Source organism: Mycolicibacterium vulneris (genome assembly GCF_002104765.1).
In the GTDB taxonomy this organism is placed as follows: Bacteria; Actinomycetota; Actinomycetes; order Mycobacteriales; family Mycobacteriaceae; genus Mycobacterium; species Mycobacterium vulneris.
This window is the reverse complement of sequence record NZ_NCXM01000039.1, coordinates 1-49612: the sequence shown is the minus strand read 5'-3', so window position 1 is coordinate 49612 and position 49612 is coordinate 1. Positions and strand designations below refer to the sequence as shown.

Annotated in this window: 40 protein-coding genes and 3 pseudogenes; 22 read left to right on the top strand and 21 right to left on the bottom strand. The window is 63.2% G+C overall.

Features of this window, described 5'->3' with window-relative positions:
* Positions 1–5 precede the first annotated feature (5 nt).
* Together B8W69_RS26485 and B8W69_RS26480 are read left to right on the top strand one after the other, a co-directional pair.
* Entirely contained in the window at positions 6–1685 is a 1680-nt protein-coding gene (locus B8W69_RS26485; protein WP_245843380.1) for a hypothetical protein, read from the top strand.
* A gap of 1042 nt (positions 1686–2727) precedes the next feature.
* The gene (locus tag B8W69_RS26480) at positions 2728–3579 is read left to right on the top strand and encodes a hypothetical protein (protein ID WP_133058031.1); all 852 of its coding nucleotides are present in this window, start codon (positions 2728–2730) and stop codon (positions 3577–3579) included.
* 270 nt (positions 3580–3849) lie between these two features.
* Here the strand turns inward: B8W69_RS26480 and B8W69_RS26475 are convergent, their stop codons facing one another.
* From B8W69_RS26475 to B8W69_RS26455, 5 genes are all read right to left on the bottom strand, one after another.
* The gene (locus B8W69_RS26475) at positions 3850–4101 is read right to left on the bottom strand and encodes a hypothetical protein (protein WP_085292658.1); all 252 of its coding nucleotides are present in this window, start codon (positions 4099–4101) and stop codon (positions 3850–3852) included.
* A 1429-nt stretch (positions 4102–5530) separates the two neighbouring features.
* The gene (locus B8W69_RS26470) at positions 5531–6496 is read right to left on the bottom strand and encodes an NAD(P)H-dependent flavin oxidoreductase (RefSeq protein WP_085292657.1); all 966 of its coding nucleotides are present in this window, start codon (positions 6494–6496) and stop codon (positions 5531–5533) included.
* A 160-nt stretch (positions 6497–6656) separates the two neighbouring features.
* Positions 6657–7352 carry a pyridoxine/pyridoxamine 5'-phosphate oxidase gene (locus B8W69_RS26465; protein WP_085292656.1) on the bottom strand — a complete coding sequence of 232 codons (696 nt, stop codon included), beginning with the start codon at positions 7350–7352 and terminating at the stop codon, positions 6657–6659.
* A complete protein-coding gene (locus B8W69_RS26460) occupies positions 7352–7621 on the bottom strand; it encodes a DUF1330 domain-containing protein (protein ID WP_245843379.1) in 270 nt (89 codons plus the stop codon). The genes B8W69_RS26465 and B8W69_RS26460 overlap by 1 nt, the downstream gene beginning before the upstream one ends.
* A gap of 58 nt (positions 7622–7679) precedes the next feature.
* On the bottom strand, positions 7680–8354 hold the full coding sequence (locus B8W69_RS26455; RefSeq protein WP_085292654.1) for a class I SAM-dependent DNA methyltransferase: 675 nt from the start codon (positions 8352–8354) through the stop codon (positions 7680–7682).
* A gap of 38 nt (positions 8355–8392) precedes the next feature.
* Between B8W69_RS26455 and B8W69_RS31095 the strand changes: the two genes are divergently transcribed.
* Entirely contained in the window at positions 8393–8626 is a 234-nt protein-coding gene (locus B8W69_RS31095) for a hypothetical protein (protein WP_220084571.1), read from the top strand.
* Between the two features lie 578 nt (positions 8627–9204).
* On the opposite strand, the pseudogene B8W69_RS26445 reads toward B8W69_RS31095, so the two are convergent.
* Positions 9205–9591 (bottom strand): annotated as a pseudogene (locus tag B8W69_RS26445) (hypothetical protein); the annotation flags it as partial.
* A 114-nt stretch (positions 9592–9705) separates the two neighbouring features.
* On the opposite strand from B8W69_RS26445, the gene B8W69_RS26440 reads away from it, so the two are divergent.
* The 3 genes from B8W69_RS26440 to B8W69_RS26430 are packed head-to-tail and all read left to right on the top strand — an operon-like array spanning position 9706 to position 13500.
* On the top strand, positions 9706–10824 hold the full coding sequence (locus B8W69_RS26440; RefSeq protein ID WP_085292652.1) for a tyrosine-type recombinase/integrase: 1119 nt from the start codon (positions 9706–9708) through the stop codon (positions 10822–10824).
* Positions 10821–13067, top strand: a complete 2247-nt coding sequence (locus B8W69_RS26435; protein WP_245843378.1) for a tyrosine-type recombinase/integrase — start codon at positions 10821–10823, stop codon at positions 13065–13067. The genes B8W69_RS26440 and B8W69_RS26435 overlap by 4 nt, the downstream gene beginning before the upstream one ends.
* On the top strand, positions 13057–13500 hold the full coding sequence (locus B8W69_RS26430) for a DUF6262 family protein (protein WP_085292651.1): 444 nt from the start codon (positions 13057–13059) through the stop codon (positions 13498–13500). Before B8W69_RS26435 ends, B8W69_RS26430 begins: the two co-directional genes overlap by 11 nt.
* 78 nt (positions 13501–13578) lie before the next feature.
* Here B8W69_RS26430 and B8W69_RS26425 read toward each other — a convergent pair.
* The 6 genes and pseudogenes from B8W69_RS26425 to B8W69_RS26405 all read right to left on the bottom strand — a co-directional run.
* A pseudogene (locus tag B8W69_RS26425) lies at positions 13579–14226 on the bottom strand (ATP-binding protein); the annotation flags it as partial.
* Positions 14214–16178, bottom strand: a complete 1965-nt coding sequence (locus tag B8W69_RS26420; protein ID WP_110882070.1) for a Mu transposase C-terminal domain-containing protein — start codon at positions 16176–16178, stop codon at positions 14214–14216. The pseudogene B8W69_RS26425 and the gene B8W69_RS26420, both read right to left, overlap by 13 nt.
* A 127-nt stretch (positions 16179–16305) precedes the next feature.
* Positions 16306–16680, bottom strand: a complete 375-nt coding sequence (locus B8W69_RS32360; protein ID WP_439330645.1) for a TnsA-like heteromeric transposase endonuclease subunit — start codon at positions 16678–16680, stop codon at positions 16306–16308.
* Positions 16674–17063, bottom strand: a complete 390-nt coding sequence (locus B8W69_RS32355) for a TnsA-like heteromeric transposase endonuclease subunit (RefSeq protein WP_439330644.1) — start codon at positions 17061–17063, stop codon at positions 16674–16676. Before B8W69_RS32355 ends, B8W69_RS32360 begins: the two co-directional genes overlap by 7 nt.
* 113 nt (positions 17064–17176) lie before the next feature.
* Positions 17177–17458, bottom strand: a complete 282-nt coding sequence (locus B8W69_RS26410; RefSeq protein ID WP_085292649.1) for a type II toxin-antitoxin system RelE family toxin — start codon at positions 17456–17458, stop codon at positions 17177–17179.
* A complete protein-coding gene (locus B8W69_RS26405) occupies positions 17455–17724 on the bottom strand; it encodes a type II toxin-antitoxin system Phd/YefM family antitoxin (protein WP_047322047.1) in 270 nt (89 codons plus the stop codon). Before B8W69_RS26405 ends, B8W69_RS26410 begins: the two co-directional genes overlap by 4 nt.
* 135 nt (positions 17725–17859) lie before the next feature.
* Between B8W69_RS26405 and B8W69_RS30380 the strand changes: the two genes are divergently transcribed.
* Both B8W69_RS30380 and B8W69_RS26390 read left to right on the top strand, forming a co-directional pair.
* Complete coding sequence (locus B8W69_RS30380) at positions 17860–18495, top strand: hypothetical protein (RefSeq protein ID WP_133058030.1); 636 nt, start codon at positions 17860–17862, stop codon at positions 18493–18495.
* 333 nt (positions 18496–18828) lie between these two features.
* The gene (locus tag B8W69_RS26390; protein WP_245843377.1) at positions 18829–19470 is read left to right on the top strand and encodes a hypothetical protein; all 642 of its coding nucleotides are present in this window, start codon (positions 18829–18831) and stop codon (positions 19468–19470) included.
* A gap of 118 nt (positions 19471–19588) precedes the next feature.
* Here the strand turns inward: B8W69_RS26390 and B8W69_RS26385 are convergent, their stop codons facing one another.
* On the bottom strand, positions 19589–20188 hold the full coding sequence (locus B8W69_RS26385) for a TetR/AcrR family transcriptional regulator (RefSeq protein WP_085292646.1): 600 nt from the start codon (positions 20186–20188) through the stop codon (positions 19589–19591).
* Positions 20189–20263: 75 nt separating this feature from the next.
* On the opposite strand from B8W69_RS26385, the gene B8W69_RS26380 reads away from it, so the two are divergent.
* The 3 genes from B8W69_RS26380 to B8W69_RS26370 all read left to right on the top strand — a co-directional run bounded on the left by B8W69_RS26380 (position 20264) and on the right by B8W69_RS26370 (position 24390).
* The gene (locus B8W69_RS26380) at positions 20264–21676 is read left to right on the top strand and encodes an ABC1 kinase family protein (protein ID WP_245843376.1); all 1413 of its coding nucleotides are present in this window, start codon (positions 20264–20266) and stop codon (positions 21674–21676) included.
* A gap of 91 nt (positions 21677–21767) precedes the next feature.
* Complete coding sequence (locus B8W69_RS26375) at positions 21768–23180, top strand: ABC1 kinase family protein (protein WP_245843375.1); 1413 nt, start codon at positions 21768–21770, stop codon at positions 23178–23180.
* The gene (locus B8W69_RS26370) at positions 23167–24390 is read left to right on the top strand and encodes a cytochrome P450 (RefSeq protein ID WP_110882069.1); all 1224 of its coding nucleotides are present in this window, start codon (positions 23167–23169) and stop codon (positions 24388–24390) included. Before B8W69_RS26375 ends, B8W69_RS26370 begins: the two co-directional genes overlap by 14 nt.
* A gap of 47 nt (positions 24391–24437) precedes the next feature.
* Here the strand turns inward: B8W69_RS26370 and B8W69_RS26365 are convergent, their stop codons facing one another.
* Genes B8W69_RS26365 through B8W69_RS26350 form a run of 4 tightly spaced genes read right to left on the bottom strand, consistent with a single transcriptional unit; the run spans position 24438 to position 29346 of the window.
* Positions 24438–25082 (bottom strand): maleylpyruvate isomerase family mycothiol-dependent enzyme, encoded by a 645-nt coding sequence (locus B8W69_RS26365; RefSeq protein ID WP_165762702.1) that lies wholly within the window; start codon positions 25080–25082, stop codon positions 24438–24440.
* Positions 25079–26785: an FAD-dependent monooxygenase gene (locus tag B8W69_RS26360; RefSeq protein WP_165762701.1), complete on the bottom strand. Its 1707-nt coding sequence runs from the start codon at positions 26783–26785 to the stop codon at positions 25079–25081. Before B8W69_RS26360 ends, B8W69_RS26365 begins: the two co-directional genes overlap by 4 nt.
* 37 nt (positions 26786–26822) lie before the next feature.
* On the bottom strand, positions 26823–27920 hold the full coding sequence (bioB, locus tag B8W69_RS26355; protein ID WP_245843374.1) for a biotin synthase BioB: 1098 nt from the start codon (positions 27918–27920) through the stop codon (positions 26823–26825).
* Positions 27913–29346: an FAD-dependent oxidoreductase gene (locus tag B8W69_RS26350; protein WP_245843373.1), complete on the bottom strand. Its 1434-nt coding sequence runs from the start codon at positions 29344–29346 to the stop codon at positions 27913–27915. The genes bioB and B8W69_RS26350 overlap by 8 nt, the downstream gene beginning before the upstream one ends.
* A gap of 437 nt (positions 29347–29783) precedes the next feature.
* Between B8W69_RS26350 and B8W69_RS26345 the strand changes: the two genes are divergently transcribed.
* Complete coding sequence (locus tag B8W69_RS26345; protein WP_085292641.1) at positions 29784–30293, top strand: SRPBCC family protein; 510 nt, start codon at positions 29784–29786, stop codon at positions 30291–30293.
* 404 nt (positions 30294–30697) lie between these two features.
* Here B8W69_RS26345 and B8W69_RS26340 read toward each other — a convergent pair whose 3' ends face one another.
* Complete coding sequence (locus tag B8W69_RS26340; protein ID WP_085292640.1) at positions 30698–31585, bottom strand: class I SAM-dependent methyltransferase; 888 nt, start codon at positions 31583–31585, stop codon at positions 30698–30700.
* 103 nt (positions 31586–31688) lie between these two features.
* Here B8W69_RS26340 and B8W69_RS26335 point away from each other — a divergent pair, with 103 nt between their 5' ends.
* From B8W69_RS26335 to B8W69_RS26325, 3 genes are all read left to right on the top strand, one after another.
* On the top strand, positions 31689–32534 hold the full coding sequence (locus tag B8W69_RS26335) for a class I SAM-dependent methyltransferase (protein WP_165762700.1): 846 nt from the start codon (positions 31689–31691) through the stop codon (positions 32532–32534).
* Positions 32535–32879: 345 nt separating this feature from the next.
* The gene (locus B8W69_RS26330; RefSeq protein WP_110882068.1) at positions 32880–33704 is read left to right on the top strand and encodes a maleylpyruvate isomerase N-terminal domain-containing protein; all 825 of its coding nucleotides are present in this window, start codon (positions 32880–32882) and stop codon (positions 33702–33704) included.
* Between the two features lie 65 nt (positions 33705–33769).
* Positions 33770–34531 carry an SDR family oxidoreductase gene (locus B8W69_RS26325; RefSeq protein WP_085292637.1) on the top strand — a complete coding sequence of 254 codons (762 nt, stop codon included), beginning with the start codon at positions 33770–33772 and terminating at the stop codon, positions 34529–34531.
* Between the two features lie 185 nt (positions 34532–34716).
* On the opposite strand, the gene B8W69_RS26320 is transcribed toward B8W69_RS26325, so the two are convergent.
* The 3 genes from B8W69_RS26320 to B8W69_RS26310 are packed head-to-tail and all read right to left on the bottom strand — an operon-like array spanning position 34717 to position 43654.
* On the bottom strand, positions 34717–37716 hold the full coding sequence (locus tag B8W69_RS26320; protein WP_085292636.1) for a DUF499 family protein: 3000 nt from the start codon (positions 37714–37716) through the stop codon (positions 34717–34719).
* A gap of 41 nt (positions 37717–37757) precedes the next feature.
* Positions 37758–40493, bottom strand: a complete 2736-nt coding sequence (locus B8W69_RS26315) for a DUF1156 domain-containing protein (protein WP_085292635.1) — start codon at positions 40491–40493, stop codon at positions 37758–37760.
* Positions 40490–43654 (bottom strand): helicase-related protein, encoded by a 3165-nt coding sequence (locus B8W69_RS26310; RefSeq protein ID WP_245843372.1) that lies wholly within the window; start codon positions 43652–43654, stop codon positions 40490–40492. Before B8W69_RS26310 ends, B8W69_RS26315 begins: the two co-directional genes overlap by 4 nt.
* 568 nt (positions 43655–44222) lie before the next feature.
* Between B8W69_RS26310 and B8W69_RS26305 the strand changes: the two genes are divergently transcribed.
* The 7 genes and pseudogenes from B8W69_RS26305 to B8W69_RS30975 all read left to right on the top strand — a co-directional run.
* Positions 44223–44861 carry a DUF6308 family protein gene (locus B8W69_RS26305; RefSeq protein ID WP_085292633.1) on the top strand — a complete coding sequence of 213 codons (639 nt, stop codon included), beginning with the start codon at positions 44223–44225 and terminating at the stop codon, positions 44859–44861.
* 3 nt (positions 44862–44864) lie between these two features.
* A complete protein-coding gene (locus tag B8W69_RS26300; protein ID WP_085292632.1) occupies positions 44865–45764 on the top strand; it encodes a hypothetical protein in 900 nt (299 codons plus the stop codon).
* Positions 45765–46357: 593 nt separating this feature from the next.
* Complete coding sequence (locus B8W69_RS26295) at positions 46358–46894, top strand: DinB family protein (protein WP_085292631.1); 537 nt, start codon at positions 46358–46360, stop codon at positions 46892–46894.
* A gap of 43 nt (positions 46895–46937) precedes the next feature.
* Positions 46938–47402, top strand: a complete 465-nt coding sequence (locus tag B8W69_RS26290; RefSeq protein WP_085292630.1) for a winged helix-turn-helix domain-containing protein — start codon at positions 46938–46940, stop codon at positions 47400–47402.
* Entirely contained in the window at positions 47335–48249 is a 915-nt protein-coding gene (locus B8W69_RS26285) for a zeta toxin family protein (protein WP_245843371.1), read from the top strand. Before B8W69_RS26290 ends, B8W69_RS26285 begins: the two co-directional genes overlap by 68 nt.
* Positions 48250–48482: 233 nt before the next feature.
* Positions 48483–48851 carry a hypothetical protein gene (locus B8W69_RS30980; protein ID WP_181447491.1) on the top strand — a complete coding sequence of 123 codons (369 nt, stop codon included), beginning with the start codon at positions 48483–48485 and terminating at the stop codon, positions 48849–48851.
* A pseudogene (locus B8W69_RS30975) lies at positions 48844–49612 on the top strand (hypothetical protein); the annotation flags it as partial. The gene B8W69_RS30980 and the pseudogene B8W69_RS30975, both read left to right, overlap by 8 nt.

Below are 49612 nucleotides of genomic sequence, written 5' to 3'. Positions count from 1 at the left end.
CTACGATGCACCACGGACCGACCAACCCCTGGTCGAAATCCAATAGCCCGAGCCCCCGGGAAAACCAGGGCGATTCAGGACAGCCTGCCTGGCGGTTTATGCGCTACATTCGGCCTCCCGACGAGAGGACCAAACTCGAACCCATCTATCCGCTGCGGCCCGCGACGCGGACGATCAGGTTGGGGATCGACGTCGAGACGGTCCCCGAACCTCCGGACGGGTTACTGACCGGCTTCCTTAAGCGCGAGGAACTCATCGAGGTGCACCTCATGGTGCCTAAGGAGCAGGGAGCCCCAGCGATATGGACCGACGCGATTCCGAATGCGGTTATCCGTGAGATCGGCTTTACGTCGATTGGGGAGGTGGGTCGGTGGCTCGACACAGCTCATTTTTTTGTCCACACGACGGTCAACGAGAACGAACGGTCGCGGAGTACGGCGGACTTCTTCCCTATGTATCAGCAGCTCGACGAACAAGCAGCACCAAATGGCCTTCCGTCCCTGACTCTCGACGAGCGCCACCGCGCCGCCGCATACGCTGCCGCCGGCAAAGCAGTGGGCCTCGACGCCATTGTCACTAATATGCCGACCGCCGGAAGGTCCGACGTGTCTGACAACGACCTCGTTGTCAGCGTCACACCCGACGAGGTGGTACCGCTCGTCGGTCACTATCTCAGGATCACAAGCAACCCGGTCGTGACGATCGAGCGCGGACCATTGATGGGCGGCGGCGCATGGGAGACTACGGAATCTGCCGGTACCGTGGTCAATCTGTACGACTGGGGCACGGTCTCCGGACTGCCCTACTTCGATGCGGCATCCTCGTTCGCCGCTGCCGCCCAAGCCGGTCCCGACGCCGCCGAGGCATTCAAGTCGATCCGCATTCGATTGTCTCGCGCTGCGAAAGCGCTCGACCATCTGCTCGCTGCGTTGTCCAATCCAGTCGACGGGAAGCGAGTCGAGGATGTTACCGAGGCGGCCGCCGAGGCGTTTGACCGTGAACTTCTTTATCTGTCCGCGGTTTTCGACATCTTCGGCCGTACCTACCAAGCGATGATCAACCCCGCCCTTGATCAAAAGAAGGCCCGTGGATCGCTGGACTCGCGCGCTTTCGTCGAGAACGAGGTCGCCACCCAGTACGATCCGTCGCTGCTTATCGATGTGACGCGCCTGCGGGTGTACGCCTGGCTCTGCAAGCAGTTGCGCAACCACATCCACGACGGAATCCTCGCGGTCGACGCCCATCCTGGCCGCAGCTACGGCAGCTCCAAAAACGTCGCTCTGAACCTGGGTCGGATACCCGAGCTGGCTCCCGGCGCCGACAACGACATGTCGCAAGCCCACTATGACGCGCTCGGCGTGTGGCACACCGAGCCGATGTCGTTCTTCGAAGGCCAGTCGATGGTCGCCGACCTTGCTACTACCGGCTTCACATTGATGCGCTCAGGACTGGAGTACGTCGAGGCGTTCACGAAGCTGATCATCCGAAACAAACCACAGCGAATGCTTGACGCTGAAGGTGCTGCGGCAGGAGAGGGTTCAACGCTTGGCGGCGAGCCGGCTGAGAATTCCTTTCCGAGCCGCTTCCTCGGGTGTGTGCAAGCTCAACCGGGGGAGATTGAACCCCCGCCACCGCATAGAGCGGTGTTCTACAGCGCGATGTTCGGATGGCACCCCAAGGCTTGACTCGCACACTACTGTCCGACCGTGTGCGGCGGAGGCCTTCATTAGCGCCAGGTGAGGGATGGGATCGCCGCCAGGTGATGCACAACCGTACGGCTATAGGATCCGCCACGAAGATGAGAAAAACCCGTCCGCCATTTCCATGAGAATCCTACAAACCCGCAGGTAAGCGGCTCGACATCCGCCAGGCGGAATGAGAACCTACACTGTTCAGTAGCGCCGCAGGCGCTTCAACTTCACTTCGACGCTACGATCGCGGAAATGGGACTTCGGCAGACCCGGCGTGGATGGGAGGAACCCCGCCCATCACGATGCCCCGAATGCGCCGCGGAGCTCGGCCCCAACCAGGTGCTTGTCGGAGTAGCGCACTGCCGCTGCGGACGGATGCATCGTTCCCACTCTTGTCGGCGCTGCGAGCACACGATTTACACTCCGCCCCTGGGTGATTCATGCCTGTTGCAGTCGCTTGACGACCGTCGATGAGAGACCAGGCCCATACGCCAAGTGTCTTGGTCTTGTCCAGGCGACCTCGGGAGCTGCGCGCGTTGGTAGGGTGGGAAGACCTGCGCCGGCACCGCCGGTCATACGCGACACGCCGAACCAGCTAAGCAGTCTTTTGCTGATAACCGTCAATTGATCGGAGCCACCGCGATATGGGCACCCCCGTTTGCTGAACGTAGGCAAACCAGTGCGAGAACCAGCCTGGGAATGCGCGGAATGTCCTGGGTGCCTACCTTTGCCAGCTTCACCGGCTGAGCTGCGAAGACCCTGAAACGCACCGGCAGTCGTGCGGCCGGGCTCAAGGGTCACGAACTGAAATTGCCGCTGAGCTGTAGCGTTGAGGTAGCTAACCGGCCAGAGGCGGGGGGACTTGACCCCCTAAGTCCCGTTTTCACCGCAGACCCAGAGCTCACGGGCCGCGAAATCGAAGGTCAGTTGCCCGCGCCCGGTACCTGGGTAGAAGCGCGGGTCGCAAACGGGCGCGCCTAGTACACCGCGTTTTCACCGAAATTCCACCGAATTTTCGGCTGTAGCGAATTCCACGATGGCGGCCCCACCCGACCGGGGCAGCCGTGACGATTTGCCCATAACGCCTGCCGACGCGGCACGGCGCTGGCTGTTTATGCATCTGGACAGCGGTTATACGGGCGGCCGGCGGTTTTCTGCGGACGCTGAGAAGAGGTGGACCGCCTATCGTCAGGAACAGGCATCGACTCCAGAGCAAAGGACACCCATGGTGAGCGCACCGTTTGACCATCCGCTCGATATCCGGACCGACGAGCTGATCAGCGAGTTCATCAGCGCGATGGATTCGGCCGGCATCGCCGAGCAACCACACATCTTCGGTACCTTCCCGACTGATGGTGGCGACTGGCTTCAACCGATGCACCACGTCACCGCCGAGGGCTGGTATGTCCCCACCACATTTGGGCCGGCGCCGGGATACGTCATAACCCGAACCGCAACGATGTACCCCCTGTCGCAGCCAAGGGAACTCGCGCAGACCGCCGTCGCGCGGGAACCTGAACTTGCACTGCCAAGTGTGAGCAAAAATCCGGGCCTCGCGGAGTGGACCCTGTTTCTACACAACTGCATCCAAGAAGCTGCCCGGGACATCATCGACCGCGCCCTGTGCGCAGAGAACATCGACGATAGAGCTGGAATCATGACCGTCGAGTTCATCTCTCAGATGCGCGCTCGTGAAATCGCGCCCACCCGACAGACTTTCGTACACCTCGACCAGGAGCTGCTGGACGGGGCATGTGCGAGACCGACCTGGAAGCAGAAACAATCAGCGGAGTGGAGACTGATGGCTGGCTACTGGAACCGCCGCGTGATGCAGAGCTTTTCGACTACACCAACGAGCCGGTGCACCGCGCTAGCCGCTCCTACGTGATTACTCCTCGAGCTGAAAGATTCCTGCTACGCCAACCCAGCTCGCTGGCCAAGTCTGGTGCGGGGGTTCCTATAGTTTGCGTTCCGAGCGCTAGCAGGCATCCCTCGGTCGGCCCGCTGAACTTCGATGTTCGGGAAGATCGAGCAGAGATTTTCGATGAAATCGAGGACTACATCGCAGTCATCTGCCATGCGCTGAACCGGCTTGACGGCATAATCGACGAGTCGGAGATCGGGTGAAGCATCACGGGGCGGTGTTTCAAGTGGAAGGTCAGGTCAGCACATCGGGGCCGAGATAGCGAATGACCGGGGTTGCGCCGTCAAGGTCCCACAGGATCAGGTAATCACGGTTGGGGTCGGGGATGGTGATCGCCCATAGCCGGCCGGGCCGGATGAGGCGCCGGCGGACCGCCGCGGCAGCAGAATCGGCTTCGATGCGGTCGAGCCATTCGTCAATCCGCGCCGCTAAGGCGGGGTGGGCGTCGGAGAGCCGCACCAATTCGTCGTGAGGCTCCGGGTCCATCTCTAGCACATTCAGATCCTACCCCGATACCCCGTTGCCCCTAAGCCCCAATTGAACATCTGGGGCAAGGCGGGTTATCATTGACTATGTGGAACCCGTGGTGATTGAAGTGGATAGTCGGCGCCGAATCAGTCTGGGCAAACTAGGCCACCACGACAAGTATCTGGCGACCGAGCAGGCCGATGGAACGATCGTGTTGGAACCAGCGGTCATCTTGAGTGCAGCCGAACACGCTTATCTACGAAATCCATCGCTGCAGCGGCAAATTGAAGACAATCGAGCCCATCCCGAGCGGCGGCGCGGGAGGCCCTCTCGCGCTTAGGTTCTCTCCCAACTGCTTACCGCTTGCAGTCATCACCACTGCCCGCTATGAGAGAAGGCGGAGGCAAGTCAAGCAGATAATGAGACCTCAAAGTTGCCGGGCGGCACGGGTGGTCGAAGGACAGTGGTAACTGCGTTTTGGGATGCCCCTATCGTCCCCCCGGCCTTTCCGTACAAACCACCTGCCTGGCGGCTCAGAGTTGGTAGCTACCGCCCTGAATGGAGATGTGCGATCCAGTCAAAACCGCACCGTCCCAACGGACCTATTAGCCGTGCTCCTACCAGCTTTAGCCAGGCTTGGCACGGCGAGTTTCGAGAAGGCTCCGGTCAGGTCCGCGCCGGCTAGGTGACACCCGTCGAAGTCCACCGGCTGGGCTTGGCTGAAGTCAGCACCCCGCAGATCCGCGCGCGTGTAATCGGTTAGTCTGCGCAACAACAATGCCAACACCTGCGCGGCACCGCTGCGGACATGGTCTGAAACTCGGTAAGCCCCATCGCCTCGGACTACCGCACAGCACAGGTCTGTTGCGGCCCGAAGCACAGACGTTGTGGCCCCTTCGGGACCGACCAGCTCAAACAGCGCTTGGAGTCCACGGCTGTGTGACTTTGACTCTTGTGCGCGCAAATCGTCGACGACGGCCTGAAAATCACGATCGGTGTACATATCCGCATTGTCGTGCAAGAGTGCGACACGGCGGTGGTTTACCCGTCCGGCCGCCCGGTGCGCCGCCGGTAGAGCCGGCGGGTCGGTGCAATTGTTGCACTCCGTCGTCAACACGAATCCGTTGATGCGCCAGCACTATTCGTCACAGTGACGAATAGTGCTGGCCTCGTCGGCCTGGTTCGTCGACAGGGCCAGCGCCGCGGAAGTGCACCGCTCATGTCCGTTCTCATTGAATCTGGGGCACTTTGAGCGTTCTGACCTGCGCTGCCCCAGATGTAGTGAGAATCGAAAGACCGAAATTTCTCAATATATTTGGGGCACTTTTGCCTAGTTCGCTTGTTGACTGGCTAGGTGACGTCAAGAACGCGTCGACGGACCTCAGCATCTGACATTGGAATGTCGTCATCGTTTTTCAATCTTCGGAATGCGTTGGGCGCCATGACATTAGTGGGTGCGCGCACGCGCGAGTGCGTCCTCGGCCTGCGCAACGAGAGCGCCGACAAGGTCGGCCGCGGACGGCAAGTCGGTGATGAGATCGACGGCCTCACCGGCCCAGGCCGGCAGTGGCAGCAGATCGCCTCGCGCCACGCCATCTTGGTATGCCGCTTTGGCAGCGTCATCCGCGGCGAGTTCATCTTCCCGGTCCCGCCACTGCTCAAGGAAGGGGTGACCAAGGGTGCGAGCCGGGTACTTCGACGGCCAGCGGGAGCCGCGGGCGATATCGAGCACTCGGCTGCGCTCGGTGTCCTCCCCATGGCCGTCGATTAGCGCCCTGCTGATCGCGGGGGCGACGAGCGCCTCCATGGTGGCTTGGAAACGAGTCCCGATGAGCGCCCCGGCAGCGCCCAACGCGAGGGCCGCCGCAACGCCACGACCGTCGGCGATCCCACCAGCGGCCAGTACTGGCGTGGGTGCGGCCATATCGACGACGACCGGCACGAAGGGCAGCGTCGACCGCCCGCGCCGTGCGCCATGGCCACCGCCCTCGGTGCCCTGAGCCACAATGACATCGGCGCCGATGTTCACGGCTTGTCTGGCCTCCTCAAGGTCTGTGACTTGGAGGATGAGCGCCACATTCGCTCGGCGAATCGGCTCCACGAAGGCGGCCGGATCGCCGAAGGACAGCATGATGGCGCTCGGCTGATGCGTCAGCGCATACTCGACCGTGTTGACGTCGACGGCCCAGCTTTGGAAGCCGACACCCCAAGGCTTGTCGGTGCCCTCGGCCAAGATCGACAGCTCACGGTTCAGCCAATCCCGATCCCACCCGTTGCCACCGCCCAGCAGTCCCAGTCCACCTCCGTTGGAGACGGCCGCCGCCAAGGCGCCCCCTGCCGATCCACCCATCGGCGCCAGCGCGATTGGATGCTGCGACGTGAAGAACTCCGTGAATGCCGTGCGCAGAGCCATGACAGCAATATTCGCATACACAATTCGACGCGAACTGGCCCGAACTGTTCATCACGTCGATGCATCGAGGTGTGTCTGGCAATTGGACACTTGGTGTGGCCAATGGCTCTTGGGAGGCGGTTCTCTGCGCTGGTTGACACGGTTGGCTGCGCACGCCGCTTTACGGCCAGAGCCGGCCGCGGTCCCAACGCTCTCCATTGCGCTGATAGCTCAGTCGCAGGTGGCGCCTGTCTGACGTTCCTTCCCAAAATTCGACCTGGTGGGGCTGCACGCCATACGAGATCCATTCGTCGGGAACAAAGTTCGGGTTATCACTGAGTTTTCGATGGGCCTTCTCGATCTCCGTACCGAGCTCTGCACTATCAGTCAGTGGTTGACTTTGCCTGAGCGTCAACGCCATCGCGCGTGACCCTAACGGACGGGCTAGGAAGTCTTGGGCGCTCGCCTCGGCTCCGTCATTGACGACAATGCCGCATATCCGTACTTGTCGAACCAGCGCTGGCCAGTAAAAGGTCAGAGCCGCAGATGGATTGGCCGACAGGTCGTGCCCTTTCTGACTTACGGAATTGACGGCGAAATGCCAACCCTGCGCGTCGACGGCTTTAAGGATCAGCACCCGGGCCCGCGGTGATCCTTGAGCATCGACAGTCGACAGCGTCATCGCATGCGGTTCGGGAACCTCGGCATTGACGGCGTCCTTCAACCACGTGATGAACAACGAGACCGGATCCGCGGGAACAGCGTTAATGTCAAATCCCGGGCCGTTGCCCGTCAACACGGGCAGGCCTCGAAGGTATGAGCGACCACCGTCGTCATCAGACCACTGCGGGTTATTTGTGCGGTGTTGAGGCGTCATCACACAAGCTCTACAGGGAAGATATCGGTCCGAGCGATTGCGCGGTCCCGCTGTGCAGCCATGGCAGTTCTTCGGGGGTCTGCCATGAAGGCTTCTCTCGCTTCCGTCGATGGCCACTCGTAAACCTGGATCTCCAAGGGATTTCCGTCTCGGCCATCCCCACGCGCACGTTGCAGAACTTTTCCTCCGTGTTCGCCGACCAATGCGAGGACTGCATCTTCATATTCAGCGAGCGCTTTCTCCGTCCCCGGCCGGCACCAGAGCAACACGCAGGACGTCTGTTTCACGCGTCGATCTTGCCATAGGGCGCACCGAAGACTCGATTGTTCATCGACGCGGCCGTGCGGCGGTGGATGTGCTCTTCTGCGCTATGAGGTAACAATGTGCGGTTGACTCGAAACCGTCGTTGTCGGGCTGGCGCAAGGTACTCGCGTAGATGCGAAAGCCTGCCTCGGCGAGCTGATCTTCGACTTGGCGCGGCTGCCGGCGGATGAACGTCAGGTTGACATCGTGACCGAAGGCGTTGGTCAGCACGCGGGAGTCATCACCGACTTGGAACGCCAGCAGGAGAAGGCCGTTGGGCACTAACACTCGGTGGAACTCGTCGAATACAGCTGCCAGATGCTGGTCGGGTATGTGAATGATTGAGTACCAGGCGCATAGGCCTCCGGAGCTCGCGGCGGCGGCGTCGAGGCTCGTCATCGACCCGACAGTGAATTGCAGACCTGGGTTGAGCCTTCTTGCGTGCGAGAGCATATTTGGGAACAAATCGATCCCGGTCGCCCTCAACCCATATTGGGCGAACAGCGCAGTCGTTGCGCCGGTCCCGCAGCCTATGTCGAGGACGTGCTTGTTGTCCCCCTTGAGAACCACGCTTGCGAATGCACTGATGATGGCCAAGTCGACCGGCTTGTCATCGAGATGCCTATGGAACCGCTCAGCGTAGGAGGCAGCTGTACGGTCGTAGCCGTCACGCGTCAGGGTCATGAAGTCGCCGTGCATCACACTCGGCACCCTGTCCCAGCCGGTGCAGCCACGAAATGGGTTCTGCTGCCCGGCCGATGTGCGGCGGCGAGTCGCTGATTGTGCAACCACTGCTCGATCGGCGTGATGTCAGTGTGGGTGCGATCCGTTTGGGCATTAATACGGCGGACCAGATCGGCAGGCGCCGATCTTCCGCGTCCGTCTGGACGCGCGCTCTGGGTGAGCAGCGTCGCGGCGATGGCGACAATTTCGGGATACGCCGCGAGGTGCGCTTCAACTTCATCATTTGATACTGTTGTAGCCGCGTGCTTTTCGGAGTTAGACCAGTATCTGCAGAAGTGACGCGCATCGCGGACGGCGGATTCGATCTCGACGTCACTATGCCGCCGCGCTAGCCAGGCATGCCGCTTGGCGGCGGTAAGAACCTCGGGTTTGTTCCGTAGGTCTCGTTGGTCTTCGATACTGCGCACCGGGCTTCCGGTCCATAGCCGATGACGGTGACAGACCGTAATATGCTGCGGCACAACGCAGTAGACCGGATCGTTGATTCCTCGTCGGGCCATACACAGCCGACACATCGGGCGCCGAGCGTTCGGTTGATTGGCCAGCGAGCGTTCGTCGGGTGCAAAGCCGCGCAGTCGCACTCGCAGGATGGTTTCAGACAGTCCACTGGCGATCGCAAGCCAATCTAGCCGCGCACATCCACCGAATGATTCGGCTACATATCGGCGCAACTGGCCGGGATCAAGGTGATTGGCGCACGCCAGCCGTGCCACGTAGGACGTCACGGTTTCTGCCTGGAACGGGACAACTGTGCGGGGCAGCGGCCGTTGTGGGCCAGCGGGCCAGTCCCTCAATGGGCGCATCATCAGCTGGCGGTGCGTGCCGCTGCGGTGTGAGCGGCGTAGTCGATGAGCACAGTGTCCATCAGCGCTCGGGTGACTTTCTCGGTGCCGTCAAGCATGGATTGGATCGCTGAGGCGCGGATCAGATGTGCGAGGCTGCCGATCATTCCGCCGGTGCGCCGGTGCAAGTATCGGGCTTCGGCGACCAGGGTTCCCGGCTCGTGGCTGTGGAGTCGAAGGGTGCCTTCCATGGCGGCGATGAGTTGTCGCCACTCTTTGGCGTCGGGGAAGGCGCCGGTGTGGATGACCCCGCAGCGGCCTGCCAGCTGACGACCTCGGGTGCCGGTGAATAGTCCGGAGCGTTCCACGTCGATCCCGGCGTAAACGAACGTCGCCGGCAGGTGTTCCTTATCTTCAGCTGAATCGGACCCGTTCAAAACGTATTTCAGGTGAGCCGGAAATCCCTGGGATCGCGTCGTGGATGGGATTACCTTCCGCTATCCAACACGGAGCGGGAGGTATTGATGAGGGTGCAGCGGGTGTTGATGCCGGGCACGGGATTCGAGTCATGGACGGTCCTCGGCGATGACCAGAGGCCGGTTGAGCCGGTCGAGCGGTTCTTGTCGTATCTGGCGTCGATCGAGAAGTCGCCGAACACGATCAAGGCGTATGCGCACGACCTGAAGGACTGGATGACCTATCTGGACCGGCACGGCGTCGACTGGCGGGCAGCGCGGCTCGAGGACGTCGCCGGGTTCGTCGCCTGGCTGCGGTTGCCGCCGCAGGCCCGTGACGGCCGGGTGGCGGTGTTGCCGACGGTGGCACCACACTGCTTGGCGGCCAGTGTGAACCGGAAACTATCGGCGGTGACGTCGTTCTGCGGGTTCCATACCCGTCACGGTGTCGAGTTGTCGGCGCTGCTGATCACCTTGCAGCCGGCGACAGGACGCGGCCGGGCTGCGGCGACCTCGTATCGGCCGTTCCTTCATCACGTGTCAAAACATGGTGCCGAGCGGCGGCGCACGATCAAGCTGAAGGCTCCGAAGGCTCTGCCGAAAGTTCTTACGGTGCAGCAGGTTCAAACGATCCTGGATTCATGCGAGCATCTGCGGGACCGCCTGCTTTTTGCCCTGATGCTCGACACGGGGGTTCGGGTGGGCGAAGCGCTGGGGTTGCGCCACGAGGACATCGCCATCGCAGACAAGACGATCACCGTCACCCGGCGCGAGAACGCCAACCGCGCCCGCGCCAAGACCGGCACGCGGACGATCCCGGCCAGCGCCCAGCTGATGCGCCTGTATGCCGATTATCTGACCCGGGAGTACGGGTCCCTGGATTCGGACTACGTGTTCGTCAATCTGTGGTCGGCACCGCGGGGTCGGCCGTGGTCGTATTCGGCGGTCTACGACCTGGTCGAACGGCTACGGACCCGCACCGGCATTGCCTTTGGCCCCCATCTTTATCGCCATACCTATGCGACCTGGTTGTTGCGCCGCGGCGCCGGGATGGAGAGCGTGAAGGAGTTGCTCGGCCACGCCTCGATCACCACAACGATCGACACGTATGGTCACCTCACCGTCGAGGACGCCCGTCAGACGCTGCAGGCCGCGGGCTGGTTCACCGGACGGGAGGTCCGCTGGTGAGCACCGTCGAGGTTCCTATCCCGGGACCGGTACTGGCCAAGCTGATGGCCGTGGTCCGGCCGGAGTTCCGTGCCGATGTCTATGTTCCCGCGCCGAACGATCCCGTGTTCATCTCCGATGAGTGCATCGTCACCGACTGCGACCGGACAGCCGAAGCGCTCCAGAATCGGTTGTGCTGCGCCCATTCGCAGCGGTTCCGCAAGAAGAACTACTCGTCGATAGAGCAGTTCCTCGCCGATCCGGGACCACCGACACGCGGCCGCAAGGCCCTCGCGGCCTGCGTAGTGGAGGGGTGCCGACATGGACGGTGGCACCGGAACGGGTTGTGCCGCAAGCACTGCGGCTATTGGAAGCGGGCCGGGCAACCCGATCTGTCCGCCTGGCAGGCCCCCGATCTGACCCCTGAGAACCTCGCGTCGGCCGAGTGCCGGCTGCCGTTTTGCGATTTGTGGGTCGAGAGTCGCACGAAACTGTTCTGCGACGGCCATTACGGCCGCTGGGTGCGGCACGGTCGGCCCGATCTCGAACGGTTCGTCACCGATTGCGAGCTGGTCGGCACCGCCCACGTCGATCTGCGCGCCCTGGCCCCGCAGTTGAGACTGGAATTCCAGTACGCGCTGCAATGCCGCTATGACGCGCGCTGCCGTGTCGCGCCGCCCCGCTTGGTCACACCCGCTGTCCGGCTCGTCTCGACACTGGGCATCGCCTCGCTGCTCGAGCTGAGCGAGGAGCAGTGGCGCGTCACGGCTCGCCCGGATCAGTCGCTGATCTTCCTGCTCGACGCCCGCTACGCGATCGAGGCGCTGCGCGACGGAACCGGCTGGGAGATCGAATATCCCAGGGACATCTGGCGGTTGGACCGGTTGCCCGGCATCGCCGGGCCCGGCGGTCGCCCGTGTGGTCGAGATCGGTTGCGGTTCGACCGCATCACTCACCCCCGACTGCGTGATCTGTGCAAACGGTGGACCAGGCTGCGCCTGACGTCCGGGCTGAGCATCGGCGCGGCCCGCGCCGGAGTCGATGCCCTGATCCGGTTCAGCGACTTTTTGGCCCTGGTCGGTGTCGACTCGCTCGCCGATATCGACCGGACGCTGCTGGAACGCTATCTCGCCCACGCCATGTCCCAGCCCGGCGGAAACAACATCAAAAGGCACCGGATCGGCTCGCTCAACGTGTTCTTCCACGCCGTCCGTCAGCACGGCTGGGATGACAGCCTGCCCGCACGCGCGGCCTTTTACGTCGGTGACACGCCACCCATCCACGTCCAGGTTGACCGCCGGCTGGCCGAGTTCGTCATGGCCCAGGTCGAATCATCGGCCAATCTGGACCGTTGGTCCGACCCGTCGGCCAAGCTGGTCACCCTGATCCTCACCCGGTGCGGTCTGCGGGTCTCGAGCGCGTTGTCGCTCGCCTTCGACTGCGTCGTCCACGACGGCCAAGGCGCCCCCTACCTGCGCTACTTCAACACCAAAATGAAACGCGAAGCTGCTGTCCCCATCGACGAACAACTTGAGGCCGCCATCGGTGAGCAGCAACGCAGGATCCTCGCACGATGGCCGGACGGAACACCACTGCTGTTCCCACGCGAACGCTCCAACGTCTCCGGCACCATCCCGCTCGATCCCGGCACCTACCGCACCAAGCTGAACTGCTGGCTACAAGCCTGCGAGATCCGTGACGAACACGGCCGTCCGGTGCGTTTGACGCCCCATCAATGGCGGCACACTTTCGCCTGTCGTCTGATAAACCGCGACGTCCCGCAAGAGATAGTGCGGGTACTGCTCGACCACTCCAGCCACACCATGACCGCCCGCTACGCCAAGCTCACCGATCAGACCGTGCGCCGGCACTGGCAGCAGGCCACGAAGGTCAACATCAAGGGTGAGCGGGTCTCGATCGACCCCGAAGGCCCACTGGCACAAGCACAATGGGCCAAGACCCGCTACGGCATGTCCACCCAGACCTTACCCAACGGCTACTGCGGGCTGCCCCTGCAACGCACCTGCCCGCACGCCAATGCTTGTTTGACATGTCCAGTTTTCCTGACCGGGCCGGAGTTTCTGCCCGAACTGCGTGAACAGCAGCGGCGCACCCTGACCCTGATCGACGTGTCCGAACGCGGCGGACAGACCCGCATGGTCGAGATGAACCAGCAAGTACTGACCAACCTCGATCGGATGATCACCGAGGTCGAGAAAACCATGACCGAGGACGAGGACACGGACGCCGCCGATGCGAGCTGACAATTCCCACCACATCGTCACCGCCGCCCGCCACCGAGCAACCGCCACCCGACGCCGCGCCGTCGCCGCGATCCGCCGGATGGACAATGCCCGACAACCGATTTCGTTCGACGCGGTGGCACGCGAAGGCCAGGTCTCCCGGTCCTGGCTCTACAACCAGCCCGACCTGCGCGCCGAGATCGAACGACTCCGCGCCCGGCGAGCCCCAGGACCCACCGACCACCGCCTTCCCGACCGACAACGCGCATCCGACGCCTCACTACGGCGCAGACTCGAGGTCGCGACCGAACGAAATCGCCAGCTAGAGACCGAGAACCGGCAACTGCGCGAGGCACTCGCGGTCGCTCTCGGTGAACAGCGAGCCGCCTCGATCATCGGGGGGCTCGGCGACACGCCGAGAAAGAAATCTCAACCAGTCATCGGACCATGCTGATGGCCCACGTCGACGACACCGACCACGAAGTATCAATGCAGGTCAACACATCTGACAGCGCAGGAGCTGAAGATAACGTTCGGTGAAGTACTTGAGATGGTCAGATAGTTCTTCTCCGGCGCGGGTGTCCAGGTTGAGGTTATGGATCTCGTCAACCACGACGATGTCGGTGCGGGCGTCGATGAGCACCTGGCAAACGGCATCGGAGATGTCGGTGACGTTCATGCGCGGATTCAGTGTCGGCAGACCCAGGAATCGGGCGAATTCCATCGCCAGTTTGCGGGGTGAGCCTTTGGGTGGTGCGGTCACGTAGACCACGGGGATGCGGTCTTCGTCGTGGGGGAACCGGGCGTGGGTTCGCAGTTCGTGGAATCGTCCCAATTGTTTGATCGCGGTGGTCTTTCCGGTTGCCGCGCCACCGGAAATGATCAGGCCGCGCCGGGCTCCGATCTCACGCTGGTTGAGCAGAGTCAAGAGCCGGCCCTGGTTGGTGATGGCCTCAATCGCCGAGGTGGTAACCACCACCAGCTCAGAGTGATGCGCCACCCGGGCCTCGTTGTAGGCGGTGCGATCTGCGAGGTCGAGGCCGGCCCATTCGTGATCATCGAGCAACTCGAATTCGGGTGGGTCGGCATCAACGAAACGCCGCCAGCCCTCCAACGTCGTAGTGGGCTGGCGGCGATCCTCCAGCTGACTCACTGCCGCTCTCTCGGTCACAGCCGCCACGTCTGGGCCTCCTTGCGTGCATCGAATACCGGCAGTGGAATCACATCGGCAATGTCGTCGTCATGAGCGTCGGGCTGGCCGTCCTCAACAGGCGGCTCCGGGGTTACCGGCGGCACAGGGTCGTCTGCGGGAGTGGGAGCTGGCCAGCCGCGACCGGTGCTGGCGGCGGCGGAGCGTCCGGTCAGGCGTCGTTCTGCTTTGGTGCGCTCCTGCGGGCCTGCTGCCGCGCGGTCGAGCAATTCGTCGGCGATGGCGACGATTTCGGCTTCTCGCGCCTTCTGGGGCCCATTGCGGTCGGCTATCGTGCGAGCGTGGTGCCACAGCGTCTCACCGAAAGGCGTTGGTGCGGTTTTCAGGTGCGTCCAGGTCGCCGTGATCCAGCCGTCGTCGTGGTGATTGCGTATCCATATCCTCGATACGTCATAGGGGTCGTAGTGCACTTCCCACTGACCGTTACGGGAGTCCACGCCGGAATGCTGGCGCCGATAGGGGTTGAGCGCTTTGGCGTCGTAGGTTCGGTGATTGATCCGGACCCCGTAGCGGTTGATGGTCCGCCACTGCACCGGTAGTAGCTCGATGTAGTCATCTGCGCTGAGCGGTACCGGCACATACCCGGCGACTTCGATCAGCGCGGCGTACTTCTCGTTTGGTGTCATCGCCTGGCCCGGGGTCAGCGGGTCGCGCAGGCCATCATGCGGGCGGTTCTGCCAGACCGCGATGATCCACTCATCCAGCAGCGCCTGGAGCTCGACCATCGACCACACCGCGCCCTGTTCGGCATTCTTGCCGCGACGTTCCACTGATGAACCCACATAGCCGGCCACGTACTGGGCGAACAAGGTCCCGACCGACTGCAGGGTGCGTTCGATCTTCGGTTTATCAGTCGGGGTGTCGGGGTGGGCGGGCTGCACGTTGATACCCAGCGTGCAGCAGGCCTGCCGAAACGTTTGCGACAGATACGCTTTCCCGTGATCGCACACGACCGTCTCGGGAGCAATCACGGGCCGCGCCGCGGCATCGACGAGTCGCTGATCCACGCTGATCAAACTCCGGTGCGGCAACACCGATCGGGACATCCGCAACGCATCAGCCCAGCCCGGGCGCATCGGTTCCGGGGTCAGCGCTCGGGCCAAGAGCAGCGACGCGTCCACCGCTTTCGTCGTAGGTCGCAGCACTGCCGCAGGGACTGATCGGGTGGCGCAATCAACCATCCCGGTCAGCTCCACCCGGTCCACCAGGCCGTCATCGAGAACGACCCGGACATCCAGGGGTGTGGAATCAATCTCCACCCACTCGCCGGGCCGGACCACCGAAATTGATCCGAACGGGCCATCGGGCTGCTTGGCTAGCGACCGCCGGGTGCGCGCTGACCCGAACGTGTGCCTGCCCTCGGCCAGCCGTTTGACCAACCTGTAAAACGTTGGCTGCGACGGCATCGCCGGTGCATCATTGGCGCCATAAGTGGCGATCAATGCTTTGCCGACTCGCCGCTGGAGTCGTTGAACGGTCCCCGTCGACAGGTCGGTCTCGCCTTCGATCGCGTCCTGCACCGCGGCTACTACACGCTCATCGACGCGTCCGAACACCGATCGGCGACGATTGTGTCGGCCATCGATCACACCCAGCAGGCCATCGCGTTCATAGGAAAATCGTCGGCGCTGCAACGCGTTCCGACTTATGTCATGACCAGCGGCACGTAGTTCAGCCAACTTGGCCAACTCCCGCTGACGCAGCGAGTTTCTGGCTGTATCGAACTCTGGCCTCGGCTGCGAACCAGGCGCAGAGTCAGGCGCCCGCCCAGTGAGGATCTCCACAATATGCTGTTCCCACCAGCGTGCGCTCTCAACAGCAGCGTCGGGGATACCTGCGAGCATCTCCTCGGAACACAGTGGTGGGCGCGACCCCGACACCAATTCCAGCGCCGGATCAGACAGCATCTGCGGCAACGGCATCACCGTGTGCTCACCGACGGCATCAACCAGCCGAGCAGCGCCTCCGGACAACGTCGCGACGGTGAAAACACCAGCTGATAAACGGATTTCGTCACCCTCTCGGACGATCCCCGTGCGCATACAGGTGCTACCGGCTGATGCCCGGGCCGACCGGTGTGTCATCGGCAAGCGTCATAACACCCAGATCCGCCGACAGCCGGCCATGCCACAACAAATGGAACAACACCGGCAACACCACCAGGGGAGCCCCCACCGCGAGGACGCCCGCCATCAAGGGCCGTACCCGGGTGAAGACCTCGACAAGCTGGTCAGCCAGAGCGGCGCGCAGCACACGAGGATGGCGATAACCCGACAGCCACCGAAGATTCGATCGCAGAACAGGGTCGAGCGCACCAACGCGACGGTAGCCCCAGCCAACCGACTCGCAGGCCAAAGCCGAGCGATCGAACACGTCCTGATCGGCCGGCGATATCCGGGCATCGTCGCGGACATCGATCACCACCGCAGAGCCATCACGGTTGCGTACGAAATAGTCGGGTGCATGCCATAGTCGGGTGCATGCCGTTTACCGTCGCGCCAATGAAGCCAAAACGGCTGCGACAGGACGCCAACCACGTCCGGGTCCGCATCCAGCGCCATTAGCTGGTCACGCTCGGTCCAGGACTCATGACCGACGTGAGTGCCCGTCGTGGCAAACCACCACAAGCCTGGGAAGTTCCGTTGACCACGAAAAGACGGGAAGCTCCGAACCGGAGAACCCTGCAGCTCAAAGGGAAAGGCCGCACAGCGCTCCAGGGGCAGGCGCGTAAGCCCGTCACGGGTGTCGAACTCCACATCAACAACACCCGTGACGATCGAGTCAACCGGCACCGCCGAGGTCAGCACACATCAACGTTAAAGGCCGTGCCCCAGATTCAATGAGAAAGACACGCGCTTACCCCAGATTCAATGAGAATGCCCCAGTTCCACTGAGAACGGACAGCTCACTGGCGGGCCGCTCATGGTTGGCGGTAGATGTGTGCGCGGTGCTCGATGCGACCGATCAACAGGACCCGGTCGTCTTCGAGAATCCGGAATGCGACGCGGTAATCGCCGCGCCGGGCGACGCGCCAGCCAGCGAATTCGAAGCTCAACGGTTTGGATAGCCGGTTCGGGTCGGTGGGCAGTGTGCCTGTGATGAATTCGGCGATCGCTGTGGCGACTTTCAGCGGTAGACGGTCGAGTGCCCGGATCGCGGTAGGCGAGAAGTGAACGGACCAGGACGCTTCTTCGCAGCTCACCTGAGTCCGTATCGCCGGCGGATCTCCTCGCCAGTGACGGTATTGCCGGCAGCGTAGTCGGCATCGGCCTGCGCGAGGTCTTCGGCAAAACCGGGTGTTCGCAGTGCGTGCAGCGTCTCGTTGAGTGAATCCAGATCGTCGGCAGACATCAGGACCGCGGCGGCGCGCCCGTGTCGGGTGATCTGAATGATTTCGTGGGTGGTGTCGGCCTCGTCGACGAGCGCGGAGAGCTTGTCCTTGGCCTCCGAGAGCGGTACATTCTTCATGGTAAAACTATAGCCTAATTACTAGCCGCCAACTAACCTAACACTTAGCCGATAATCTACGTTACGTCAGGTAGTCCTGACACAGCGATTAATCAGCATCAGGATAGCTTGACACCATCGAGTAGACTCCCATCCATGGGATGGGAGCATTCGCTTGGCGACCGAGGCGGCGAATGGCACGAGGGATTCATGGCCGCCGAGTTCGACGATGGCCGCGGCGCGCTGGGAATTCTCGGCACCGGAATCCCGCCAGGACACCTTGCCGTTGACCAGTATGGCGACGGTACATGGGGCCACGAAGCGGTGCGCCGACACGGCGGCGATGCCGCGTTTGTGACCAGGCCCGCCGGCGACGTCATTGGCTGGCGCGTTGTCTGCAACTGCTACGCCCCTGGTGACGTAATGCCCACGAAACGGTGGGTCAGTCAACAGCTTTGGACGCGCGTTCCCTCCCCGGTGCGACACGATCCTGCTGCCTTTCGTATTTACGCAGCTGACGACGATGTCCTGGATGTAGTCAGTGGCGGTGATGCGGATGAGGCGGGCCACGCAGTGTGGCGGAACGAGCACATCAGCGACATCGACGCCGAAGCTGAGATCGCAGCCGCACTCGCGGTGATTCGTTCTGGCGAACAACAATTGGATCGGGCCGTGCTGCACGCACGCGTTCGACAGATGTCGTGGGCGAGAATTGGTGCAGCAGCTGGCATGTCGGCACAATCCGCCCATGAGAGATGGGCGCAACGCGTGCGAGAGGCATCTCATGAGTGACCATGGACCTGCAAGCAGCAGTTGCCCCACGACGTACCGGCTGCTGCAAGGGTTCAGAGCCAGTATCGATGATGGCCCACTGCGGCAGCGGACCAGCGAGCAGCCCGAATGGCACATGTACGACGACCATGCCGTGCATCTCGCGAGCTTCAGGGGTGATAGCACTGACGCCATCAGAGGTGCCATGCGCTTGGTGATGGACCGGGGAGACTTCGGCACTGGTGATTGGTTTCTCGTGGCCTCCGGTGAGTACGAGTTCCGACTTAATAATCTCGGCATCGCACTCCGAGCCGAAGCGTTACGTCGGCGCGAGGGAACGGATCGCGGTGGTGAGTGATCCGGATCGGGCCGCGCACATCTCCCCAACCGGTGCACGACGCGGTGGGTAAGGCCCGCGATCGAGGCGAAGGTGAGCCCGGCGGCTGGCTTCGGCACGCTGCAACCAGGTTGGCAGCGCTCGTCGACGACCGCGGGATGACGATCTCAGGCGCCGCGGCCGAATCCATCTTACGAGAGAGACTTTCGCGCATCGCGAACCGTCTTGGCATCAGCCGACACCAAGCGCAACTCAACTTCGACGTATCCGCCCCTGACGCATTGGCCGACCGGTTAGTGGCAACTTTCGCTACTGAGGAGCCTGGCGGTGACCTGTTCTCCCTTCCCCGCACCGCACAAATCAGCGTTTCCGGGCTCGGCCGGCTTATTGCCGGTCTGGCCGAAAGTCTGCTCGCATATGAGGGGACCGCGGCGCTTGACGACGACGAACGCGCGGCTCGCCGACAGGAGATCACCGAGCTGCTGTCCGTTGCTGGGCTTATGCAGTCCGACAGCTCGCAGGGCGATGTGTCCGCTCCCCCGGCTGTGTTTCTCCGCATCGCACGCATCTTCACCACGGTGGCTGACCTCACCGATCAACCCGAACTGGCAAACGCGTTAAGGCGTGACGCCATCCGTGCGCGGACTGCTGCTACCTGAAAATGAACTAGGCCATATTGGTTCAGTCTTCGATGGCCATCTCTTGAAGCAGTGATTCCACTTGGCGCCTCTCCCCCGCTGGAGGCGACACCTGATGCATGTACGGGGGCTGCGCGGCTTATCGGAGTGTTTCGATGCGCGTGGTGAGGAGGGCTGTCCATTCGCTGAGGTAGCGGTCGTCGGGGACGCGAGCGTCGGATTGGTGGAAAAGGCTGGTGGTAAAACGTGTCGCGAGGATTGCGTTGACCCCGAGCGCCGCGAGGACGGCGCGGTCGCCTTTGGCCAGTGTGGGCGCCCAGGTGGTGATCCAGTCGGCGAGTTCGGCATTGAGTCCGTCGATGAGGGCGGCGTAGGCGGTGTCGAGGCGCGCTGATTGGCCGGCTGGTGTGCGGGCGGCGATTTGCAGCAGTTGGATCTCGTCGTCGATGACGCTGAGTAGGTAGCGACCCAGGACGGTTAGTTCGGCGTGCAGGTCGCCGAGCCCGGCAAACAGTGCGCGGATGTCGCGCATGGCGTGGCGGCGGTCGAGTTGGCGGTCGATCCCGGCGTCGAGCAATGCGTCCTTGGATTTGAAGTGGCGATACAGGGCGCCTGAGCCGGCGGCTAACCCGGCCGCGGCTTCGATTTGGGAGACGCTGGTGGCTTCAAATCCCTTGGCGCTGAATAGTCGCATCGCTTCGGTGACCAGTCGTTCCCGTGTCGATACCGGTGCAGTCATTGACCTCTCCAAAGTGATCACTTACATTTGGCAAGAGCCTACTACACGTACTTGCACTCGCGGGAGGACTCTTAGATGGCACAGCGCGACAGACCCGTACCGCAGGGGCGTGTTCGGCGCACCATGCCGCTGGCGGGCTTCGCCGCCCGTGCTGCTGGGGGGCGTTTGGTCGCCGGATTGCGCGAGCGCACCGGTGATGACGGTGCGGTTGGGCGATTTCACGAGCGCACCGCCGAGCGTTATGCCGAATTGCTGGGCCATTCCAAAGGCGTGTTGATGAAAGCGGGCCAGATCATGTCGATGGTCGACGCCCGCGCGGTTGGTACTGGCGGGTTCTGGCCGTATCAAAGGGCTCTAGCTCGGCTGCAGGCTGATGCACCGCCGATGCACCCGACCCTTGTTCGTCAGGTCCTTGAGCAGGAGCTGGGTTCGGGTGTGCGGCATTTCGCTGAGTTTTCCGAGGAACCGATGGCGGCGGCCTCGGTCGGCCAGGTGCACCGGGCGGTGCTGTCCGACCGCCGCGAAGTGGTCATCAAAATCCAGTATCCCGGTGTCGCCCAAGCGATCCGCGACGACCTGGCCAACACCGAACTGCTGGCCACGTTCATGCGGTTCGTGACGGCGGCATCAGGGATCATGCTCGACATCCGAACGCTGGCACGCGAGGCCGCAGCCCGCATTGCCGAGGAGGTCGACTATCGCCACGAAGCCGCCACCATTACCGCGTTCAGCGAGCTCTACCGCGGCCACCCCTTCGTCCACATTCCCGACGTCATCCCCGAAGCATCCAGCGACCAGGTGCTAACGATGACCTACCTGGACGGCATGGACTGGGCCGCTGCGCAAGGTGCCGACCAGGACCTGAAAAACTCGTGGGCAGAGGTGATCACCCGATTCACCAACAGCTGCTATCGGCACGCCAACCTAGTCCATGCTGATCCCCATCCGGGCAACTACCGTTTCCATGCCGACGGCAGTGTCGGATTCCTGGATTTCGGTTGCGCCCAGATCTTTCCCGAGACGCAGCGTTGGCTGTACGTGTCCTTTCAGTGGGCCGCCATCGAGGGACGCCTCGAGGACTGCCGCGACCTGTTGACCCAGTTGGGCTTCATCCCCGCCGATTCATCGCTGAGCGCCGAGGATCTGCGACCGTGGCTGTCGACGCTCGTCTCTGAGACGGGCATGCCGCAGCCCGTCACCTACACACCCGACACCATTTCTCGCACCATTGCGGGGTCCCTCGATATTCGCGACTCGGACCATCCGCTCGCCCAGATGACGGTGCCCGCAGAGTTCGCCTTCAGCTCTCGGATCGCGCTCGCCACCAACAGCATCCTCGCCGGCCTGGACGCCTGTCTCCCGATCCGGTCCATTTGGGCCGACATGAACGGCGCCGCCGAACCCATCACCGAGCTCGGCAAACTGCACCACGCCTGGGTGCGCGAGCGTGGTCTGCCCGGAGCCTTGGACCATCATGACCACCCCTGACATTTCGCCAGAGGCCGCCCTTAACCTCACGCCCTCTACCAACGATTAGCCGGCCCATCGCGACAAGTCGACCGACCCAAGCAAGGACACTATGCCCCACGACGACACGCCCATCCCACGCGGTCGGCTCCGCCGCGCCATGCCGCTGGCCGGCTTTACCGCCCGAGCCGCCGGGGGCCGGCTCATCGCTGGCCTTCGGGAAAAGTCCGGTGATGACGGCGCGGTCGAGCGGTTCCACGAGCGCACCGCCGAGCGCTACACCGAACTGCTCGGCCACTCCAAGGGCGTGTTGATGAAAGCCGGCCAAATCCTGTCGATGGTCGACGCCCGCGCACTGGGGACCGGCGGATATTGGCCCTACCAAAAGGCTTTAGCACGCCTTCAGGCCGATGCACCGCCGATGCACCCGACACTCGTGCGTCAAGTCCTCGCCGAGGACTTGGGTTCGGCTGTACGGCATTTCGCAGAATTGTCCGATGAGCCGATCGCTGCGGCCTCGGTCGGCCAAGTACACCGCGCCGTGCTGCGCGACGGCCGTCATGTGGTGGTTAAAGTCCAGTATCCCGGCGTGGCCCAGGCGATCCGCGACGATCTCGCCAACACCGAGCTCGTCGCCACGTTCCTCAAGTTTGTCACCGCCGCGGCAGGGGTGAGACTCGACATTCGGGCCGTAGCCCGCGAGGCGGCCGCGCGGATTCGCGAGGAAGTCGACTATCGCCACGAAGCCGCGACCATCACCAAGTTCAGCGAGCTCTACCGCGGCCACCCGTTCATTCGCATCCCCGAGGTCATCCCCGATGCCTCAGGCGACCAGACACTGACCATGACGTACCTCGATGGCATGGACTACCCCGCCGCACAGCACGCCGACCAGGACTTACGAGACACCTGGGCCGAGATCATCGCACGGTTCCAGAACGCAAATTACCGGCACGCAAACCTCGTACACGCCGACCCCCATCCCGGCAACTATCGCTTCAACACCGACGGCACCGTTGGATTCCTCGATTTCGGCTGCACCACTATCTTTCCTGAGAAACAGCGATGGCTATGGGTGGCGTTCCTCCGTGCCGCGGTCGAAGGACGCATCGACGATAGCCGTGAATGGTTGACCCGGCTGGGAATCCTCACTGCCGGCTCGGAGCTGACGAATGCTGAACTGCAACAATGGTTCTCATACACCAACTATCCGATGACGGCGGCGCAGCCGGTCACATTCACTCCCGACGCCGTCGCGCGGATCGTCGGCGGATTCTTCGATGCCCGCGACCGGCACCACCCGGTGGCGAAGATCAACGTACCGCCAGAGCACGTCTTCACCTCTCGAATCGTCCTCGCGTTCAACAGTGTGGCCGCAGGTTTGCAGGCGACCCTTCCGATTCGCGCCATCTTCGATGACCTGGACGGTGTCACCGAACCGATCACCGAGCTGGGCAAGCTGCACCACGCCTGGGTGCGTGAGCGCGGTCTTCCCGGAGCATTGGACCATCATGACCACCCCTGAGACCCAAGCCTCGGTGCGGCTGCCGTGGGATCCCGCCGACCCTTACCCGTTCTATGAGGCGTGTCGGCGCGAGGGCGATGTGGTCTGGAACGACACTGCTGCGGCGTGGCTGGTCCTGGGCTACCACCCGGCTCGACAGATCCTGGCCGGGCCTGGCTGGACCAGCAATCCGCTAGCCAACCCCAACACCCCAGCTGCCCTACGTGCAACGGATCCAGACATTCTGCGTCGCAACATTTTATTCACCGACGGCGCCAACCACTCGCGGCTGCGCGGCGCGGTCCGAGACTTCTTCACCCGCAACTTCGTCGCGGGCCTACGCGACGGCATCGCCACGATCGCCGCGGACACAATCAACTCCGTTCCCATCGGAGTCGAGTTCGACTTCATGGCCGATATCGCGCTGCCCCTACCGATCGCGGTCGCGGCGGCCTGGATGGGGCTCGACGTCGGCGCGGCACGGTTGCTCCGCGAGGAGTCCGCCGCCATCACCCGAATGCTCGCCGACTCAACTGATGCTGCGGCCATCGACACCGGCACCGAAGCCCTGGCCACGCTGCTCACCGAATTTCTTCCGCTGGCCGCCGATCGCCGGCGCCATCCCAGCGATGACCTGCTCAGCGTCATCGCCGCCGACACCGATCTCGAACTCGACGACGTCGTCACAACCGCGATCATCATCGCGATCGCCGGTCACGAAACCACCGCAAACCTGTTGGGCTCAGCAATGGTTCGACTTCTCGCCCCTCAGCCCGACGGCGCCTACCCCCTCGACAGCATCACCACCGTCGATGATTCATTGCTCACCGAGCTGCTGCGCCTTGATGGCCCCGTCCAAACCGTGGCGCGCACCGCCACCCAAGACCACGTCTTCGGCGACATCACTATCCGAACTGGCGAACCCGCCCTCGTCGTGCTCGCGGCAGCCAACCGCGACCCCGCGGTCTTCAACAACCCTGACCGACTGCGCAGCGACCTGCCCAGACCAGCACCGCTGACCTTCGGCCACGGCGCGCACTATTGCCTTGGAGCGCCACTGGCCCGCCTCGAAACCGCCATCGCACTCCAACAAGTACTCACACGCCAACCCGCACTCCGCGGCAATCCCACATGGCGAGACAACCCAGCCATCCGCGGACCCCAAACACTCCCATGCGCCTTGATGGCCGCACCAACGACATCGAACCACGCGGCCCGGCATGGCACATGAATCCGATTGGCGGATATGGAATTTAACGGCTCCCCACGGCGGTGGATTTAGATCCTGCCGGCGAAAGCATGGATCTGAACGGCGAGCGCGGTGTCGGCCTGGATGTTCAATGTGGTCTGTGGGTTCCGGCCAGCAAGCCATCGGACGAGATCGGCTGCGGGAGCGCTGACGATGGCAACCGGGCCGGTATCGGGGCCGAATGTCCATTCCCGGTTGTCGGTGGTGCGCAGTACTAGCCGAGCCGTCGGCAGGCGGTGGGTTTGATATCGCATCAGCCATGGGATTGCCTCGGCGAGATGCTCGGGAACGGCATGGGTGCGTCCGTTGGCTGTGGCGAGGTCGTCGTGGTGCGTCCACACCTCAAACAGGCTGAAGGTCGCCATTTTCGGCGCTAGCAGCAGTCGCGGCGAGGGGCCGCGGAGGCGGGCGATGAGCGCGTGATAGCCGATGCGTCGTTGTCGGCGGATCACCCAATCGGCCACCTCGGTGCTCGAAGGAAACTGGACGCCGCGAACGGCCAGTGTCCGAATGCAAAATGCGGGCACGCCCGCCGCGCGTTCGGCGGCAACCACGTGTGCGGCGAGGTCGAAGGCTGTCCAGTCGCCGCATGCGGTCGCCGCTTGGGGGCCCAGCGCTTCTAACGAATCAGCTAGGGCTGAGCGCTCAGACTCAACATTATCGCGGACTGTCACGACGACTCCCCTAACCCCGGGTCGACCCCGATGCTCAACCCCACTGGCCGGCGATCCAGGATCTGTCGGACGGCTTGAATGAGCGGGACGCCGTCGGAGGAGCCGGTTGGGTTGCGCCAGGCCACATATCCGTCGGGACGCACGAGGACCGCCCCGTCGCGGCCAATTCCGTAAAGGTCGAAGAACGTGTTGGTGTGGTCGACCAATCCCGGATCGCCGATCGTGTAGCTGGCGATGGGCACGCCGAATTCTCGAGCAGCGGCCGCGGCTGCTTTTCGCCAGATTGCCTCGTCCGGGCCGGTAAGCACCGTGAAGCTGGCGCCGAATAGGTCGAGTGTCGATATCGGGTCACGTTCATTGCCCAGCCATATATGTGGCGCCCGGCAGCCCGGCGTCGCGCAGGGCGCGTAGTCGCTGTAGTCGTCGTCGACGTCGGGAGGTGTTGTGCCGTCATCGATGACGGCGGCCGAGCGATACACCGTGCCGAACTCGACGCCGAAATGATTGCCGAAGCGTCGGCTCTCCCGCTCGGCTTCCTCGGCGCTGAGGTCACTGCTCGCCGGATAGTAGTAGGCCGCGGCAAGCCGCGCGAGGTTGCGGCTATTCTCCAAACACTGTGTGATCGTGGTGATCGCGGGTGGGCGACGTTCATCCTCATAGGTTGTGAGCAACGACCACCCGGCCAGACCGCCGATGCAGAAGGCCAACTTCCACATGGCGTTGTGCATGTCCTGCAGTCCGGTATTGACTCCCAGCCCCCCGGTGGGCGGAAACTGGTGGGCGGCATCGCCACACAGCACCACGCGGCCCTGGACCCACCGATCGGCGACGGTGGCGTTCATCTGCCACAGCCCAACGCCTTTCACCTCGACATCAAGGTCGGGCACGCCGGCCGCGCTGCGGACCCACTGCGTTACTCGCTCGGGGTCCCAGTGCTCGCGCACCCACTGATCTGGCGATACGCCGATCTGGCACAGCCAGCGGCCGTGCGCGTCGAGCGGTTGCAGCAGACCGGCGGCGTCGGGGTTGGCGACGAAAAACACCACGGCGCGGCGTTCTCGGACATGGTGTTCGATGTCGGCGCGGAAGTAGCAGTTGACGAAATGATGGATGCCCTGCTCGCCGTTCACGGCGATGGCAAGCTGGCGGCGCACCGTGCTGTCGGCGCCGTCAGCGGCCACCAGCGCTTGCGCGGCGAGCGTGTAGGTCTCGCCCGTGGCGTTGACTTGGACTGCCACGGCCGCTTCGCAGTCGTGGTCGCTTGACCCGGACAGCACGTCGGTGACCTGGTGACCAAAGCGCAGATCGACGATCCCGGTGGCATGCGCCGCGTCACGCAGAATGGCTTCGGTCAGGTCCTGCGAGGACATGATCGGCAGCGCTGGGCTGATCGTCGGACCGGGGCCTTCGAACCCTCGCGTCTCGATCTGGCCCACCTGCTGGCCGACCATTGTGTCCAGATACCTCATCGGGCTCTTCCAGCCCGGCGGGGTATCGATGCTGCGCAGTCGTTGATACACCGCGCTTCCCCAGCCGCGGGCGATCTCCATCGTCCGCGCATTGAGATTGCGGGCCTTGGGATGCCATGACGTCAAATCATGTCGCTCAATCACAACGCTGGGAACGTTGAAGCGGGCGAGCTCCAGGGCAGCGGCCAGTCCGACCGGGCCGCCCCCGACGATGATTACCGGTTTATCGAACATGGTTGAGTTCACCTCGTTGTCCGACGTCATCAACGGTTTAGGTGTTGGCGGGGATCGTGGTGCCTGCGCCGCGGCGGCGGGTAACGACGAGGTCGTGGCGATCGACCGGCAGAGTGGATTCGTCGATGCCTTCGATTACGAAGCCGGCGTCGGCAATCATCGCTCGATCAGCTTCGCCGGGCTGTCCTTGGCTGGTGAGGTAGTCACCGAGGAACATCGAATTGGCCAGGTGCAAGGCCAGCGGTTGCAGTGAGCGCAAATGTATTTCGCGTCCGCCGGCGACTCTCACCTCGACGTCGGGGAAGGCGAACCGGAACATCGCCAGGATCCGCAGGCAGCGTTGCGGGGTCAGTTCCCAATGCCCACCCAATGGGGTGCCCTCGAACGGGATCAGGAAGTTCACCGGCACCGAATCCGGTTGGAGTTCACGCAAAGCTAGTGCGACATCGACGATGTCGTCGTCGGATTCGCCCATTCCAACGATGGCACCCGAGCATGGCGACAGGCCAGCGGATTTGGCAGCGGCGACGGTGGCGGCCCGGTCGGTGAAGCTGTGGGTTGAGCAGATCCGCCCATAGTTCTCAGCGCTGGTGTTCAGGTTGTGGTTGTAAGCGTCTGCGCCGGCGGCACGCAGCCGCTCGGCTTGCCCATGTTTCAGCAGCCCTAGGCAGACGCACACTTCCACTGCTGGGGCGGAGTTTTTGATCACGGCAATGGTGTCGGTGACGCGCTCGATATCACGATCGGCGGGCCCGCGGCCCGCGGCGACCAGGCAGATGCGTTTGGCGCCAGCATCAATCGCGCAGCGCGCGTGGCCGGCGGCCTCGTCGGGGTTGATCCACGAATACTTCAGGATCTCGGCGGTAGACCCCAGCCGTTGCGAGCAGTACCCGCAATCCTCTGGGCACATCCCGGATTTCATGTTCACCAGGTAGTTGAGCTTGACCCGCCGACCGAAAAACTTGCGACGGACCCGACCGGCTGCGGCGATCACGTCGAGCAGATCGTCATCACTGCTGGCCAACACCGCCAACAACTCGTCGCGCTCGACGCTATCAGCCCGTAGCGCGGTGGCGGTGATCGCCGCCAGTCGCCGCTCAAACCCATTCGCCGCCAGGTCCGTTGGGTCATGCACGGGCATCTCCTTTTCGGTTGCCGATCACCTCTGCGAGTCCGCGGTCGAAACTGTTCGACGCCCTGCCAAGCAAGGTTCGACTCTCGGTGAACAGGTGGCGCAGGTTGGCGGCCAGGATGTGGGGCAGCAGCGCGGGATCGTTGAGCCGGGCAGGTGGATCGATGAGGTGAGTCACGCGCAGCAGGCATTCGGTGACGGTGGTGTCATAGGCCGCGGCGGTCAATGTCGCCGTGACGAGTTGGCCGATTAGCCGCTGCCGCACCGATTGTGGACGGTTGGGCGATAAAGCACGGTCGTTGGCCCGGTTGAGTGCCCACGTCGGACCGATGTCTTGGGTGGCGCCGCGGAAGAAACGCTGGGCCAGATCGGTATCGCCGAGGCGCAAACAATCACGCAGCGTTAACGATTGGAGCGCGGCCATCGTCATGCCTTGCCCGTGGATGGGGTTGAGGCTGCACAACGCATCGCCCATTACCAGTAATCCGCGGGGGAACCGCGGCATCTGGTCGTAGCGACGCCAGACCGCAGCCGGGTTGCGGAACATGGCGATCTCACCAACCGGCTGCGCATCGCCCAATGCCTCAGCGAGCATGTCAGGAAGGGCGTTCTGCGCTAGCGCCAGCATGGTGGCGAAGTCAGCAGGCGCCCCGCCAGCATCGATGGACCGGCCGACAGCCAGTACCCACGTGTCGTGCTCGCACGCCAACAGCAGCACCACGTGCTGGTCAAGCCCCTGATTCGACATGACCAACTGCTTGGTCAACGACCCATGCGGGATGGCAAACCGTTGGCTGGAATAGCCCACCGCGCTGGGAGACCGCTTTTCGACTGGCCGGTCATAGCCCAAAGCTTCAAGGAAAGCCGGAGTACGGGCCGCTCGGCCCGTGGCATCGACCACCAAATCGGCATCCAACACGGACACCACCCCATTGGCGCGGTTGACGATTCGCACCCCAGTGACGGCACCAGCGACACCCATCGGGTCGATCACGTCGTGCTCATCGAAAAAAGCCACATTCGCCAGGGCTGCCACGCGCCGGCGCACATAGAACTCCACGAACGGCCGGCTCGCCAGGCACAACGTCAACCCCGCCGGGTCGACCAATCTCCCCGAACGCTTCAACTCGCAGCGCCCGACACGTACATAGATCCGCGATAATTCACCGTCGTTCACCACGACGGCGCCGGCGGCGGCCATCTCCTCAAGCACCCCAGGAAACAACTCCACCAGCACCTGCGTGCCGCGGCTTAACAAGGTATGCAGGTGACGCCCCTGCGGAACACCTCGGCGCTCACGAGGATGATCCGGCAACAGGTCGCGCTCCACCACGGTCACTGAGTCGTAGAACTCCGAAAGCACGCGCGCGGCAAGCAAACCCGCCATCCCCGCGCCCAACACAACCGCATGCTCACCACGCTCACTCACCTACGGCCCCTTCCGACACAGCATCGGCGCGGCATGACGACCACGAAACGAGCCGAGCGATCACCGCCCATGCCAACACTTCGCAAGCCCATGACGAATGACCGTACACCAAAACTAAGAAAACTAAGAGTACTGTTAAGTAACAGTAAGGCGTGTCGGGCGGCGCTAGTCCCGATAGTCCCCGCTTGGCCGGCTGGCTGTTTCGAACCACAGCGAGACTGCAGCCCCGTGACGCAGGCCCGCCGAGGTACTACGGTGGGTAATCACCCGGCGGCTCTCACACGAACGATGAAGCGATGACTGGCAATCCACCCAAGCGTCCGACCGACCCGGATCAGACCTTCTGCCCTCCGCCGACCGGTCGGAATCGGCTTCGCAGCGAACGGACCTGACCGTTGCCACGCCCAACCAGGCAGGAGGCCCGCGATTCTCGGCCCATGCGGGGATCAGCGGCGATCCGAATCAGCGCCCCACCCTCAGTTGTGTGGAACCTGGTCAGCGACGTTACCCAGATCGGACGATTCAGCCCAGAGACCACCGCGGCCGAATGGCTCAACGGCGCAACAGGTCCCAGTCCCGGCGTGAAGTTCCGGGGCCGGGTCAAACGCAACGAAAAAGGACCCACCTACTGGACGTCCTGCATGATCACCGAATGTGAACCCAATCGAGTATTCGCCTTCACGGTGCGCTCACGACCGATGGGACTTCCGATCGCACCCAAGAACACCGTCTGCCTGACATGGCGCTACACATTCGAACCCGCGAACAGCGATGGAACACTGGTCACCGAGCAGTTCGAACTCGACGACATCCCCGCGATGCGCCTGTACTGGCGGATGCTGGGCTGGCTGCGCGGACCTCGAATGATCAACGACATGAAGCGCACACTGCTCGCACTGAAAAATACAGCCGAGGACCCCGGGGCCGTACCCAGACCTGCGGAATAGGTACGGTCAGCAAACGCCCTTGCGCCAGTCTCGACGTGTGGTCAGTGCCCCTCGTCCCGCTCCGCCGCGCTCGGTTCACTGTCCGTGCCGAAGAAATACGATGGGATGAATATGGCGGGTTGCCAGCAAACTACTGCATATTACCCACCATGTTGTGTAGCAACATATTTCAGTTTCACGACCACCGTAATTCGACCACGTTGCCCCTTGCCGCTCCCCTAACGGTTTTCGCGGCGAGGTCAGAGACTGCCCATCTGTCGTTATGTTTCATCAGATGAATCAATCTGCGCTGCAAAGTATGTGGCCTTATTGCATTCGGGCCAGCACTGTGCGTCTCGATTGAGGTGGCGGTTATCGCAATCCGTGCGGCGTGCCGACCAGATCGGATACGTACAGCCGCGCGGTCAAGGGCGGCGTTCGGCAGTGAGCACACCCAGCCAGTCGTCGGTGGAACACCATGGTTGTCCGTTTGGGGCGTATCGCTTGGCGAGTTCGGGGACTCGTGCGTGGTCTTGGACGTTGAAGCTAACCATGTCGAGTGCGTGTGTTAGTTCGGTCAGCGATAAGGCAGTGCGCCAGGGTTCGCCGCGGCGACGTACCAGGCGCGCAGTGCGGCGTGCACCCACGAGTGGGTGTGTCCCGGTGACGATCTCGGGGTCACCGTAGTCGGTGACGAGAAGGCTTCCGCGCGCACAGATGCTATTGAGGTCGGCAAGAGTGCCCTCAATCGCGGTTCGCGTGAGGTACACGGATACACCTATCCACACCACGAGGCACGGTCGGCTCGGGTCGAATCCCGCCTGGTGCATACGCTCGGGCAGACGATCGGATTCGAAATCACACGAAACCCAGTTAACCCGCGGGTCGACGGCTCGGTGTGCCCGTTGCAGGAGTCGTCGCTTTTCCTGTTGGGTGGTGGGTGCGTCGACCTCGAAGATGGTGGGCCCGGCATCGGTGATGGGTGTGCGCAAGCTGGTGGTGTCGAACCCCGCGCCCAGCAGGACGATCTGGTCGATACCCGCCGAGATAGCCTGCTGGAGAACATCATCGGTGTAGCGGACGCGCAAGACGATATAGATATGTAGGCCGGGCAAGTAACTGTCGAGGGCACGCAATATCGTGCGCGCAATGGCCGGTTTGGCCAACAGCGCTGCGTATCGGCCAGTGAACAGCCTCGAGTCTGGGTCGTAGAGCAACCGACGATGAGGCGGTTGCAGCGACTCTGCGGCCCACTGGATGGCACATGTCTGGGCGGTCAGGCTGGCTGCTCGATCCAGGCGACGGCGAGGCATAGCCTCAACCTATCGCGTGCCGGCTCAGAAACCGCGCGTGCCGTCAGCGCTCGGCTGGCCCGTCATCGTAGACTGTGCGCCTCGGCTGATTGGAGAACCCACAATGTCGAGTGGTGATCTGGGCGGCCTCAACGCTGTATCTGAAACACTGTTGATTCCGCTGGCTGCCCGAGCTATGCAGCCGCGCGCCTTCCCTGAGCTGCATCTGGACGACCCCGTGGCGGCAGGGTGGGCGGATCGCCTCGGCGCCGATCTGGGGCGCTTTGAATCCGATCATGCGACGATGCGCGCTTCGTGTGTGCGAACACTATGGTTCGACGACCAGTGTGCGGCGTTCATCCAACGGCATCCGCGGGCGGTCGGGGTGAGTATCGGCTGCGGCCTCAACGCCACCTTCGTCCGGCTCGGCAGACGGGTGGACACGTCGACAGTGGAATGGGTCGACCTTGATCTGCCCGACGTGCTGTCGGTTCGGTGCGAGCTTGAGGGCCAGCAGCCGCAGCAGCGGCTGCTGGCGATCGAGGACGAGACCGCCGCCTGGGTGGACCGTGTGCCGTGGACCGTCGGGCAACCAATCATCCTGATGGCCGAAGCATCGCTGGTCTATGTTCCGCTTCCCATCGTGCAACGCACCCTTGCCCGCATCGCAGACCGGTTCACGGCGGGCGGTGGTCCGGTCGCCTTCGTCATGGACTATTGCAGCCCGTGGATGCTGCGCAACGCGAAACGTAACGCCTCGCTGAAACAGACGGCCGGAAAAGCGACCTGGGCATGGTCATTTCGCCGGTCGACCGACATCGAGCAACTAGATTCGCGTTATCGTTTCCGGTCGCAAATCGACATCATGCGCAGCTGCGGCCGCCTGCCCGCCGTCATGAGTGCGGCGCACCGGGCGATGACGCGTGGCCGCCTAGCTTATGCGGTCGCTCGCTACGACGTCTGCGCGTGACGAAAAGTTGCTAGTAAAAGTGCGCCATATTGGATCGTGTTGTACTGCAGGTTAATTCAAATCTCTGCACTGCGATCCCCGATCGCCCGCTAACCGGGGTATCTCCTCAGCCTTCAAGGTCGTTGTTGATGTTCAGGGTGACTGACCGCCCCGGCTAGGAGACCAAAGCCGGGCGGCCCTGCGTGCCGGTCTCGGCGTCGGCTGGGTCGCGTGGCCCCAGCCGGCAGACGGCTCCCGTTTCGAGGAACTCGGACTGACAGGTGAACTGAAAGCTCCCGCCGCTCCCCCGCCGGGGTCCCGTCAACCCGGACCAGCTCGCCCTTACTGTTACCACACAGTTCTCTTATGTTTCTTAATATTGGTGTAGCGTCTTCCAGCAGTCCGAGTTCTGACGTTGGCGAGGAGAAGAACCTTTTGAGCGTGCCGTGCGGGCAACTGCCCGAACTAGTGCCGATCCGTGTCGCGGTGGCGGCATACCGTCTCATCTGCGAACGTGTGGATGCGCTGCTCCGCGGCCGTGCGGGCACTGCAGAGCTGGTGGTCCCTGCGTGTCCCGGGTGGACCCTCCGGCAGGTGGCTGCACACCTGACGGGTGTTGCCCAGGACATCATTTCGCTGGATCTGGAAAACAAGGGCACCGGGCCTTGGGCTGACGCGCAGGTCGCGCGACTGGACGGATACGGCATCGAGGACCTGCTCGACCTGTGGGGGCAGTCGCTCGATGCGGTGTCGGCGAACCTCGATCTGGCATCTGAGGCAGCGGTTTGCCAGCTCGTTTTCGACACTGTGACCCATGAGCACGATATCCGCGGTGCGTTAGGTGAACCGGGTTTCCGTACGGGTGACCCCGCGTTCAAGGCGGCCCTGAGCTTCGTGACGATGATGGGTGACCAGTTCATTCGACACGCTGAGCTGCCGGCGCTCCGGTTGTGCACTCCCACAGTGGGATCCGTACAACTCGGCGATCCGGGCGCGGCGCGCGGTGGCGTCGCTCTGAGCATCTCGGATTTCGAGGCACTGCGTGCCTTCGGCGGGCGGCGCAGCGTCGCGCAGCTGCTTGCGCTCCCTTGGGACGGCAATCCGACACAGCTGATGCCCGCCTTCACAAACCTGCTTCCCGCCTTCACCCACGACGGCATACGGCCCCCCGCTGACGACCTGGTCGAATGACCGACGATTTGTGAGTCCGGTCCCACGCCGGACGCTGAACAGGTAGGAGTTACCCGTTGACGTACATGCCGATTGTGTTGATCACTGGTGGATCACGCGGTGTGGGTGCCGCAACGGCCCGCCACTTAGCCATGGCGAAAGCTCACGTGATCATCACCTACCGCGAAAAGAAGCGCCGTGCAACCAATCTCGTCCAAAGCATCGCCGCGGCCGGAGGATCTGCCTCGTCTTTACGTCTAGATATCTGCGACCCGGACGCCTGCGCTGAGGTCATCCGGTGCGTGCGTGACGACTTCGGTCGCCTGAACACACTGATCCTCAACGCCTCGGGCGGCCTCGAGCGAGACGCCGACCCCGGTTATGCCATGCAAATCAATTGTCACGCCCCGGTGCATCTGCTCACCCGGGCCTTGCCGCTCATTCCCGCCGGCGGCCGCGTCGTCTTTGTCACCAGCCATCAAGCCCACTTCCACGGCCTCAAACCGGTACCCGCCGAGTACATCCCGATCGCAGAAAGTAAGCGAGCCGGCGAGGACGCTCTTCGTGCCATGCGCCCAGACCTCGCACAGCGAGGGGTTTCGCTGAGTGTTGTCTCCGGCGACATGATCGAAGACACGATCATCGTCCGACTGCTTGAACGGCGAGACCCCGATGCCGTCAAGGCGCGCCGCGCATTCGGCCCACTCCCTACCCTGGACGAATTCGCGTCCGCGATCGCCACAGAGGCCCTCAGCACAGCACCCACCCAAGACACGGTCTACGTCGGAGGAGCAGATTACCTTCAGCCACCGCTACCCACCCTGGTCGATGATCGAACCCGCAGATGAACCCACCGATTGGTCCTGGGGCTTAGGCCTGCTGCACGGGAGGAATACGCTCAGATCGAATACGGAGGGTTACCAGTAAACTACGCAATATTCGTTATCATGCTCTGCGCCAATGCATTTCACTCGTGCGCTCAAGTGGGCGTTCGCACAGCCGCGATAGTTGCGCCATACGCTTCGCGAACGACTCAGATCTCTTTGATGGTTGCCGTGATGCCCAGATCGTCAAGGAGCGGCTGAATTTGGTCGATGACAGAGGAGTCGGCGACGAGCTGCAGAGTGCCTTGTAGATAGCTGATCTGCCGCTCGTCGAGGGCCATGTAGAACGCCCGGAACAGGGCGGCGAATCGGTCGGCAGTCTCCGCGCCTGCCAGCAGGTTGCTGGTGAAAGAGAACGCCACCTGCCGGTCAGCGGCGGCCGTGGGACTGGCCTGTCCACCGCTGCCGGCGGCGGCTGCACCGGATCCGGTACTGGTTGCTGTAGCCGTTGCCCCGCTGCTAGCCGTGCCGACCGCTGTTGTCGATCCCGAGTCGCCAGTGTGGGTTTCCCCTTGGCCGTCATGGGTAGGGGCGCCGCCTCCTTCGGAGGTGGGTGTGGGACTGGGCGCTGCGATTCTCAGTGCTGTGCTGGTCAGGTTGACCTGGCCGGGCGTGGTGACTTCGACGGCGGTGCTGGCGGCATCGATGATGCGCAACAGGCCTTGGCTCACTGCGTCGTAGATGGCCTGTTGGAGGTCGCGGTCGCTCTCGTAGAGCAGTGGCAGGCGTGGAGCGCTGTAGAACGCGGCGCGGATGTCGGAGAGGGTCTTTCCGTAATCCTGCTCGCGCAGGTTATGCAGCAGCGCGTGGGCGCCGAATTGGCCGGCGTCGAAGACCTTGTCTCGATCAGCGAGGCCCTTCCACACGATGGTGCCGTTGAGTGCGGTGAGGGTGTCGTCATCGAAGGTGAGTTGGTCGAGATAGCGTTCGCCGTCGGGGTCGGGCTGAGCGACGTACGCCACGTGTTGATAGGCCCGCTTCAACGCTTTCTCGAGTTGCTCCTTCGCCGCCGTAAGTTCCTTGGTGCCGGTGGCTTTCAATTCGTCGTCGGCCTGTACCTCGGGGGCGGCCAGCGCCTTGCTTCGAGCCAAGTACTCGGCGGCCACGCTGCGCGCGAGGCTGCGTCGCTGCGTGTTCACCACGGCGAACACCGCGCTGCTGGCCCACTGCACGGGCAATTGCTCTGGCCCCTGCGCCAACCCCGTGGCCGCGTGCAACGCTTCTAGTGTGGCGGCCTCGGCGCCGTTGCGAAGACTGAACTGGGCGGGATCTAGCACGACCAGACGGGTGGTAAATGCGGTATCCAGGCCAGCAGTGGACAGCACCTCTGCTGGGGTGCGTGTGGCGTCGGCGGCTACGAACCTGAGTTCACGGAAAGGGCCGGTGCTGGCGAGTTTTTGCGCGAACTCGACGAGTACGGCGTCACGCTCGGACTCGGTGATGGTTCGGCGAATGTTGTTGACCAGCATCCGGTGCGTGAGCCGTGTCGAGAGAAAATAGCGCGCTGGCTTGTTGTTCCCCTGGCCTGGGATGATGTCGAGCGCACTGAGTCCGCGGTCGACGTCAACGAGTTCTGCGACCACCGCGTCGGCGTCGGTGATCGTGTAGGCGACATTCGGAATGCTGCTGGCCGCTTTGACTTCTGGTGCGCTGGCGCCGCGGCCGCGGCCTGGACGAAGAGTTCCGACAATGCTGGCCATGAAGATGAAGGTGGCGGCCCGCTCGGCGGCCCGCGGGTTTGCTTCACTCCACAACAGCGCTTCCCGGTTCAGGTCTTGGCGGCGGGCGGTGCCGCTGTTGCCTGCGTGGTTGACGACCTCGATTTCGGCGAGGCTGCGATAGTTGGCGATCGTGCGTTCGTCCTCGACGAGCCCGCTACCCAGAATCGCCTCGCGCACTGCGGAATCCGACAGCGGGAAATCGCCAGGGCCGATGAGGGTGGGCACCCATTCTCCTGCCTTGCCGCGCTCCTGCTGCGCGTAGACCGTTGCGGCGAAGATCCGGATCGTCGATCGCACTCGCTGGAAGCCGGTGACTTTGCTCCACTCGTCTTTGGCCAACGCCATCAGCATCGGATGAAACGGGTAGCAGGCGACGACTTCTTCGGTCCAGCGGTCGCGCCAGGTGGCTCCGATGGTGTCCCAAACGTTCTTGGTCCACCCCCTGTCTGTGAACACGGCCTCGTACTGGGCTGCGGTGGCCGCCACCACCTCGGCGGCTGGCTCGGAGTCGAACAGACGCCGCCGCAGGATGTCGGCGAAGTCGCCTACCTCGGTAACCACGGCAGGGAAGCCGTTGCGTTCGAGCAGGCGGTTGAGGTCGTCGCGACGTTCCTGTGCGGCTTTCGACAGGGCGGTCTGGTCGGCGTCGGAAGCGATCATCACCATGAGCATCGCCACGTTGGGGACGTCGTTGACGACATCGAGCAGCGCCCGCAGAAATGCCATGTCCTGCGCAGCGAGGTCGGGCTTGTTCGCGCCGTCCAACCCGTTGCCGATGTAGTCGAGCACCTCGTCGACAATGATCAGTACCGGGCGGTTCACCGCCCGGATCGCCTCTGCGATCTTGTGCTTGTCACTCCAAAATGGTTGGTATCGCTCGAAAAGCGAGTAATCCTTTGAAAACAGCCGCCATAGGAACCGCTCGTAGAGATTGACCGCCGGCCCGTCGTATTCCTGAACCGAGGCCCCCGGAGTCATGTTGTCGCACGGCAGAACCACGACGTGCGGACCGCGCAGATCTTGAGCCAGTGGCTGACCGATCTTGGCCTTCGCGCGGGCAGCCACCTGCTTGCCCAATTCCGTGCCTAGCAGCGCCTCGGGATGCGCGGCCAGATGGAACGCTCCGATGCAGGCGTGCGACTTGCCGCCACCCATTCCTTGATCGAGACGCGTGACGGCGCGGGCCTTCAGGTAATCGTCGCCCCCTCCGATGCGGATGGCGATCTCGGTGAGCAAGTCCACCAAACGCTCAGTGGGGTGCGTGATGTCTCCGTAGTAGCCAGCATCGGCGTAGGGCGGCCGAGTAGCGCCCGCACCGTGGACCGCGGCGAACAACGACATCTGGACGTCGTCGATCTGTCCGGATGTCGACAGGATCTCCTGGCGGATCTTGAGCGCCTTCCACCACGGCGTCACGGGGGTCGTCATGGTGATCCTCCTGGTTGCACTGTCACGAAGGGGTCCGGTCCTCACATGAGCTTGAGCTGGTCGTCGGCATCCTGCCGTCGCAGTGCCGCGGCGGTTCCGGTGGCGGTTGCGGTGCCGGCCGCTGTGCCGATAGCCGTCCGGGTGCGCAGCATTCGGGTCAGGGCCACGGCATCGGGATCGTTGTCGGGCAGTCGGTCGGCCAAGAACTGGGTCGCTGCCCACAGATGTACGTCGTCGGCGTCGCGGCCGGCGTCTGCCAACACCTGACCCATCGCGTCGAGTCCGTCCTCTGACACCCGCGCTAGTGCCAGCGCCACGTCGATGGCCGCCGAGTCGGCGTCGATCTTGGTGGAAAAACGGGCGGCGTCGACGAACTGGACACCGTTACCCGAATCGCGGATCAGATCACGGATTTGCGTGATCTCCAGCGCGGATGCCAAGGTCTGCCAACGTAACTCGGACTTGGCTTGCACCTGGCGTCCGTAGAGACGAACCCACCACAGCGCGAACCGAGTTCGGGCGTCGAAGCTGTCCAGCGGCTGATGGTTGATTTCGACGGCCATGGCTTCCTGCACTGCAGCGCGCGCCAGCGGTAAGAACGTGTAGATGTCGACCGGGTTGCCGCGTGCGTCGAGGACCTCGCTGTAGCGGCCGACGACTTCCATTGCAGGACCGGCGGCGGCCATCAACATGTCCGCCGGCGCCAGGCCCCACCGTTCCCACTCCGGGTACCGGCGGCGGATCTCGGCCTTGAGTTCGGCCTCGACGGCACCCTTTCGTCCCGAGGAGCGTCCTGCGGGTGCGGGTCGGCACGTCATCGTCAAGGTGGTGACGATGTTGGTGAAGCCCACCTTTCCGCCGGGTTCGGTCTTAGCCGGCCAGGCGCCGGTCAACACCAAACCAGCATCGCCGATGGCGGTCAGCAGCCGCTGCCATACTTCGGGCTCGCCGTGGCCGAACACGATCGTCACGATGCCGTCCTCGGCGACCACCCGCTGAGCCTCGGCGAACGCCTTGGTGATCAACGTGTCGTAGTGCTCGCGGTTTCGATGATCGTTGTTGCTGGTGCCGCCCTTCTTGACGATGATCTCTTCTTGCTTCTCCTGCACGCCCAGTTCGTGCGCGGTGAAACCGATCTCGGGCCACGAGGCAGCCAGCGCCCGTTTGATCCACACGTAGAACAAGTCGCTGGCGTCGCTGTAGTCGATCATCGCGTCATAGGGCGGGTCGGTGACGACAGCGGAAATGCTGCGGTCGCGGAACGGCAGACTGACCGCCGACCCTCTGCGCACGTCACACGGGCGTCCGGTGGACGGCGGCATCGTCGCCTCCAGTGCGCTCAACGTGCCACCGGCCACGGAGTCCCAGCTGCCGGGTCCGTCGGCCAAGCCGACCTCGAAGTAGTCGAAAGAGAAGTTCAGGCTCGATTCGGTCGCGAACACGTCGTTGACCTTGTTCAGCTTCGGATCCAACGTGCAGCCGCGAGTGGCGCGGCGAATCTTGCGCGCCATCGCGGCAGCGCAGTAACCCGTCAGTGCACGCACGTAGTCGTCGCTGTTGCCATTGCCGGCCAGCTCGCGTCCGATGTCGCCGATCACGCGCGCCAGCGTCACGAACGACAACGTTTGGCGGGCATTCATCATCTGGCCGTAGGTGCGCGTTCCGTACACCGTTGCCTGTACGGTCCAGGTATTGCCGGCTGGGATCTGCTCGTCAGGCACCGCGGCCAGGAAGGGCCCGAACCGCGGCTGGTCACCGACCGCAGCGCCAGCCGCGGCGATCGCGTCCAACTCGACCGGATCTAAAGCACGATAGGACTTGCCGACGTCGGCATCGAGATCGGCTGCCAGCAGCGGCGCGTCGTCACCGTGACCTTCGGCCAGGATGCGCATCTGCAGGTGGCGGTCGTGCGCGTGACCGCAGAAGGGGCAGACCGCCAGCCGGCCGTTGCTGTCGTACTTGCTGCGACCAGGGGGCACCTGGCGCGTTGGTGCACGCTGCGGCTCACCGTCGTGCACCACGACCGACCAGGTGCCAGAAGCGTTGTCGGTCTCGATGTAGTAAGCCTGTCCGGGATCCTCGAACGTCGTCTTGGTCTTACGGTTTCGCCGAGTGCTGGACTGGCGCAAATTAAGTCGGCCAATCAGTGGGAATGGCCGCGAGCATTCCTGGCACGGCATGGTGACCGCCCACAGATAGCCCCAGGCTTGGCGGCCGCCTACTTCGGGGTAGAACTGCGCGAGCGCCTCCTGGTGCCGAGCGGAGACCTCGCGGAACACCGCATCGACGTCACCAACGAGCCGCGCCCGCGTTCCCAACAGCGTCTGGTCGAACGGAAGTGCCGGCTCGTCCTCCCAGTTGCGAAACGGGAAATCGGTGAGCAGCCGCGATGCCAGCACCGCCACCGGGCTGTAGTCAATCGCATAGGCAGAAAGACCCAGCCGAGCCGTCTCCAGCGGGATCATGCCGCGGCCGCTGAACGGATCCAGCGTCGAGACCGGCGAGGCGTGGCTTGCAGTAATTTTCTTGTTCACTGCGTCGACTGCGGCGAAGCGGCCCTCCATCGCGTCGCGGACCAGCTGCTGCAAGTCATGCTGTTCGGCGGGGTCATCCGGCCACGGCAGCAGTGAGCATATCGTGGCCGCCTTGGCCTGCGCGGTGGGCCGTTTGGCGAACCAGGTCATGATGCCGACCTCGGAATTGCCACTGCCCCAACCGGACTGACTGTACGCGCTGACCTCCGCGCACGGGAACCACCGTTCGATCATCCAGGTCATAGGTTGCTTCCCGGTGCATTCTTCAGACTGCTGCCCGGAACACGGAAGATAGCGTCACCGGTCATGTCGGTGGAGAACAACGTGGCGGGGTCCTCGTAGGCGCCGAAGAACCGACCGACCCCATCTGCGCACTGGTCGACGACGTACAGCCAATAGTTGCGGCGGTGCTGGGTGGCGATGAGCACTTCGTTACCCGTCATCCGAATCCCGTTGCTGGCGGCGCTATCCAGCACTCCCTTGACCTCGACGTGACGGATTTGGTTGTTACGGCGAGCTTCCAGGTCGTAGCCGCGACCCTCCGTGTGCACGTCTTCGACGACCCAGCCGTCGTCGACCAACAGCTGGTGGACGTGACTCATCGACACCATTTCGGCGTCGATCTCGGCCTGCGTGCTGGCGTCGGCGGCTGCCACCACCCGGATCCGACCCACCAATTTCGGGTCGGTCAGCTGCACGTCGGTGAGACGTTCCAACTCCGCGATCCGCGCCGACGTCTGGACCTGGAACTGCTTGCGAAGGGCCACTCGAGTGTCACGGTCCTCTATGCCTTCGGTCAGATTCAACGGGAGGTTGTTCAGATCCCGCCGCGCCTGCCCAAACCAGTCGGTCCGCACCTTCCGGTGCTCTGTCACCGTGGTGTCGGCGACCGCCCGCGCCGCCTCGTGGGCGCGTCCCTCGCGGGCGGGATGTGCTGCTGTGCCGGAGATTTCGGTTGGCACCAGGTTGGCCAACGTCTCCCACCGCACCGCACGGGCGTTGCCGCTGTCATCGACTTTCACCAGCGTCGCCCACACACTTGCTCGTTTGCCGTCGCTCTCGGTCATGGTCGCTTCGTAGGCGTACAGGTCATACGGCGTCAGGCTGCTGGGATCAGCGGCCGCGCCCGATTGGTAGAGGTCCTCGGCCAGTGCGCGGTCGGCCAGGGCGATTAGATCGGTGAACGCCGGCTCTCCCGGTCCCAAAGTGACGGTGTCACCTACGTCGATGCTCTCTTCAGCGGCGCGTATTGCCTCCCCGCTGGTGGCGATGTGCGCATCGGTGCCACCTCCTAGCGATGGCGGCAGGGTCTGTCCGACCAATGACAGTCGGCGAAACCCTGGCCCCGCCGCGGTGGGCGCGGCCAGCAGCACTCCGGCAGCTGAGAGCCGATCGAGGTACGCCTCCACAATCGCGGGATTAATGCGCGCGAACAGGTCTCGTTGCAGCAGTGTCAGCGCTGCAACGGCATCGACCTGGCTGGCCAGCCGACGCTCGTTGTCGCGAACTTGGCGGGCGACGCGGGTCAGCTCCTGGGCTTGCACCGCCCGAGCGGCGTCGATCGCGGTCTGCTTCTTGGCCTCGTCGTTGCCGTACAGGTCAGTCAACCAACGGTCGTAATCCACGCCGGTGATCTCGGCGACTGCCGAGAGGCTGTCGAACATCTGCCCGTGCAACTCATTGGCCGCGGTGACGAAATTGTCGAGCAGACGCAGCAGTGTCTCCCCTTCACGGGTGTCGGTGGCCACCAAGTTGTACAGATAGACCTCCCGGAGCTGTCCCACCCGGTGGATGCGGCCCATACGTTGCTCTAGCCGCACCAGCGACCACGGGATGTCGTAGTTCACCAGGACGTGCGCCGCCTGCAGGTCGATACCCTCGTTGCCCGCGTCGGTGGTGACGATCACTTGAAAGTCGCCGCGCATGAACGCTTTTCGGACCTCATCGCGATCCGGCTTGCTCTGCCGGCCCGAGTACATCTTCGCTGTGTAGCCCTCGGCGCTGAGCCGCTCGGAGATCCACTGCGCCGAATCAGCGTACTCGGTGAACACCACGGCCTGTTCGCCGTTGCCCGGAAGGATCGCGTGCTTGGAAAGGCAGTCTTCAGTCAGGCGCCGCCACTTCGAGGGCAGCCACGCGGGATCGAAGAGGGTGGCGTCGATGCGGTCGGCCAGGGCCTTGATCGCCGTGCGCTCGGCGCGCGTGGACGTTGATCCGGTGTGGATCACCTTCGCCTCGTCGACTTCGCTCTCATCGCCGTCGCCGCTACTCTCGGCGATGAGAGCGGCCTCGGCCTCACTCATCTCTCCCATGTGGGTGGAGCGTCGCCGCAACGTTTCGGCCAACGCATACAGGCTTGACGCGGCCCGCTTGCCGTACACCATCCTGGCCAAGGGCTGCGCCGACTGGGGGAAGAACTGCTCCACCATGTCCAGCGCGGCCTGGTAGTAGGCGTACTCGACTTGTGAGAGGGCGACGCTGTGGTTATGGGCGGAGCGGCCCTTGAACAGCCGCGTCTTGCCGTCGTAGTCGACCAGATCCTCTTTCATTCTGCGAAGGAAGTGGATAGGGCCTGGCCGAAGTGCCGACAGCGCGACATTCGGATCGATGCCAGGATCGGGATAGATGGCAGGGTCGACCAAGTGCAGCAGGTGCCGGAACAGCCATTCCTTGCCGCGATGCGGGGTGGCGGTCATCAACAGCGCTCGCGGGGTGTTCTTGGCCAGCAGGCGACCCACCTGGTGGAACCCAGCCGCGGTCGGAGTCAACCGGTGCGCCTCGTCGAACACCACCAAGTCCCACCCAGCCTTGTCGGGTCGCAGCGCGTCCTGAACGGCCGGATTGACCGCAGCCAACTCGAGCGAGACCACCCACAAGTCGTTGGAGTTCAACGCATCTTCACGCACCGTCGCCGAGGTGATCTGCCGCAGACCACCACCGAGTAGGCGTGAGAAGTCGTCGACCCACTTCGAGGCCAAGTTGGCGGGGCAAACGATCAACGCGCGCCTCACCAAGCCGAGCCGCTGCATCTCACGTAGATACAGGCCAGCCATGATCGTCTTGCCCGTGCCGGGTTCGTCGGCGAGCAAGAATCGCAGCTGAGGTTGCGGCAGCATCGCTCCATACACCGCGGTGGTCTGATGCGCATACGGCTTGAGCGGCATCGACGCCATCGCGCTGGACTCGGCGTTAGTCGCCGCAGCATCCATCCACTGCGTCCACATCGCTGCCAGCACCCGAGCCGAATCTCCGTGCCCATCGCTGACAAGCTTGCGCACGGTCGCGGTGTCGCCGGCGGCGAGGTTGATCTCGTGTCGGCGGTCATCGTCGTCCACGAGGATCAAGTCCCAGGAACCGTCGGAATCACCGGGAATGGCGTAGCGGATTGTCGCGAACTCTGGCATGCCAGCGGCCTGAACTCGCACCCGTTGACCGCGGTCAAACATCACGACCAACCTCCCCTGGGGTGCCGCCTCCCTCGCTGGAGGACTCCCATGCACGATAGTTGCTGCGCTCATCACGCACGGGTGCACGCGCCGTCTTCGTCGACCCTCTGCACGCTCCACTCTGTCACCCGACCCAGACGAGCCTGCGGAGCCGCAGGGAGCGGCACAGACGCGTGTCCATCCATCGACCTAGCATCCCCGGTACCGCAACACGATGGGCCGCATGACCAGGAGGTCTACTCGACTCCGAACGTCGGCGCGCCGGCGCCGCTGACAGGATGAACCGATGACGATTCCCGCGGTGAAGCTCGGCATCCAGTCGGTCGGTGCAGCGGTGAGCTCCTGGTGCAGTACCAGCTGCTCAAGCTGGGCATCGGCAGCGCCGCCTCACTGGTGAGCACACCAACGCATGTAGGGCGGATCGACACGACTGCAACTGCTCGCCGGTGCACGCGCCGCCGACGACGTAAGCGCTTGAGCACCGCTATATGCGATGTCCAAGGGGTGCAGCGGTTATCGTCAGCGCATGTCGACATCGGCCGCAATTGTTATCGCTGGACAGGAGCGTTCCATTGGGAAATGCGTCGACGAGCTGCGGCACTATCCAGGCCGGACGATCACCCGCTATGACCTGCCGGGCCCCGGCGACCCCACGACCCTTACCCGTGACGAAGTGGCCCGCACCCATGCTGTGTATTCACGGGTATCAGAAAAGGAACTCGTTTGGTTTGTCGAACGCGCGACGAGCGCACCTTGGCCGCCAGTCGACGCCGATCTCCGACGCGCGGAACCGAACATCCGAAACGGCCTCTACGACCAGCTCGAGGCCTTCTACCGGCACTTCGAAAAGGACGCACCGAGCAGGGTCGCAAGATCGAAGATCAGCAAAGTGCTCCACATCAAACGGCCTAAGGCGTACCCGATCCTCGATTCCAAGGTGACCAACGTCTACCGCCAGGACGCCGAGCAAGCCGTCGAACGCTATCCCCGCCTGAAATATCAAAAAGCTGCCTACTGGGTTGCTATTCGTGACGATCTGATCACCAACACCGAATCCGAGGCGCTCGCGCAGCTGCGCGCCGCGCTCGGCCACGAGGGCACCCTAGGCGCAAACCTCAGCCGCATAACAGACTTGCGGCTGCTCGACATGCTCACCTGGCATTGACTCATGGAACCGTTTGTCCTTCATGCCAGCGACACTGCCGTCGAGATCTGGTCGGGGTATCGCATCCAATACGACGGCGAGGAGCGGCATCATTGGCAGAAGATGCTCAAAGCCAAGTTGAAACAGGCATTGATTGACCTGGCGATTTCGCCGGGCGTCCCCTTCGTCGGCTACTACGACACGACGAATCCGGCCATCGCCGACACCGAAAATAGTCTGTTCACCAATTTCCGTGAGTCCATGCCGAAGTGGGCCTGGGTGCGCTTTGAGCACGGCCCAGCCGCTCCCCCAGCACCTCCCATCCCCATCGATCTCATCGCCGGTCAACTGCACTACTACCGCTATTCAGTCGGCACTGAGTGGACCCGCTGGCAGCCGGACCAGACGGTCGCGCGCTGGCAGCGCATCCCCCGCCGATTAGCCCTCAATGGTTCCGCGCGGCCCACGTGGTATGCCCTGCGCGAGGCCAACGCCAACGGACTGATCTCCTTGTCCGAACGCAATCTCGATATCCAGGCGAACTTTGGACTTCGCCTGACCGTGCACGCCACCAAACATGGACCCCACAACGCGGTCTCGTGCAGCGAAGAACTCATCGACGGGACGATCGCGGCCTTCCACGACGACCGGTACACAGACGCGTTGGCGTCCGCCGCCGCACCGAAGTTTCCTGGCATCACGACAGACGAGCTTCGCCGCGCTCTCGACCATCCGGTGGGCCCGCTTATCTCGAGCCCAGCCATCCGCGTGACGCGCGGGGGTATCCAAATCAGTCCGGCGGACGAACAATGCCGCGTAGGCGAACTCATCATCCGAGCCGACTCAACGAGCTCATGGTCAGAATTGAGCGGCGAGCTGTTCACCATCCGCCGCCGCCCGGTCAGCCCCGCCCGGTGTGAGTGACGCGCGCTGTGCGCGGACCCATACCTAAATTGCCAGCCGCCGCCCGAGCAGGAATACTGCGGAATCGAATATGGCAAGTTATTAACAGTCCGCCATATTGCGGAATGTGTCGTACTCCAACATGATTCAATACCAAAAGTTTGCGGCGCACTGTAATTTACACTGCCGCAGCGGCTTTGAATCCGCGTGTTTTGAGTGTGAGTGCCCAGGGTGTTACATCAGATGAATCAGACCAGCTGATCGGGTGGCATCAACGTCGGCCGGCCGGGCCGCGGCGTGGGGGCCGCTCCCCCGCCGGTGGACTTTGCGAGTGTTCGTTCGTCGTTTAGATGACTAGTCTCCGCGCGTGACGGTTGCGGCTCCCTGATAGCGTGACCGTATTAGCCCTCGCATCTCTGTTTGACGTCGAGCGGCCTTCGCCCGACGAGTAGACATCGCCAGATTCTGACGCGCGATCGTCGCCGACCTCCCCTCCTGTTGCCCCGCTTGTCGTATGCCCGATTGCCGCGTCGCGGATCGTCGAGCGCAGCCCCCCGCTCCCGCCCCCTAGCTCCGGTCCATCCGGACCGAGTTATCACCCGAAAGAAGGACAGATGACCGCCGCATTGACTCCAGGCCGCCCATTCACCGGCTCCGAACGGCAACTGCTGCAGGACACCTTGCAACTCCAGCGCTCACAGCTCGTGGCCGCGGTCAGCAGTCTATCCGACGCTGAGGCCCGCACACGCTTGGTGCCGTCGCTGACGACACCGCTCTCCTTGGTGAAGCATTGCGCTGCAGCGGAACGGATTTGGTTTCAACGCACCCTGGCCGGCTGGCACGTTGACGACTGCACCGGCCAAGCGGTCGGGGGTGACGTGAGCTTCCACGTCGGCGATCGCGAAACTCTGCCCGAAGCTGTGGCCGAATACCAAGCTGCGTGGGCGATCTCCGATGACATCGCCGCCCGACACGACCTCGACGACACCGCTAACCACAGCCTCGTTGGCGCAGTGAGCCTGCGCTTCATCTACCTCGGGCTCATCGCAGAGATCGCCCGCCACGCCGGCCATGCAGACATCCTGGTCGAACAGATAAGGGCAATCCCGGGTATCCACCGCTCGAGCACGCAGCTCGGCCCCGCCAATTGACGGACAGGCCCTCCTGATTCATAATGAATCAGGAGGTGCCGTCATGTCGACCCAACCAACCAACCAAACGCTCGCCCAGAAACGGCTCGCGGCCAAAGCCGCACGTCAGCGCGTCTACGAACGTGAACTTGAACGCGAGATCTACGACGCTGCCGTGGTCCAAGGCCTCACACAGCGCCAGATCAGCGAGCTGGTCGGAAATCAGTCGCAGGCCACCATCCAGCGCATCCTGCGCCGGGTCGTCGAGGACCCCACGAAACTCGACGTGACACCCGCCGAGATTATCGACCAGCGCAGCGCCGGGATCATCACCACAGAGGAAATGATGCACAAGCTCCTGAACTGGACCTACAGCTTCGGCCACGTCGCCCATATAGACGGTGTCGCCACCGACGCCTACATCACGGGCGACTGGGACTCCATCGAAATGGCCTTCTACCGTGGCCAACTCACCGACGACGAATTCCAACAACTGGCCGACCGCCAACTCCATGCGAACCTCCCCTGACCTGCGCGCACAAGTTACTGATCAGCTGACCGCACTCTCCGCACCCGGAGCACTCCTCCACCGCGACTCCAACGAGTGCACCCACCACCGATACCCGATCACCGACATCGCCCGGGCTCGCTTCCATCAGCGAACCGTGGACTGGTACCTGGGCCTACACAGCCCTCGCCATGATGGCCGCACCGCGATTGTGTCGGCGGGCCCACCCGGCGCTGGCAAGACCACCATGCTCCACAATTTAGTATCTGACATCGCTGAATACCGAATCATCGACGCCGACATCATCAAAGACCGCATCATTGAACAAGCCCTCACCGACGGGATTTTCGACCATCTACTTACCGCCGCGCCGCTCGCCGACGGCCATTCCCTAGCTCCCCGGGAACTCGCCGGACTTGTGCACCTGGAATCAGTGACTCTGGCTGACCAGATCCGACGAGATTGTGTGAGCCGCAAAGAAAATGTGGTCATTGAAGGCACACTCACCTGGCATGAGCAGGGCCCCAACATCTTTCGAGAACTCGCAGACAACAGTTACACCGACCTCGAGGTCTACGGCATTGACATCGACCGCGCCACAGCTCACGAACAGGCCCTCGACCGGTGGTGGCAATGTCGCCGCCGATGGATCGCCGGTCTCGACCCATGGGGCGGCCGCTTCACACCCTCCGACGCTATCGACATCTGTTACCCACCAACCGGCGGTGAATCGGTCTGCACTACCAACGCAAAAAGATTCATCAACACCGCAATCCAAACCGGGGAGATCCCCAACGTGCATGTCACCATCCTCCGTCCGACAACCGGCCGACTGGAAGTCATCTACGACCGGTCCTACCGCCAATGACGGTGCAGATATGTCGTCGGCGGTCGTCGACACGCTCCCCCTCTCGGGCCGCCGCTCGATTCCGCGACGACTTGTCGGGCGGCACTTCTACCCTTGATGCTTGCGCCCTCGCAAGACATCGACGCCGCGCTGACATCGCTTGTCGCTGTGCGCCGATCGATCCGCGAACAGGGCGGTGATCCGTCGACCCGCCAGATCGACGAGCTGCTAGAACGAGAGAGGATTTGCCGCCGATGGGTAAAGGCGCCCGAATCCGAAAGGAGCGCGCCGAGAAGCGCGACCACGACCCTGCGCGGTGGAAGGGCGGGAAGTCCAACCCAAAGCCGACGGGAAATCAGCCGCCGCCGTGGGCGTCGGGAAAGATGCCGCCGTTCGGGCTGGCTGGGGGCTGGCCGTCCGATGATCCGATCGCAAAGGTCATGTCGTTCGTGAGCTCACAGCCGCAGCTGATCGTGTGCGGCCTCTTTGGGCTGGACCCAATGACATACGACGAACGTCGCGAACTGCTTGGCGGGGTCAGCCTGTACCACTCCCTCGAGACCATCGCCCGCGTGCAGGCGCAGTGGGACGTAGCCTACTCGACCACCCGGGGGCGTGGGTGACGTTGAGGGCGACTTCCTCGCCGGCGGGGCCGAGGGTGGCCTGTGCGAGAAGGTCCTCAACCGAATCATCATCTATGGCGACATGCTCATCTCGCCCCGCGCGACAGCACAGCTGCAGCGCGAAATCATCGAATACGCGTCGACGGATCACGCCGCGCTGGCGATCGATCGCGATACCCTGACGCACCTGCTGCTGTCGATCACGACGGAGCAGAATCTCAACTCTGAGTTCGCGGGCGACGTGCCCACCACGGATGAAATCGCGAAGCTTGAGCACAAGCTGCCGAAGATGGGCCTCGAAGAGATGCATGAATACGCGAAACCCCTCATCCAAGGCGAAATCGCGTCGGCACTCTTCAACGCACCGCTGAGGCTCGAGATCGTATTTTCAAACACCTACGATCTGTGGTTCACCAAGTGGGCACCGAGATCTAAGACCACGGGATTGGGCGCGACGCCCGCCGACGCCTTCAAGATCGCCACCGACGTCGAGCTGATCGACGTCATGCGGCTGGGGCTCCGCATCATCAAGCGCAGCACCAAGAATCAACAGGTTCGGTTCAGCCGCGATGAACTGCTCGCCGACGGCGCCTCCGAGGCGGCGATCGACTACCTCTTCACTAACATGGCGCTGAAGCTGGATGAATCGCCCTGGAAATCCTGGAGGCTCCTGACCTTGGAAACGAGGATGCAGGGATGTCGAAGGAACAATCGCTGGGTAAGCCCACGTCGCGGCGCTACAGTCCCGAGGAGAAGGCTGC

Excerpts from the sequence above, each read along its gene's own strand:
- B8W69_RS26485 (WP_245843380.1), top strand. The coding sequence starts at position 6 with ATGCACCACGGACCGACCAACCCCTGGTCGAAATCCAATAGCCCGAGC.
- B8W69_RS26480 (WP_133058031.1), top strand. The coding sequence starts at position 2,728 with ATGGCGGCCCCACCCGACCGGGGCAGCCGTGACGATTTGCCCATAACG.
- B8W69_RS26475 (WP_085292658.1), bottom strand. The coding sequence starts at position 4,101 with ATGGACCCGGAGCCTCACGACGAATTGGTGCGGCTCTCCGACGCCCAC.
- B8W69_RS26470 (WP_085292657.1), bottom strand. The coding sequence starts at position 6,496 with ATGGCTCTGCGCACGGCATTCACGGAGTTCTTCACGTCGCAGCATCCA.
- B8W69_RS26465 (WP_085292656.1), bottom strand. The coding sequence starts at position 7,352 with ATGACGCCTCAACACCGCACAAATAACCCGCAGTGGTCTGATGACGAC.
- B8W69_RS26455 (WP_085292654.1), bottom strand. The coding sequence starts at position 8,354 with ATGCACGGCGACTTCATGACCCTGACGCGTGACGGCTACGACCGTACA.
- B8W69_RS31095 (WP_220084571.1), top strand. The coding sequence starts at position 8,393 with ATGGGTTCTGCTGCCCGGCCGATGTGCGGCGGCGAGTCGCTGATTGTG.
- B8W69_RS26440 (WP_085292652.1), top strand. The coding sequence starts at position 9,706 with ATGAGGGTGCAGCGGGTGTTGATGCCGGGCACGGGATTCGAGTCATGG.
- B8W69_RS26430 (WP_085292651.1), top strand. The coding sequence starts at position 13,057 with ATGCGAGCTGACAATTCCCACCACATCGTCACCGCCGCCCGCCACCGA.
- B8W69_RS26420 (WP_110882070.1), bottom strand. The coding sequence starts at position 16,178 with ATGCCGTTGCCGCAGATGCTGTCTGATCCGGCGCTGGAATTGGTGTCG.
- B8W69_RS26405 (WP_047322047.1), bottom strand. The coding sequence starts at position 17,724 with ATGAAGAATGTACCGCTCTCGGAGGCCAAGGACAAGCTCTCCGCGCTC.
- B8W69_RS30380 (WP_133058030.1), top strand. The coding sequence starts at position 17,860 with ATGGGATGGGAGCATTCGCTTGGCGACCGAGGCGGCGAATGGCACGAG.
- B8W69_RS26385 (WP_085292646.1), bottom strand. The coding sequence starts at position 20,188 with ATGACTGCACCGGTATCGACACGGGAACGACTGGTCACCGAAGCGATG.
- B8W69_RS26380 (WP_245843376.1), top strand. The coding sequence starts at position 20,264 with ATGGCACAGCGCGACAGACCCGTACCGCAGGGGCGTGTTCGGCGCACC.
- B8W69_RS26375 (WP_245843375.1), top strand. The coding sequence starts at position 21,768 with ATGCCCCACGACGACACGCCCATCCCACGCGGTCGGCTCCGCCGCGCC.
- B8W69_RS26370 (WP_110882069.1), top strand. The coding sequence starts at position 23,167 with ATGACCACCCCTGAGACCCAAGCCTCGGTGCGGCTGCCGTGGGATCCC.
- B8W69_RS26360 (WP_165762701.1), bottom strand. The coding sequence starts at position 26,785 with ATGTTCGATAAACCGGTAATCATCGTCGGGGGCGGCCCGGTCGGACTG.
- B8W69_RS26345 (WP_085292641.1), top strand. The coding sequence starts at position 29,784 with ATGCGGGGATCAGCGGCGATCCGAATCAGCGCCCCACCCTCAGTTGTG.
- B8W69_RS26340 (WP_085292640.1), bottom strand. The coding sequence starts at position 31,585 with ATGCCTCGCCGTCGCCTGGATCGAGCAGCCAGCCTGACCGCCCAGACA.
- B8W69_RS26335 (WP_165762700.1), top strand. The coding sequence starts at position 31,689 with ATGTCGAGTGGTGATCTGGGCGGCCTCAACGCTGTATCTGAAACACTG.
- B8W69_RS26330 (WP_110882068.1), top strand. The coding sequence starts at position 32,880 with ATGTTTCTTAATATTGGTGTAGCGTCTTCCAGCAGTCCGAGTTCTGAC.
- B8W69_RS26325 (WP_085292637.1), top strand. The coding sequence starts at position 33,770 with ATGCCGATTGTGTTGATCACTGGTGGATCACGCGGTGTGGGTGCCGCA.
- B8W69_RS26320 (WP_085292636.1), bottom strand. The coding sequence starts at position 37,716 with ATGACGACCCCCGTGACGCCGTGGTGGAAGGCGCTCAAGATCCGCCAG.
- B8W69_RS26315 (WP_085292635.1), bottom strand. The coding sequence starts at position 40,493 with ATGACCTGGATGATCGAACGGTGGTTCCCGTGCGCGGAGGTCAGCGCG.
- B8W69_RS26310 (WP_245843372.1), bottom strand. The coding sequence starts at position 43,654 with ATGCCAGAGTTCGCGACAATCCGCTACGCCATTCCCGGTGATTCCGAC.
- B8W69_RS26305 (WP_085292633.1), top strand. The coding sequence starts at position 44,223 with ATGTCGACATCGGCCGCAATTGTTATCGCTGGACAGGAGCGTTCCATT.
- B8W69_RS26300 (WP_085292632.1), top strand. The coding sequence starts at position 44,865 with ATGGAACCGTTTGTCCTTCATGCCAGCGACACTGCCGTCGAGATCTGG.
- B8W69_RS26295 (WP_085292631.1), top strand. The coding sequence starts at position 46,358 with ATGACCGCCGCATTGACTCCAGGCCGCCCATTCACCGGCTCCGAACGG.
- B8W69_RS26290 (WP_085292630.1), top strand. The coding sequence starts at position 46,938 with ATGTCGACCCAACCAACCAACCAAACGCTCGCCCAGAAACGGCTCGCG.
- B8W69_RS30980 (WP_181447491.1), top strand. The coding sequence starts at position 48,483 with ATGGGTAAAGGCGCCCGAATCCGAAAGGAGCGCGCCGAGAAGCGCGAC.